Source organism: Shewanella sp. M-Br (assembly GCF_036245925.1).
In the GTDB taxonomy this organism is placed as follows: domain Bacteria; phylum Pseudomonadota; class Gammaproteobacteria; order Enterobacterales; family Shewanellaceae; genus Shewanella; species Shewanella oncorhynchi.
Window position 1 is genome coordinate 1 of the sequence record NZ_BJBV01000017.1, and the last position, 56,874, is coordinate 56,874.

The 56,874-nt window shown below is 46.4% G+C and carries 56 protein-coding genes (1 of these 56 only partly in view); 32 read left to right on the forward strand and 24 right to left on the reverse strand.

Going from position 1 to position 56,874, the window contains the following annotated elements:
- Positions 1-323: 323 nt before the first annotated feature.
- Together fre and ubiD are read right to left on the reverse strand one after the other, a co-directional pair.
- Positions 324-1,034, reverse strand: coding sequence for an NAD(P)H-flavin reductase (gene fre, locus AAA952_RS14730; RefSeq protein ID WP_131524244.1), 711 nt, complete (start codon positions 1,032-1,034; stop codon positions 324-326).
- Between the two features lie 114 nt (positions 1,035-1,148).
- Entirely contained in the window at positions 1,149-2,630 is a 1,482-nt protein-coding gene (ubiD, locus tag AAA952_RS14735) for a 4-hydroxy-3-polyprenylbenzoate decarboxylase (RefSeq protein ID WP_173247757.1), read from the reverse strand.
- A 159-nt stretch (positions 2,631-2,789) separates the two neighbouring features.
- On the opposite strand from ubiD, the gene AAA952_RS14740 reads away from it, so the two are divergent.
- Together AAA952_RS14740 and AAA952_RS14745 are read left to right on the forward strand one after the other, a co-directional pair.
- Positions 2,790-3,599: a hypothetical protein gene (locus AAA952_RS14740; protein ID WP_338258117.1), complete on the forward strand. Its 810-nt coding sequence runs from the start codon at positions 2,790-2,792 to the stop codon at positions 3,597-3,599.
- Positions 3,600-3,991: 392 nt separating this feature from the next.
- Positions 3,992-5,227, forward strand: coding sequence for an MFS transporter (locus tag AAA952_RS14745; RefSeq protein WP_028759320.1), 1,236 nt, complete (start codon positions 3,992-3,994; stop codon positions 5,225-5,227).
- Between the two features lie 54 nt (positions 5,228-5,281).
- Here the strand turns inward: AAA952_RS14745 and AAA952_RS14750 are convergent, their stop codons facing one another.
- The 4 genes from AAA952_RS14750 to arfB form a co-directional block, all read right to left on the reverse strand.
- Complete coding sequence (locus tag AAA952_RS14750; protein ID WP_113939203.1) at positions 5,282-5,959, reverse strand: SDR family NAD(P)-dependent oxidoreductase; 678 nt, start codon at positions 5,957-5,959, stop codon at positions 5,282-5,284.
- 81 nt (positions 5,960-6,040) lie between these two features.
- On the reverse strand, positions 6,041-6,490 hold the full coding sequence (gene accB, locus AAA952_RS14755) for an acetyl-CoA carboxylase biotin carboxyl carrier protein (RefSeq protein WP_338258120.1): 450 nt from the start codon (positions 6,488-6,490) through the stop codon (positions 6,041-6,043).
- A gap of 36 nt (positions 6,491-6,526) precedes the next feature.
- The gene (aroQ, locus tag AAA952_RS14760) at positions 6,527-6,967 is read right to left on the reverse strand and encodes a type II 3-dehydroquinate dehydratase (RefSeq protein ID WP_028759381.1); all 441 of its coding nucleotides are present in this window, start codon (positions 6,965-6,967) and stop codon (positions 6,527-6,529) included.
- 288 nt (positions 6,968-7,255) lie between these two features.
- Positions 7,256-7,687 carry an alternative ribosome rescue aminoacyl-tRNA hydrolase ArfB gene (gene arfB / locus AAA952_RS14765; RefSeq protein ID WP_338258122.1) on the reverse strand — a complete coding sequence of 144 codons (432 nt, stop codon included), beginning with the start codon at positions 7,685-7,687 and terminating at the stop codon, positions 7,256-7,258.
- A gap of 136 nt (positions 7,688-7,823) precedes the next feature.
- Here arfB and AAA952_RS14770 point away from each other — a divergent pair, with 136 nt between their 5' ends.
- The 7 genes from AAA952_RS14770 to AAA952_RS14800 all read left to right on the forward strand — a co-directional run bounded on the left by AAA952_RS14770 (position 7,824) and on the right by AAA952_RS14800 (position 15,890).
- A complete protein-coding gene (locus AAA952_RS14770) occupies positions 7,824-8,189 on the forward strand; it encodes a SpoIIAA family protein (RefSeq protein ID WP_105250333.1) in 366 nt (121 codons plus the stop codon).
- 36 nt (positions 8,190-8,225) lie between these two features.
- On the forward strand, positions 8,226-8,435 hold the full coding sequence (locus AAA952_RS14775) for a DUF3012 domain-containing protein (RefSeq protein ID WP_006079957.1): 210 nt from the start codon (positions 8,226-8,228) through the stop codon (positions 8,433-8,435).
- Between the two features lie 195 nt (positions 8,436-8,630).
- Positions 8,631-9,074 carry a hypothetical protein gene (locus AAA952_RS14780; RefSeq protein WP_198572034.1) on the forward strand — a complete coding sequence of 148 codons (444 nt, stop codon included), beginning with the start codon at positions 8,631-8,633 and terminating at the stop codon, positions 9,072-9,074.
- Between the two features lie 328 nt (positions 9,075-9,402).
- Positions 9,403-10,866: a TolC family protein gene (locus AAA952_RS14785; RefSeq protein WP_338258129.1), complete on the forward strand. Its 1,464-nt coding sequence runs from the start codon at positions 9,403-9,405 to the stop codon at positions 10,864-10,866.
- Between the two features lie 10 nt (positions 10,867-10,876).
- Positions 10,877-12,142: an efflux RND transporter periplasmic adaptor subunit gene (locus tag AAA952_RS14790; protein WP_113939197.1), complete on the forward strand. Its 1,266-nt coding sequence runs from the start codon at positions 10,877-10,879 to the stop codon at positions 12,140-12,142.
- A gap of 29 nt (positions 12,143-12,171) precedes the next feature.
- On the forward strand, positions 12,172-15,396 hold the full coding sequence (locus AAA952_RS14795; RefSeq protein WP_338258132.1) for an efflux RND transporter permease subunit: 3,225 nt from the start codon (positions 12,172-12,174) through the stop codon (positions 15,394-15,396).
- 170 nt (positions 15,397-15,566) lie between these two features.
- On the forward strand, positions 15,567-15,890 hold the full coding sequence (locus AAA952_RS14800) for an antibiotic biosynthesis monooxygenase family protein (RefSeq protein WP_113939195.1): 324 nt from the start codon (positions 15,567-15,569) through the stop codon (positions 15,888-15,890).
- Between the two features lie 76 nt (positions 15,891-15,966).
- Here AAA952_RS14800 and mscL read toward each other — a convergent pair whose 3' ends face one another.
- The gene (gene mscL, locus AAA952_RS14805) at positions 15,967-16,377 is read right to left on the reverse strand and encodes a large-conductance mechanosensitive channel protein MscL (RefSeq protein ID WP_105250328.1); all 411 of its coding nucleotides are present in this window, start codon (positions 16,375-16,377) and stop codon (positions 15,967-15,969) included.
- 203 nt (positions 16,378-16,580) lie between these two features.
- Entirely contained in the window at positions 16,581-17,525 is a 945-nt protein-coding gene (locus tag AAA952_RS14810) for a LysR family transcriptional regulator (RefSeq protein WP_338258135.1), read from the reverse strand.
- A 94-nt stretch (positions 17,526-17,619) separates the two neighbouring features.
- Between AAA952_RS14810 and AAA952_RS14815 the strand changes: the two genes are divergently transcribed.
- The 4 genes from AAA952_RS14815 to AAA952_RS14830 all read left to right on the forward strand — a co-directional run bounded on the left by AAA952_RS14815 (position 17,620) and on the right by AAA952_RS14830 (position 21,339).
- Positions 17,620-18,678 carry an HlyD family secretion protein gene (locus tag AAA952_RS14815; RefSeq protein ID WP_338258137.1) on the forward strand — a complete coding sequence of 353 codons (1,059 nt, stop codon included), beginning with the start codon at positions 17,620-17,622 and terminating at the stop codon, positions 18,676-18,678.
- Position 18,679: 1 nt separating this feature from the next.
- Positions 18,680-20,311, forward strand: a complete 1,632-nt coding sequence (locus AAA952_RS14820; RefSeq protein WP_338258139.1) for a DHA2 family efflux MFS transporter permease subunit — start codon at positions 18,680-18,682, stop codon at positions 20,309-20,311.
- Between the two features lie 146 nt (positions 20,312-20,457).
- Positions 20,458-20,913, forward strand: coding sequence for a GNAT family N-acetyltransferase (locus AAA952_RS14825; RefSeq protein ID WP_263206481.1), 456 nt, complete (start codon positions 20,458-20,460; stop codon positions 20,911-20,913).
- Between the two features lie 99 nt (positions 20,914-21,012).
- Entirely contained in the window at positions 21,013-21,339 is a 327-nt protein-coding gene (locus tag AAA952_RS14830) for a putative quinol monooxygenase (protein ID WP_113939190.1), read from the forward strand.
- Between the two features lie 401 nt (positions 21,340-21,740).
- On the opposite strand, the gene AAA952_RS14840 is transcribed toward AAA952_RS14830, so the two are convergent.
- Positions 21,741-23,378 (reverse strand): lactate permease LctP family transporter, encoded by a 1,638-nt coding sequence (locus AAA952_RS14840; RefSeq protein ID WP_263211729.1) that lies wholly within the window; start codon positions 23,376-23,378, stop codon positions 21,741-21,743.
- Positions 23,379-23,945: 567 nt separating this feature from the next.
- Here AAA952_RS14840 and AAA952_RS14845 point away from each other — a divergent pair.
- The 3 genes from AAA952_RS14845 (at position 23,946) to AAA952_RS14855 (ending at position 26,976) form a co-directional block, all read left to right on the forward strand.
- Positions 23,946-24,182, forward strand: a complete 237-nt coding sequence (locus tag AAA952_RS14845) for a thioredoxin family protein (RefSeq protein ID WP_028761824.1) — start codon at positions 23,946-23,948, stop codon at positions 24,180-24,182.
- Between the two features lie 367 nt (positions 24,183-24,549).
- Positions 24,550-25,419, forward strand: coding sequence for a DUF2927 domain-containing protein (locus AAA952_RS14850; protein WP_338258146.1), 870 nt, complete (start codon positions 24,550-24,552; stop codon positions 25,417-25,419).
- Positions 25,420-25,536: 117 nt separating this feature from the next.
- On the forward strand, positions 25,537-26,976 hold the full coding sequence (locus tag AAA952_RS14855; protein WP_338258148.1) for an MBL fold metallo-hydrolase: 1,440 nt from the start codon (positions 25,537-25,539) through the stop codon (positions 26,974-26,976).
- Positions 26,977-27,163: 187 nt separating this feature from the next.
- Here AAA952_RS14855 and AAA952_RS14860 read toward each other — a convergent pair whose 3' ends face one another.
- Both AAA952_RS14860 and AAA952_RS14865 read right to left on the reverse strand, forming a co-directional pair.
- Positions 27,164-28,519, reverse strand: a complete 1,356-nt coding sequence (locus AAA952_RS14860) for a flavohemoglobin expression-modulating QEGLA motif protein (RefSeq protein ID WP_131523937.1) — start codon at positions 28,517-28,519, stop codon at positions 27,164-27,166.
- 541 nt (positions 28,520-29,060) lie between these two features.
- Positions 29,061-29,237, reverse strand: a complete 177-nt coding sequence (locus AAA952_RS14865; RefSeq protein WP_006079984.1) for a PA3496 family putative envelope integrity protein — start codon at positions 29,235-29,237, stop codon at positions 29,061-29,063.
- A gap of 324 nt (positions 29,238-29,561) precedes the next feature.
- On the opposite strand from AAA952_RS14865, the gene AAA952_RS14870 reads away from it, so the two are divergent.
- The 4 genes from AAA952_RS14870 (at position 29,562) to rimK (ending at position 34,956) form a co-directional block, all read left to right on the forward strand.
- Positions 29,562-31,715, forward strand: a complete 2,154-nt coding sequence (locus tag AAA952_RS14870; protein ID WP_338258152.1) for a CHASE domain-containing sensor histidine kinase — start codon at positions 29,562-29,564, stop codon at positions 31,713-31,715.
- Entirely contained in the window at positions 31,712-32,146 is a 435-nt protein-coding gene (locus AAA952_RS14875; RefSeq protein ID WP_006079986.1) for a response regulator, read from the forward strand. Before AAA952_RS14870 ends, AAA952_RS14875 begins: the two co-directional genes overlap by 4 nt.
- 9 nt (positions 32,147-32,155) lie before the next feature.
- Positions 32,156-33,871: a putative bifunctional diguanylate cyclase/phosphodiesterase gene (locus tag AAA952_RS14880; protein ID WP_338258155.1), complete on the forward strand. Its 1,716-nt coding sequence runs from the start codon at positions 32,156-32,158 to the stop codon at positions 33,869-33,871.
- Positions 33,872-34,050: 179 nt separating this feature from the next.
- Positions 34,051-34,956, forward strand: coding sequence for a 30S ribosomal protein S6--L-glutamate ligase (rimK, locus tag AAA952_RS14885; protein ID WP_113939182.1), 906 nt, complete (start codon positions 34,051-34,053; stop codon positions 34,954-34,956).
- A 59-nt stretch (positions 34,957-35,015) separates the two neighbouring features.
- Here rimK and AAA952_RS14890 read toward each other — a convergent pair whose 3' ends face one another.
- The 4 genes from AAA952_RS14890 to AAA952_RS14905 all read right to left on the reverse strand — a co-directional run bounded on the left by AAA952_RS14890 (position 35,016) and on the right by AAA952_RS14905 (position 37,693).
- A complete protein-coding gene (locus AAA952_RS14890) occupies positions 35,016-35,708 on the reverse strand; it encodes a TorF family putative porin (protein WP_338258159.1) in 693 nt (230 codons plus the stop codon).
- A 292-nt stretch (positions 35,709-36,000) separates the two neighbouring features.
- Positions 36,001-36,273 carry an HU family DNA-binding protein gene (locus tag AAA952_RS14895; RefSeq protein WP_338258161.1) on the reverse strand — a complete coding sequence of 91 codons (273 nt, stop codon included), beginning with the start codon at positions 36,271-36,273 and terminating at the stop codon, positions 36,001-36,003.
- Between the two features lie 159 nt (positions 36,274-36,432).
- Positions 36,433-37,230, reverse strand: coding sequence for a response regulator (locus AAA952_RS14900; protein ID WP_105250312.1), 798 nt, complete (start codon positions 37,228-37,230; stop codon positions 36,433-36,435).
- Between the two features lie 82 nt (positions 37,231-37,312).
- Positions 37,313-37,693 carry a hypothetical protein gene (locus AAA952_RS14905; RefSeq protein ID WP_105250311.1) on the reverse strand — a complete coding sequence of 127 codons (381 nt, stop codon included), beginning with the start codon at positions 37,691-37,693 and terminating at the stop codon, positions 37,313-37,315.
- A gap of 127 nt (positions 37,694-37,820) precedes the next feature.
- On the opposite strand from AAA952_RS14905, the gene AAA952_RS14910 reads away from it, so the two are divergent.
- Complete coding sequence (locus AAA952_RS14910; RefSeq protein WP_212599624.1) at positions 37,821-38,330, forward strand: DUF4240 domain-containing protein; 510 nt, start codon at positions 37,821-37,823, stop codon at positions 38,328-38,330.
- Positions 38,331-38,343: 13 nt separating this feature from the next.
- Here AAA952_RS14910 and AAA952_RS14915 read toward each other — a convergent pair whose 3' ends face one another.
- Both AAA952_RS14915 and AAA952_RS14920 read right to left on the reverse strand, forming a co-directional pair.
- Positions 38,344-38,658, reverse strand: coding sequence for a hypothetical protein (locus tag AAA952_RS14915; protein WP_168827330.1), 315 nt, complete (start codon positions 38,656-38,658; stop codon positions 38,344-38,346).
- A gap of 135 nt (positions 38,659-38,793) precedes the next feature.
- On the reverse strand, positions 38,794-39,102 hold the full coding sequence (locus AAA952_RS14920) for a hypothetical protein (RefSeq protein ID WP_105250308.1): 309 nt from the start codon (positions 39,100-39,102) through the stop codon (positions 38,794-38,796).
- A 279-nt stretch (positions 39,103-39,381) separates the two neighbouring features.
- Here AAA952_RS14920 and AAA952_RS14925 point away from each other — a divergent pair, with 279 nt between their 5' ends.
- The gene (locus AAA952_RS14925; protein ID WP_338258169.1) at positions 39,382-39,906 is read left to right on the forward strand and encodes a DUF3016 domain-containing protein; all 525 of its coding nucleotides are present in this window, start codon (positions 39,382-39,384) and stop codon (positions 39,904-39,906) included.
- Between the two features lie 43 nt (positions 39,907-39,949).
- On the opposite strand, the gene AAA952_RS14930 is transcribed toward AAA952_RS14925, so the two are convergent.
- Entirely contained in the window at positions 39,950-41,707 is a 1,758-nt protein-coding gene (locus AAA952_RS14930) for a GGDEF domain-containing protein (RefSeq protein ID WP_263182568.1), read from the reverse strand.
- 165 nt (positions 41,708-41,872) lie between these two features.
- A complete protein-coding gene (locus tag AAA952_RS14935) occupies positions 41,873-42,181 on the reverse strand; it encodes a prephenate dehydrogenase (protein ID WP_105250305.1) in 309 nt (102 codons plus the stop codon).
- Between the two features lie 48 nt (positions 42,182-42,229).
- On the opposite strand from AAA952_RS14935, the gene AAA952_RS14940 reads away from it, so the two are divergent.
- Positions 42,230-43,132 (forward strand): TraB/GumN family protein, encoded by a 903-nt coding sequence (locus AAA952_RS14940; protein ID WP_338258174.1) that lies wholly within the window; start codon positions 42,230-42,232, stop codon positions 43,130-43,132.
- A gap of 33 nt (positions 43,133-43,165) precedes the next feature.
- On the opposite strand, the gene AAA952_RS14945 is transcribed toward AAA952_RS14940, so the two are convergent.
- Positions 43,166-43,939: a methyltransferase domain-containing protein gene (locus AAA952_RS14945; protein WP_338258177.1), complete on the reverse strand. Its 774-nt coding sequence runs from the start codon at positions 43,937-43,939 to the stop codon at positions 43,166-43,168.
- 727 nt (positions 43,940-44,666) lie between these two features.
- Between AAA952_RS14945 and AAA952_RS14950 the strand changes: the two genes are divergently transcribed.
- Complete coding sequence (locus AAA952_RS14950; RefSeq protein ID WP_263206575.1) at positions 44,667-45,497, forward strand: MaoC/PaaZ C-terminal domain-containing protein; 831 nt, start codon at positions 44,667-44,669, stop codon at positions 45,495-45,497.
- Positions 45,498-45,843: 346 nt separating this feature from the next.
- A complete protein-coding gene (locus tag AAA952_RS14955) occupies positions 45,844-47,556 on the forward strand; it encodes a formate--tetrahydrofolate ligase (protein WP_338258179.1) in 1,713 nt (570 codons plus the stop codon).
- A gap of 84 nt (positions 47,557-47,640) precedes the next feature.
- Here AAA952_RS14955 and AAA952_RS14960 read toward each other — a convergent pair whose 3' ends face one another.
- The gene (locus AAA952_RS14960) at positions 47,641-49,299 is read right to left on the reverse strand and encodes a mechanosensitive ion channel family protein (protein ID WP_338258181.1); all 1,659 of its coding nucleotides are present in this window, start codon (positions 49,297-49,299) and stop codon (positions 47,641-47,643) included.
- Positions 49,300-49,534: 235 nt separating this feature from the next.
- Between AAA952_RS14960 and AAA952_RS14965 the strand changes: the two genes are divergently transcribed.
- A complete protein-coding gene (locus tag AAA952_RS14965) occupies positions 49,535-49,864 on the forward strand; it encodes a hypothetical protein (protein WP_263167869.1) in 330 nt (109 codons plus the stop codon).
- Between the two features lie 145 nt (positions 49,865-50,009).
- Here AAA952_RS14965 and AAA952_RS14970 read toward each other — a convergent pair whose 3' ends face one another.
- Positions 50,010-50,135, reverse strand: coding sequence for a hypothetical protein (locus AAA952_RS14970; RefSeq protein WP_105250299.1), 126 nt, complete (start codon positions 50,133-50,135; stop codon positions 50,010-50,012).
- A 287-nt stretch (positions 50,136-50,422) separates the two neighbouring features.
- On the opposite strand from AAA952_RS14970, the gene AAA952_RS14975 reads away from it, so the two are divergent.
- The 6 genes from AAA952_RS14975 (at position 50,423) to rraB (ending at position 55,030) form a co-directional block, all read left to right on the forward strand.
- A complete protein-coding gene (locus AAA952_RS14975) occupies positions 50,423-50,713 on the forward strand; it encodes an ABC-type zinc uptake system zinc chaperone (protein WP_168827349.1) in 291 nt (96 codons plus the stop codon).
- An 81-nt stretch (positions 50,714-50,794) separates the two neighbouring features.
- Entirely contained in the window at positions 50,795-51,979 is a 1,185-nt protein-coding gene (locus AAA952_RS14980; RefSeq protein ID WP_131523951.1) for a hypothetical protein, read from the forward strand.
- Positions 51,963-52,871 carry a metal ABC transporter solute-binding protein, Zn/Mn family gene (locus AAA952_RS14985; RefSeq protein ID WP_263139830.1) on the forward strand — a complete coding sequence of 303 codons (909 nt, stop codon included), beginning with the start codon at positions 51,963-51,965 and terminating at the stop codon, positions 52,869-52,871. The genes AAA952_RS14980 and AAA952_RS14985 overlap by 17 nt, the downstream gene beginning before the upstream one ends.
- A gap of 4 nt (positions 52,872-52,875) precedes the next feature.
- The gene (locus AAA952_RS14990) at positions 52,876-53,676 is read left to right on the forward strand and encodes a metal ABC transporter permease (RefSeq protein WP_173496258.1); all 801 of its coding nucleotides are present in this window, start codon (positions 52,876-52,878) and stop codon (positions 53,674-53,676) included.
- Between the two features lie 162 nt (positions 53,677-53,838).
- Complete coding sequence (locus AAA952_RS14995) at positions 53,839-54,582, forward strand: 1-acylglycerol-3-phosphate O-acyltransferase (protein ID WP_105250295.1); 744 nt, start codon at positions 53,839-53,841, stop codon at positions 54,580-54,582.
- 40 nt (positions 54,583-54,622) lie between these two features.
- Positions 54,623-55,030 (forward strand): ribonuclease E inhibitor RraB, encoded by a 408-nt coding sequence (rraB, locus tag AAA952_RS15000; RefSeq protein WP_113939164.1) that lies wholly within the window; start codon positions 54,623-54,625, stop codon positions 55,028-55,030.
- Positions 55,031-55,112: 82 nt separating this feature from the next.
- Here rraB and AAA952_RS15005 read toward each other — a convergent pair whose 3' ends face one another.
- Together AAA952_RS15005 and AAA952_RS15010 are read right to left on the reverse strand one after the other, a co-directional pair.
- Positions 55,113-56,087, reverse strand: coding sequence for a sensor domain-containing diguanylate cyclase (locus AAA952_RS15005; RefSeq protein WP_338258190.1), 975 nt, complete (start codon positions 56,085-56,087; stop codon positions 55,113-55,115).
- Positions 56,088-56,105: 18 nt separating this feature from the next.
- On the reverse strand, positions 56,106-56,874 hold the 3' portion of the coding sequence (locus AAA952_RS15010) for a response regulator (RefSeq protein WP_338258191.1). Its footprint extends 227 nt past the window's final position; 769 of the gene's 996 nt are visible here — the last part of the coding sequence; the start codon falls outside the window, past its right edge; its stop codon occupies positions 56,106-56,108.

Sequence of the window (56,874 nt, forward strand, 5' to 3'; positions counted from 1 at the left end):
GAATTTGGCAATGAGCACAAGGGGCTTTCAACTCTGTTAGGGGCGTCTTGGAGCAAGGCCTACGGCCGCTTTGAGCGCGAGATAGGGATATCGAGCTGGCTATTTAACATGGACGTTTTTGATAGGACGAGCAGTCCTCCTTGGTCGACTCTTTATTAAAAAATCAGGGGTGAAGCCCCACGACTTTAATCCAAACGAAGTTTGGGTAAACTCAATTGACTGCCATCTGCAAGATAGAAAAACAAAATCCCAGTAAAAACTGGGGTTTATTATTTAAGCCTATGCTGGTAAAGGTTAGCTAGCCAAGCTAACAAATTATCGCGTTATTTGATAAACGCGAACGCATCACCGTAGAGATGTGCTTCTTCTACACCAATCTCGCGGAAGATTTCCCGCGCTGCACCCACCATGTCGAAACGGCCAGCGATGTAGATGTCGTAGCCATTTAAGCTGACAAAATCTTGTTTGATTTGCGCTAACAGATTAGCGGTTTTGCCTTGCCAATTTGCGGGAGCTTCTTCGATGACGGGGACGAAGTGTAACCAAGGGTGAGCGTTGTGCCACTCGCGGGCGATGGTTTCAAAATACATGGCATCTTGGGTGCGACAACCCCAATACAGCATAGTTTCAACCTGTTGGCCGAGGGCGATTTGGTGCTCGATGATACTTTTAATATAAGAGAAACCTGTGCCGCCGGCGATTAACAGGCGAGGGCGAATGCTTTCGTGACGTAGGTGGGCTTCGCCGCCTGGGGCTTCGATGTCGATAGTGCTGCCATCAATGGCACAGGCTTTCAGGCGCTCGACCACTTGCATTGGGTAGCTTTCACTCACAGCGGCGCCAATGTGTAATTCGATCAGCTCGGCGTTTGGCGCTGATGCGATAGAGAAGGGGCGTTTATCTTTTTCACCCATGACAACACATAAGTATTGCCCCGCTTGGAAATCGAAGGCGGTTTCAGGCCTTAACAATACTTGATATACGGCATCGTTAAATGGGTTAACTTTCTCTATCTTACAACGTATGGTTTTCATCAAACTTCCTTTGCACCTTTCTTCAACAGTATGTGTCTAGGTGTCGCTTTAGAGGCCTGTTATTGGCCTATTCTCTTGGCTTAAGCCGATACTTGAGTAATGGCTTAAGCTGAATTATAGGGTTGGGCTGTCGTCTATGCCTAACTCATCCCAGATTGAGTCGATCTTTTGTTTTACTTTTGGATCCATCACGATTGGCGTGCCCCATTCGCGGTTGGTTTCACCTTCCCACTTATTGGTGGCATCGAGTCCCATTTTTGAGCCTAAGCCCGCAACGGGTGAAGCAAAATCGAGGTAGTCGATCGGGGTGTTTTCGATCATCACAGTATCGCGTTTAGGATCCATGCGGGTGGTGATCGCCCAGATCACATCCTGCCAGTCACGGCAGTTCACATCTTCATCCACTATGACAATAAACTTAGTGTACATAAATTGGCGCAGGAAAGACCAAGCGCCCATCATCACCCGTTTGGCATGTCCCGGATATTGTTTGCGAATAGAGATCACTGCCATGCGGTACGAACAGCCCTCAGGTGGCAGATAAAAATCAACGATCTCAGGATATTGCTTACGCAAAATCGGCACAAACACTTCGTTTAATGCGACCCCCAGCATGGCGGGCTCATCCGGTGGACGGCCAGTGTAAGTGCTGTGGTAGATGGCATCTTTACGCTGAGTGATGTGGGTAACGGTAAATACTGGAAACTTATCGGTTTCGTTGTAGTAACCCGTGTGATCGCCGTAGGGGCCTTCTTCCGCCAGTTCCTCAGGATCGATATAACCTTCGAGGATGATTTCACTGGTGGCGGGCACTTCTAAGTCACAGCTTAATGCCTTACAGACTTCGGTGCGTTCACCGCGCAGTAAACCGGCAAAAGCGTATTCGCTCATGGAATCGGGGACTGGGGTGACGGCACCTAGAATGGTCACAGGATCGGCGCCGAGTGCGACCACAACAGGGTAACGCTCACCGGGAAATTGTTGTTTAAAATCAGCAAAATCTAACGCGCCACCACGGTGGGATAACCAGCGCATGATCAGCTTGTTTTTACCCAGTAATTGTTGGCGATAAATGCCTAAATTCTGACGACTCTTGCGCGGGCCTTTGGTGATGGTTAAGCCCCAGGTCACCAGTGGCGCGACATCGCCCGGCCAGCAATGCTGAATAGGCAATTGGGTTAAGTCGACCTCATCGCCGGTTTTGATGATTTGTTGGCAAGGCGGATTACGCACTGTCTTTGGCGGCATATTCAAGGCTTGCTTGAACATAGGGATCTTAGCGATCGCGTCTTTAAAACCCCTAGGTGGTTCGGGTTCTTTTAAAAAGGCTAACAGTTCGCCCACTTCGCGCAGGGCTAATGGGTCGTCTTTGCCGAGTGCCATGGCCACACGTTTTGGCGTACCGAACAGGTTTACCAACACGGGCATGTGATGATTTTTGGGATTTTCAAATAATAGCGCAGGGCCTTGAGCGCGTAATACGCGATCGGCGATCTCTGTCATTTCTAAATGAGGATCAACTGGGTAGCTAATGCGTTTGAGTTCGCCATTGGCTTCTAAGTGATCAATAAAGCTGCGTAAATCCTTAAAACTCATGTGGAAATAGCCTCTGCGGTGAAAATCCGTGTGGCGCGCACTATAGCATTTTTCTGTTTTAGGGTTAACCAATTCAGTGATCTTCGAGCTTAGGAAGCGTAAAATGGTTACCAGTAAGTCGCGATAGATCTCGCTTACGCCCTTTATTTCGAGGTTTATATGAATATTCCTGTATGGTTTGCTCAAGAAAAGTGTTTTCAAAGTCAATCACATGGCGCGCATAAGCGGTCGCTAAAGTGCTTGGTTTTATCGCTTGCCGTGGGGATCTCACTTTTGGGGGCGCTCAGTGTGCCGACTGTGGCGGTGGCCGGAAATAGAGGCTATTCGGATCAAGACGAACGCCACGGTCATCGTGATAGCTACAGTCGTGGCGATAGTCATTACAACAATCGTCATGACAATTATTACGACAACCGCCATGTGCGTAAAGATAATCGCCATTATCGTCCCTATTATCGACCTTATTACCCTTGGGGTTTAGGACTGGGTTTAGGGCTCGCTACGGGGTGGGGATCGGGTTGGAATGTCGGTTACGGTGTGAACACCCATTGGAACAATGATTGGGGTTGGAATACGTCGCGTGACGCCTACGCTCGAAATTACTGGAACTCGCCCTATTCGGGCATAGGTTTGTCGATTCCTATGGCCTACGACGATGAACCTGTGGCCATTTCTGCACCTGTACGGGTAACAACCAGTATGCAGTATTCTGCGAGTGAAGGCCGTATGGTGTCGAGTATGCCTGTAAATATGGCCGGACAATCGACTGGGCAACTGGTGTCGCAAACTAGTAACGGCACAGGCAAAACAGTTGCGACTCCGCGCCCACGCGCACCGCACAGTGTGTCTAGCTTGCCGAGCAATGCTAGGGTTGTGCAGCAGGATGGTCGTACACTTTACGAGTGGCAAGGCACGCTTTACGCCTACGACTGGAACAGTCAAACCTATCAAGAACAGTTAGTCAGATAGATTTACATTAGGTAAATGACTGAGAAATTGGAGCTCCTTAGTGGGCTCCAATTTATTTATCATCTTTTATTATCTTTTTATTAGTGAGTTATACCAATCACATTAAATATCTAATCAGTTCAGAGCCTCACAGGCATCTCAATCCAAGGCGCATTGATGCAGAAATGGTATTCCCTTTTAAGTCAATGCAACACGGGAGTGGGATGCCTGTGTGGCTCCCGAAGGGCGGGTTTCAACGCGCTTTATACTGCGTTTAAGGCTTTCGACAGAGCACCACTATGCCTTCAAGCCTTCGCCTTGTCTAAAGCGCGTTGAACTCCCGCTGAATGAACAGATATTTGATTCGATTGGTATTAGCTAGTTGTCGTTTTATAGCATAGCGGAGAAAAAGTTTGAAAACCGTTCAACATCAGGTTCAAAATCCATCTGTCCAAAACCAGCATAAGGGCGCCAGTACATTATGGGTGTTACTTGCCTTAGCACTCGGAACATTCGCTTTAGGCACCACAGAATTTGCTTCCATGACCTTAGTGCCTTATATCGCGAGCGATTTAGGGGTAGAGGTTGCCCATGTGAGTTATGCCATTAGTGCCTATGCGCTGGGGGTTGTGGTCGGTTCGCCGATTATCATGGTGCTGGCCGTTAGGGTCAGACGGCGAACACTCTTGATTGCTTTAGCCGGGTTAATGGCGGTGGCCAATGGCTTAAGTGCGTTAGCGCCATCATTGAATTGGTTAATCTTTTTTCGTTTTCTCAGCGGCTTGCCCCACGGCGCTTATTTCGGCGTGGCTATGTTGCTCGCCGCCTCTTTAGTGCCGCCAGAAATGAAGGCCCGCGCCGTATCGCGGGTAATTATTGGCCTTACGCTGGCGACGATTATCGGTGTGCCGTTTGCGACTTGGATGGGACAAACCGTGGGCTGGCGCTCGGGCATTGGTATAGTGGCGATTCTGGCAACCATTACCGCGATAATGGTGTATTTTTTAGCACCTAATCAAGCCGTGCCCGCTGATGCGAGTCCCAAAAAAGAGCTACAAACCCTTAAAAATCGTGAAGTCTGGCTGACGCTCGGCATCGCGGCCATTGGCTTTGGCGGTATCTTCTGCGTGTATACCTATCTGGCTGAAACCTTAATCCAAGTGACACAAGTCGAGCCGTTTAAGATCCCAATCATGATGGCAGTATTTGGTATTGGCGCAACATTGGGCACCTTAGTTTGCGGCTGGGCGGCGGATAAGTCGGCCTTAGCGGCGGCGTTTTGGTCGTTAGTGTTAAGCACTGTGGTGTTGGCGATTTACCCGAGTTTGACCGGACATTACTGGGCGCTGATGCCCGTGGTATTTTTTGTCGGTTGTGGGTTAGGGCTCGCCACTATTGTGCAAGCCAGATTGATGGATGTGGCGCCCGATGGACAGGCCATGACAGGCGCTTTAGTGCAATGCGCCTTTAATCTTGCCAATGCAATTGGGCCTTGGGTGGGCAGTTTAGTGATACTGTCTGGACAAGGCATTGCCGCGACAGGTTATGCGGCATCTTTGTTGTCATTGGGAGGACTGCTGATGTGGTGGCTGACCCACAGAGAAAGCCGTCGCGTCGTTACCCTAAACACAGCGAACTGCGCCGACTAGCGAGTGCTAAGGAAGAGACGCAGTGGTCATATTCTGCGTCTCGAATCCGCACATTTAGCCCCTTTGTATGGTGATATCGGCGATATAACCATGCTCTGTGGCAACCAAGGCTTGTTTGAGCATGCCCGCCGCTTCATCGGCGGACATAAAGCTTGAGGTATCTAAAGCCTTACCGCTACTGGGCCAAAAGCCTGTGTCCATGCCACCGGGATACACGGCAATCAACTTCATTGGGCTTTGTTTAAGCTCTAATCGCACCGATTCGATAAATCCCCGTACCGCCCATTTTGCCGCGCAGTAAGTGGATTCTCCCGCCTTGGCGGCCAGTGCTGCGGTGGACATGACCACAACCACAGTGACCGCTTGATCTTTATAGCGTTTAACTAATTCCCGCACTAACAAAATCGTCGAGGTGACATTGTTATTGAGCAGGCTTTGGATATCGCTGGCGGTTTGGGTTTCAATCGCTCCAAAGTAGCCGCTGCCCGCGCAGTGGATCACGGTTTTAGGGGCTTGCGTTAGGCCATCGAACAGGGCTTCGAGACTCGATTCACTGGCGAGATCGGCGGTGATAGCAGCGATCGTTTTGTTGGAGAAGGGCGTTAATGCATTGGCGACGGTTTGCAGGCGCTCGGCATGGCGGCCTGTGAGTGTCAGTGCTTCATTCTCTTTGGCGTAGAGCGATGCGAGCGCCGCGCCTAAACCACTGCTGGCGCCGGTAATTAATATCATAGTGACCTCGGTTAATGCTGTCTTGGCTTGAAAACCGCATCTTAAACTCAAGTGCGCTTCAATTCATGGGAAGGCGAGCGGTTAGATTAAGGTAAATAGCGGCTGATCGAATGCCACTTCATCGCCGTCTTTGGCCCAAATAGCGCTGACCACGCCATCGCGCTCGGCTTGGATGGGATTCATCATTCTCATCGCTTCGATAATGCAGATCACTTCACCTTGGCTTACACGTTGACCGACTTTAACCAGCGGCACCTCATCGAGTTCTGCCGCCGCGTAAAAAGTGCCGACCATAGGCGAGACTTGTACAAAACCTTCTGTACTTGGCGAAATGCCTGTTTGCTTTGCCTGTTCATTCAAAGGCGCCACAGGTGCTCTGGGGATCGCTTGCTGTGATTGAACATTGGCTGGCATAGGGCTGTAGCGGGTGATGCGAATTGATTCTTCACCTTCTGTGATCGCCAGTTCTGCTATGTCAGATTCTTGTACTAACTCAATGAGTTTTTTAATTTTACGAAGATCCATTGCCATTTATCTGCCCTTGCAAAGCACGCTATTGAATAGAATTTACTGTGGCTGGTTGAGCCGCTTAATGGCCGCCGCCAGTGCAAACTCATAACCCTGTGAACCAAAACCGCAAATCACGCCTATCGCCTTATCGGAAAAATAGGAATGGTGGCGAAAGGCTTCACGGGCGTGCACATTGGATAAATGCACTTCAAAAAAAGGAATTGCCACCCCAAGCAAGGCATCACGCAGGGCGACGCTGGTGTGGGTAAAGGCGGCGGGATTGATAATAATCATCTGGGCATCGGTTGCATGAATCGCATTGATTAGCTCAAATTCGGCGTTGGACTGAATATGCTCGAGCTCAACTCCCGCCAACTTTGCCTGCTGATTTAACTCCGCCACTATGTCGGCTAAGGTTTGATGACCATAAACGCTGGGCTCGCGGCGGCCTAAGAGGTTGAGATTGGGGCCATTGACGAGCAAAATTTTGTGACTCATTGCGCTTTCCTTTACGGCATGCCTTGGGATTTATGCTGGGATTAAAGTTGGAATAAATTTATTTCAGTTTTCTACATAGGCCATTAACTTAACCTGTTCAAATCGATTTTGCATTATCCGTTAGTCAATTGTGTGCGAGCTGATCATGTGCGAGCCGATTATACCTTTGAAATCCTGTGCCATTGTTGGCTGGGTTCAATTGCGGTTATTTCTCTGGTACCGAGTTAGCAATTGCCTAAGTTGGCTGTCAGTTGAGTTAATTGTCACCTAAGTTAACTGTCACCTAAGTTAATAGTCACTCTTCTGTTGACGCATGGCCTTAGTGGCACCTTTTTGTTTCTTGGTTTCTAATCGCCGAGTTTGGCTGCCTTTAGTGGCGCGGGTGGGGATGCGTTTTTTCTGCACTTCACCGATACTGGCAATCAAGGCGATAAATTGCTCCAAGGCGGTTTGGCGGTTGGCATCTTGGCTGCGACTCGCTTGGCATTTGATAATGATTTTGCCGCTTTTAGTGATGCGGTGATCCGCCTTGTTGAGTAAGCGTTCTTGGTAAAACTCGGGTAATGATGAGCTTTTAATATCGAAAATCAGCTGCGCAGCGGTGGACACTTTATTTAAGTGCTGGCCGCCTGCACCACTCGAACGGATAAATTGCCACTCGATTTCATTTTCCTGAAGTTCCACACGGTTTGAGATTTTTATCATGACAAACTTAGGCATTTTTCAGCATGGATTGAGAAGCCATCAATAATGACTTATGGCTTTCCAATAGATTTGTTATCATCGGGCGCATTCTTTGCCTCTGCATTGGTTAAAGCCATTGCCTGCAAAAGTGTTCTCGATTCGGAGTGCCTCTATGTTATGCCAAATCCCCGATATTGCTAAGGGTGTTATCAGTCTTTTTGCCAGTGGCCGACTATCCTCCACCGATTATCGGACCCGTTTACAGCCTGCGATTAAGAGTTATCGTAAGGATTGGGGCCAAGTTTGCCTGTATATTGAGGCGGATGTGTTACTCGAAGGCTGGGAGTTTGAGTCGCTGACCGGTAGTGGTGAAGTCCAGTTACCGAATTTTGAAGCCTTAGTATTTGTGGGCGGCCCTGATTGGGTGGGAAATGCGGTGCGCTTACTCGGGCCATTTATGCAGGGCGAAGTGGCTTGGTTTCCACTCGAACAGAAAGCCAAAGCGATTGCTTGGATCACTAAGCGTTCGAATATTTAATGGTCTTATGTAGACCGTATTTACAAGGAATGAAGTATGTCTTTATTTAAATCGCGCGCTTTTTCTAAGCAAAATGTTTCTAAAATCAGTGCTATTGCGTTGGTGCTGGCGTTCACTGCTGGGCTGAGTGCCTGCGCGCCAGAAGTCGGTAGCGATGCTTGGTGTAAGCAGATGAAAGATAAGCCGTCTGGCGATTGGACTGCTAATGAAGCCGCCGATTATGCTAAGCACTGCGTATTTAAATAAGTGTTGCGTGTTTAAATAAGCACTGAGTATTTTAGTCAGCGTTAGCCTTTAGAGATCACAGCTTGAAAGACTTTGCTTGCGAGCTGTGAACTTATGTTTATCATACGAGTCAGATGTTCCGTTATCCGTTATCCGTTATCCGTTATTTGCTATAGGTGATATTTGAATTCTACCGCTAAGCCATTTTTTACTCGAATGGTGACCTTACTGATAGCCATTATCGTGCTGCAATTTGCTGGCGCGAATTTGGGTGCGCATCAGTTACATGCGGGCAATGGCGCGGAAGAAGCTGAGAATCATCCCCATCTGCAATTTAGTGCTCAAGTGACCACTTTGGCCCAATGTGTCGATTGCGTTTGTCCAAGCGAGCAAGCCTTAGGCTTTGCGGACTCCACGGGTGTCACCAGTAATCACGCGGGTGAAAACCAAAGCAACGGATTTCATTCCCACTTAGTTAAAACCACTGAAATACAAGATTTTGACCTATGCCTCGACTGCCAATGCCATGGCGGTCATGTGGCACTGTTATCTCAGGCAGTGAGTCAGCCTGTACAGGCGTTAGAAAGCGTCTATCTGCCTACCGATGTATCCTATTTTCCGCCTGAAAATTTACCTAAATACCGCCCTCCTATCGCTTAATTCTCCAATATTCGGCTTATTTCTCGGCTTAGGACGATTGATTCATCTGATTGGATCTCATTCTATTTTGCCGCGTGATAAGCCCGTTATGTTCATCCCCCAAAAGATACGCTTGAACTGATGCTCGCAGCGTTAACTGTTGGAGCCGTCATTGGCTTTTTAGCCGTTACTGTATTGCTTGGCGGGATGATTCGATCGGCGCTTATTTGCCATGCCCAGAACGATATGATTGCTTTGCATTGAGCTATTTAAATGAAGCTCACATTTAGCCGTTTCGCTTTGGGCGCAAAAGTCAGCCGATCCACATTCGATATTGTTAGGATTTGCGATGAAAAAAACGATTCTCGCCCGTACTTTAGTTTGTCTGTTTAGATCGGGCTTGTTTAGCTGCGGATTAGTATTGGCCGCCGGATTGCTAGCCTTTGCCCTCGCGGCAGAAAATGACTCTCTTGAAGTTAATGTCCTTGAAACCAAAGCCTCTGAAGCTAATGCCTCTGAAGTTGAGTCATTTAAGGCGCAATCACTGGGCTTAGCCGCCAAAGAAACCGACACGCCACATGTCAACTTTGGCCAATGGTTGCCTGAGTTACTCACACAGTTCAATCAGTTACCTGAAGTTCAGGCGCAACTTGTAAGGCAGCAACAGGCCAAACTGGCCATTCAGGCGGCAGATCGCGCTGTGTATAACCCAGAACTTGGGCTTAATTATCAAAATGCTGATACAGATGCCTACAGCTTAGGGCTGAGCCAAACCCTCGATTGGGGCGACAAGCGCGGCGTGGCGACACAGCGTGCCGAGCTTGAAGCGCAAATCCTTTTAGCGGACATAGGGTTAGAGCGTAGCCAAATGTTAGCCGAACGCTTGCTGGCCTTGGCAGAACAGGCGCAAAGCCGTAAGGCGCTGACCTTTGCCGAGCAGCAATTAAGGTTTACCAAGGCGCAGCTCAATATTGCTGAGCAGCGATTGGCGGCGGGGGATTTATCCAATGTCGAGCTGCAATTGATACAACTCGAAGTCGCCTCTAATACTGCCGACTACGCCTTAGCCGAGCAGGTGGCCTTAGTGGCCGATGGCAAAGTAATTGAATTACTTGGGGATAATAATTTCGCTTTTAGTGAATTTATCAAGCAGATCCATTTCTTTGTGACTCAGGCTAAGCAAGCGCCAGCGGCCGAGTTGGGCACTTCTAAATCAGCCTTGCCAGCCCTGGCGAGTGCTTATCAGCAAGTGCTGCTCGCCAGAGTTAATGTCATGCAAGTCAAAGCGGAAGCTTCAGCTGACCCGACTATTAGCCTAGGCGCTGAAAAGGAGGGCACGGACAATAAGCTCGGTGTCGGCGTGTCGATTCCTCTACAAGTTCGCAATAACTACAGTGAGTTACAAGCCGTAGCCGATAAGGGCATCGCTATCGCGGAGCAAGGCTATCTTGCCCGTGAGCGAGTGCTTATCGCTAAGCAGAAACAATTCCTCTATGCGTTACCGCGTTTACTTGAACGTTACCAAGACTGGCGTGAGTTAGTGCAAGTGTCAGGTGCTAAAGCCGCTAAATCCTTAAGCCAACAATGGCAGGCGGGGGATGTGAGTACTAGCGAGTACTTACAGAGCCGTCGTCAGTTAGCCGCCAGTTATTTGGTGGGCTTAAACCTAGAAACGGCTATCTATCAAAGTTGGTTAACTTGGATGGGCGAAAGCGGCCAGCTTATGCCTTTTATCGAAAAGCTCATTATAGAAAAGCTAAATGCAGTCCCTTCGATAACATCTAATGCCGCCGCACGCACAGTAAACCCATGAGGTCACAATAATGAATTCAAATACTCACCACGAAAATATCCTTCAACTGGATGCTGTAACGACGCCTGAAAAGCGTCGGTTTAACCTATCAAAAATCGCGCTCGCATTATTCGTGCTGAGCACGCTGGCCTTTCTCGCTCAGCCTGTATTGGCTGGCGGTGATCACGCACCCATCGCTAAGGAAAGCGGCGATTCGGTAACGCAAACGGCGCCGGCGGATGAACACGGCGAACAGGCGCTGAAATTGACCGAAGCGCAGCAAGCCTTGGCGGGGATTAGCTTGTTACCTTTGTCGAGCGATAGCTTGAACCTAGCCAATTTGAATCTCGATATTAGGGCGACGGCGACCTTAGTGGTGGATCGCGATCGAACCGCGACCCTTGCGCCGCAGCTCGATGTGCGTGTGTTGGCGCGCCATGTGGTGCCGGGACAAGAAGTGAAAAAAGGTGAGCCTTTACTTACCTTGGGTGGCGCAGCCGTTGCGCAGGCACAGGCGGACTACATTAATGCCGCTGCCGAATGGAGTCGAGTCAAACGCATGAGTGAAGGTGCAGTTAGCGTCAGTCGGCGGATGCAGGCGCAGGTGGATGCCGAACTTAAACGGGCGATTTTAGAGGCCATTAAGATGACGCCCGCGCAAATTCGTGCACTGGAATCGACGCCTGAAGCCATAGGCAGTTATCAACTCTTAGCGCCAATTGACGGCCGAGTGCAGCAGGATATCGCCATGCTAGGTCAAGTTTTTAGCGCGGGCACACCCTTAATGCAACTGACCGATGAATCCTATTTATGGGTTGAGGCGCAGTTAACCCCAACTCAAACTACGCATATCCAGGTTGGCAGTTCAGCTTTAGTGCAAGTAGGGGATAAGACGTTGGCAGGTAAGATAATCGGTCGCTCCCATGAACTCGACAGCGTAACGCGCACCGAGCAAGTGCTGGTGAGTATGCCCAATCCTGATCATGTGTTGCATTCGGGGCAATTTGCCGAACTTTACTTTGCTGGCTCTACTACCGATCCAAACGGCAGTGGCATAGTGCTGCCCGATGCAGCGTTGACCCGTGGCGGCGATGGCGATTGGCAGATTTTTATTCAAGATGAGGATGGCTTCGAGTCCATTGAGGTAGAAGTGGTGCAGCGTCAACGTGGTCTGAGTCTAGTGCGTGGACCTGAGCTTGAAAAAGCCCAACAGGCACAGCTCAAGGTTGTGGTGGCTGGCGCGTTCTTCTTGGCATCCGAGCAGGCGAAAGCGGGCTTTGATATTCACGCCCACTAATATGAGCGCCCTTATTTTGGAGATTTTCTATGTTGCAAAAGTTAATCGAAGCCGCGATTAAAAATCGGCTGTTAGTGGTATTGGCTCTGCTCGCCGTGATTGTGGGCTGTGTGGCCATGTTACCTAAGTTGAATCTCGATGCCTTTCCTGATGTGACTAACGTGCAAGTGACCATCAATACAGCGGCCGAAGGCTTAGCTGCAGAAGAGGTGGAAAAACTTATCAGTTATCCGGTGGAATCGGCCATGTACGCCTTGCCAGCCGTGACTGAGGTGCGCTCGTTATCGCGCACTGGCTTGTCGATTGTGACTGTGGTATTTGCCGAGGGGACGGATATTTACTTCGCCCGTCAGCAAGTGTTTGAACAGTTGCAGGCGGCGCGGGAGATGATCCCAAGCGGCGTCGGAGTGCCTGAAATCGGCCCGAATACCTCGGGATTAGGGCAGATTTATCAGTATATTCTGCGCGCAGAACCTAACTCTGGCATTAATGCCGCCGAGCTGCGTAGCTTAAATGATTATCTGGTGAAGTTGATATTGATGCCCGTGGGCGGCGTGACTGAAGTCTTGTCTTTTGGTGGCGATGTGCGCCAATACCAAGTGCAGGTCGACCCGAATAAACTGCGTGCCTATGGCTTGTCTATGGCGCAGGTGACCGAAGCGCTAGAGAGCAATAACCGCAACGCTGGCGGTTGGTTTATGGACCAAGGCCAAGAGCAACTTGTGGTGCGCGGCTATGGCATGTTGCCCGCAGGAGACGCGGGATTAGCGGCGATCGCGCAGATCCCTCTGACCGAAGCCAGCGGTACGCCAGTGCGTATTGGCGATATCGCTCAGGTGGATTTCGGCAGCGAGATCCGTGTCGGGGCTGTGACTATGACGCGCCGCGATGAATCGGGCCAAGTGCAAAATCTCGGTGAAGTGGTGGCTGGTGTCGTGCTCAAACGCATGGGGGCAAACACTAAGGCGACGATTGACGATATTGGTGCGCGGGTGAGCCTTATCGAGCAGGCCTTGCCCGATGGCGTGTCCTTTGAGGTGTTTTACGACCAAGCGGATCTGGTCGATAAGGCTGTGACCACAGTGCGCGATGCGCTGCTAATGGCCTTTGTGTTTATCGTGGTGATCTTGGCGTTGTTCCTCGTCAATATCCGCGCGACCTTGCTGGTGCTGCTGTCGATTCCTGTGTCTATCGGGCTCGCACTTATGGTGATGTCCTATTATGGCTTGTCGGCAAACCTGATGTCGCTCGGCGGTTTAGCTGTGGCGATTGGTATGTTAGTCGATGGCTCTGTGGTGATGGTGGAGAATATTTTCAAACACTTAACCCAACCGGATCGCCGCCATTTACCCGAGGCGAGGGCGCGTGCCGATGGTGAGGACGATCCCTATCACAGCGAGGAGGATGGCGCTAAAGCCAGTGGTGATGTCAGCGAATCGAATATGGTTATTCGGATAATGCTCGCGGCAAAAGAGGTGTGTAGTCCAATCTTCTTCGCCACCGCCATTATTATCGTCGTATTTGCACCGTTATTTGCCCTCGAAGGCGTTGAAGGCAAGCTGTTCCAGCCGATGGCGGTCAGTATTATTTTGGCTATGATGTCGGCGCTGCTGGTGGCGCTGATTGCCGTGCCAGCCCTTGCTGTTTATCTGTTTAAGCACGGTGTGCTGCTTAAACAAAGTGTGATTTTAGCGCCACTGGATGCCGCTTATCGCAAGTTACTGACGGCAACGCTTGCTAGGCCAAAGGTGGTGATGCTCAGCGCCTTGGTGATGTTCGGCTTGAGTCTATTATTGCTACCAAGGCTGGGTACCGAATTTGTGCCTGAACTGGAGGAAGGCACGATTAACTTGAGGGTGACGCTGGCACCAACGGCGAGTTTAGGGACTTCGCTCCAAGTCGCACCTAAGCTTGAGGCTATTTTGCTAGCATTTCCCGAGGTGGAATATGCCCTGAGCCGCATTGGTGCGCCTGAACTGGGCGGCGATCCCGAGCCTGTGAGTAATATTGAAGTCTATATTGGCTTAAAACCGATAGCAGAGTGGCAGTCGGCAAGCTCGCGCTTGGAACTGCAACGCTTGATGGAGGAAAAGCTCAGTGTGTTCCCCGGACTCTTGTTGACCTTTTCGCAGCCGATTGCGACTCGGGTAGATGAATTACTTTCGGGGGTAAAAGCCCAGCTAGCGATTAAAATCTTCGGCCCTGATTTAGCTGTATTATCACAGAAAGGCCAAGCACTTACCGATCTCGTTGCGAAAATCCCCGGCGCCGTGGATGTGTCGCTTGAGCAAGTGAGCGGTGAGGCACAATTGGTCGTGCGGCCCAAACGCGAGCTATTGGCGCGTTACGGCATCAGTGTCGATCAAGTGATGAGCCTCGTCAGCCAAGGCATTGGCGGCGCGAGTGCAGGGCAAGTGATCGATGGCAATGCCAGATACGACATCAATGTGCGACTCGCGGCCGAGTTTCGCCAAAGCCCTGATGCGATTAAAGACTTATTACTCAGTGGTACAAATGGCGCCACAGTGCGCTTAGGGGAAGTCGCCAGCGTCGAAGTGGAAATGGCGCCGCCGAATATTCGCCGTGACGATGTGCAGCGCCGTGTTGTGGTGCAGGCCAACGTGGCGGGGCGCGATATGGGCTCGGTTGTAAAAGATATTTATGCCCTAGTGCCAAAGGCGGATTTGCCAGCGGGATATACAGTGATCATTGGCGGCCAATATGAGAATCAGCAGCGAGCGCAGCAAAAGTTGATGCTAGTGGTGCCGATTTCTATCGCCTTGATTGCCTTGTTGTTGTACTTCTCCTTTGGTTCATTCAAGCAAGTGTTGCTCATCATGGCGAACGTGCCCTTAGCTTTGATTGGCGGCATAGTGGCCCTGTATGTCAGTGGTACTTATTTGTCAGTGCCTAGCTCTATTGGCTTTATCACTCTATTTGGGGTGGCTGTGCTCAACGGTGTGGTGCTGGTGGATTCGATTAATCAGCGCAGGCAAAGCGGCGAAGCACTCTATGATTGTGTTTATGAGGGCACGGTTGGGCGTTTGCGCCCGGTATTGATGACGGCACTGACCTCGGCCTTAGGCTTGATCCCGATTTTATTATCATCGGGCGTCGGCAGTGAGATCCAAAAGCCCTTGGCAGTGGTGATTATCGGTGGCTTGTTTAGCTCGACGGCGCTGACCTTACTCGTCTTGCCGACCTTGTATCGCTGGTTATATCGCGGCGATAAGCGCATTGATGAGCTCGGTTAATCACAAGTAAGCCGTCATCGTGGGCAATAACTTGTTATGTTTCGGGTTATTGCCTTCGTTGTAGACAGGGTTATCACATTGACTAAAACTCTAAAAATCAGTGAGCTAAAGAGTGATAGATGGGCTAGTCTTAGAGTCGACATTAAGGACATTCATTTCTGGAGAACATTATGATTGCGGTAATTTTTGAAGTCATCCCGACAAAGGAAGGGAAGGAAGAGTATCTGCACGTGGCGGCTGAAATGCGCCAATATTTAGAAGGTCGTACGGGGCTGATCTCGATCGAACGTTTTCAGAGCTTAACCGACGATGGCAAAGTACTGAGCCTGTCGTTCTGGGAGGACCAAGCCTCTATTACCCAATGGCGCAATCAGATGGCCCACAGTATTGCCGAGCAAACGGGTATAGTGCCTTGTTTGTTTAACTCTTATCGCATTCGGGTGGCAGAAGTAGTGCAAGATTACAGTGAAACTGTGCATGTTGAAGCTGAGTAATCACTTATCTCGCTGATGTAAAAACAAAACCCATCTCTAGAGATGGGTTTTTTATGCGTGACACTTAAGTTTGAGATTATTTTTCTTGTTGAGCTTTCAATAGATCGCGGATTTCAGACAGCAACTCTTCTTCTTTGGTCGGTGCTGGTGGCGCTTTAGGCGCATCTTCTTCCTTGCGTTTTAGGGTGTTAATGGCTTTTAAACCCATAAAAATGGCGAAGGCGATAATCGTAAAGTCGATAATAGTTTGAATGAATTTGCCATAGGCAATGACCACAGAAGGCGCATCGCCTTGAGCTGCTTGTAGCACTATGCTCAAATCACTAAAATTCACACCACCTAGGATGATACCAATCGGTGGCATGATGACATCGGCCACGAAGGACGAGACGATTTTGCCGAATGCGGCACCTATGATGATACCAACGGCCATGTCGATCACATTGCCACGGGACGCAAAAGCCTTGAACTCTTTAATTAAGCTCATTAGGTTTCCTCCAAAATTGAGATTAAATGTTAAATTTTATTGTGCAAACTGTATCAGGAAAACCTAAGGTCTTTTGCAGCCTGTTACCTTGCCAAGCTTATAGGGGCTTATGGATTAAGGCAATTCTGACATAGAGGATTTATCCTCAAGGCAATGATTTACACTTTACAAAGTAACAATTGTTACTTTTTTGGGCATTCGATTTATTCATCTAGATCGGCATGGCCGATAAAATCAGGGACTTCTAAGACTTGCGATCCCCAACGTTTAAATAGGGAGCTATAGATGAATTCGATAAAGACGCGGTATTTTCGCGGTAGATATGCCCGCTGTGGATAGCTAAGCACTACCTTAGTTTGCACCATTGGATAGTCATCTAGTAGCGGGATTAAATCGCCTTTTTCTAATGCGACTTGGGCTATGATGGACGGCACCGCAGTGATCCCAAGCCCCGCAATGGCGGCCTCGCGAGCGAGGGTGACATTGTTTACCGTCAGTTGAGTCTTGGGCTCGGCGACAATCCAAGTTTTGCCATCGAATAATTTCCACGCACCTTCAATATGCGCCGACTGCAAGCGAATCGCTTTATGTTTGGCTAAGTCCTGTGGCACCTTGGGCGTTCCATGGGCAGCTAAATAAGCTGGGCTTGCCATGAGCGATTTATGGGCGTTGACTAAGGCATAGCTTTGCAAGCGAGTGTCGCCAGAATCGGCAATTTGAAATAACAGATCGATGCCTTCTTCTATCACATCAACCTTTCGATTGGTGAGTTCAGCCTCTATGGTGATTTCGGGATAAAGCGTTAAAAACTGCGCGAAAATCGGCCCTAAAAACAATTGGCCTAATTCAATTGGGCAGACAATTTTTAGATTGCCTTTAATCAATTGCTGTTGGGCGCTGAGCTGATTTTCGGCGCTCTGCAGATCGTTGAGGATCTTATTGATCCTGTTGTAATAACTCGATCCTGCTTCGGTGAGTTTTAGGGCTCTGGTGGTGCGAAACAGCAGTTGTGTGCCAGTATTGGCTTCGAGCTCGGCTATCTTGCGACTGACGGTTGCCTTAGTGAGCCCAAGGGCTTTGGCGGCACCCGTAAAGCTGCCTTGCTCGACCACTTGAGCGAAAATTTGCACGCGATTGAGATCCATCATTGTTACACCTGTGAAACAGTGGGTTGATTTTTTACTGACTAATAAACTTAGTGAGACAGTAGTACACTAGATATCACTAATCAAGGAGTCATTCATGTCCAAAAGTAAACTCATTATCGCCGTTCCACTGTTACTCGCTGCAGTTGCGGGAGGCGGTTATTACTGGTGGACACAGGTACGTTTTATCGAAACCACGGATAACGCTTATGTTGAGGCCGATATTTCCCATATCAGCGTGAAAGTGCCCGGCTACGTTGTGTTAAGCGATGTAACTGATAACCAGCATGTGCAAAAGGGTGAGTTATTAGCTCAGCTGGAAGATAACCAGTTTAGTGCCAAAGTGAGTCAAGCCGAAGCCTCACAGGCGAGTGCGAAGGCGGACTTGCAAACCTTAGCCGCAAAGGTGGAGTTGCAACGGGCGTTAATCACCCAAGCCAGTGCCGGTGTCGTGGCAGCTGAGTCCGATAAAATACGAGCACAGCAACAATTGAGCCGCTCGAAAAAGCTTAAAGTCAGTAATTACAGCTCCCAAGATGATGTCGACCAACTACAAGCGGGATTCGATTCTGCCGCCGCTCGTCTCGATGAAGCCAAAGCCGTGTTAGTGGCAAAGCAACGTGAGTTAGCGGTTTTTAATGCCCAATTAGATCAGGCTGGTTCTGTGGTTGAACAGGCCGATGCGACTTTAGAACTGGCGAAAATTCAATTAAATGATACCCGCGTGACCGCACCTTTTTCTGGGGTGATTGGTAAACGTGGCGCTATGGTGGGGCAGTACGTGCAACCCGGCCAAGCACTCTACAGTTTGGTTCCGGATGGGGCAGTGTGGATCACGGCGAACTTTAAAGAGACCCAGATCCAACATATGCAACCAGGACAGTCGGTGCAGGTCAGTCTCGATGCGTTTCCCGACAAAACCTTTATAGGTGTTATCGATAGTCTGTCACCGGCGTCCGGAGCCAAATTCAGTCTACTGCCGGCGGAAAACGCTACAGGTAACTTCACTAAAATCGTGCAACGTATTCCCGTGCGTATTCGCTTAGATTTGTCTGAGGAAGAAGCGTACATGCTACCGGGCTTAAGTGCAGTCGTAAAAGTGGATACGGCGTCGGGTACTGCAATATCGGCAATCGCTGCAAATACAGGTCGTTAGTATGAGCGCAACTGGCTCTATCACTGCGTCTGCCGATATGGAGGCGCAGGGCATCAGTGTACCTAGAAAGCCTACCGATTATGAGCGTGGCAGTCGCCGTTCATGGATTGCGGTATTTGGTGGTTTGATCGGCGCCTTTATGGCGATCCTCGATATTCAAATCACCAATGCATCGATGAAGGAGATTCAAGGCAGCCTTGGGGCAACGCTCGAAGAAGGCAGTTGGATTTCAACCGCGTATCTGGTTGCTGAGATGATCGCGATCCCGCTCTCTGGCTGGCTCAGCACGGGATTGTCGGTCAGGCGTTATCTGTTATGGACCACGGCTGCTTTTATCTTTGCTTCTGTGCTTTGCTCAATCGCGTGGAACTTAGAGGCCATGATCGCCTTTCGGGCGCTACAGGGCTTCTTTGGTGGTGCGCTTATTCCGTTAGCCTTTAGGCTTATTCTTGAGTTTTTACCCGATAACAAACGTGCCGTCGGCATGGCGTTATTTGGCGTGACGGCGACTTTTGCGCCTTCAATCGGCCCGACCTTAGGCGGTTGGCTGACCGAGCAATTTAGCTGGCATTATCTGTTTTATATCAATGTGCCACCGGGTTTGTTGGTGATGGCCATGTTGGCCTACGGTTTAGAGAAACAGTCGGTCGTTTGGGATAAGCTGAAGAATGTTGATCTGGCGGGCATAGTCACTATGGCGCTGGGTATGGGTTGCCTTGAAGTGGTGCTCGAAGAAGGTAACCGCAAGGACTGGTTTGGCTCGGAGCTCATTCGTAATCTGGCCATTATTGCCGTCGTGAATCTGGTGTTATTTGTTTGGATCCAGTTAAGGCGTAAAGAGCCGTTAGTGAATTTGCGCCTGCTCGGTAAGCGTGATTTTGTGCTCTCCACCGTGGCGTATTTTTTACTGGGCATGGCACTATTCGGCGCTATTTACTTGATCCCGCTTTATCTATCGCAAGTCCATGATTATACACCGTTAGAGATTGGTGGCGTGATTATGTGGATGGGATTTCCGCAGCTATTGGTCTTGCCCTTAGTGCCGAAATTGATGGAGCGCTTTGATAGTCGTTATCTCGCTGCCTTTGGCTTTTTAATGTTCGCCATTAGCTATTACATGAATAGCCAGATGACCGCAGATTATGCCGGACCGCAGATGATCGCTTCGCAAGTAGTGCGGGCATTAGGTCAGCCTTTTATTCTGGTGCCAATTGGAATGCTTGCGACCATGCATTTAAAACCCCATGAAAATGCCTCGGCATCGACGGTATTAAACGTGATGCGTAACTTAGGTGGTGCTTTTGGTATCGCGCTGGTGGCGACCCTGACTGACACTTTGTCGCGCGGGCATTTGGCTCATATTAAGGAATCCTTACCCGCAGTGAGCACACAAGCACAGGATTATTTAACCCAAAGCGCAAGCATGTTGCAGGCGGGAGGTTCTGATCCCTATACCGCCGCCGCGCAGGCGAAAGCTTTACTGGGCAAAACCATGAGTCATCAAGCTTATATTCAGGCCTATAACGATGTGTTTTACATCATGGGCGCTCTGCTACTCATCGCCGTATTCGCTGTGCTGCTGATCCGTAAACCGACAGGGCCTGTGGCCCACGATGCCATGGTTGAGTCATAACGTTTTTCGTTATCCTGTTGTTGCCATAGATTTCCCCAGATCTATTGGTTTGCGCCTTAGTCCTCACGGATTAAGGCGCTTTTTTATGGTCTTTATGCTGTGGTAGACTCAAAGCTCTTTTTCGATGATTTGCAGAGGAATATCGTTTGCAGTGGCAAAATCTTACATTTAATCAATTAAATGCCAATAGGCTATACGACATATTGAAGCTAAGAGTCGATGTGTTTGTGGTAGAGCAGGCCTGTGCGTATCCAGAGCTTGACGATAAGGATAGGCACCCAGAAACCCAGCATTTATTCGGCTTATCGTCAGACGGGGAACTGCTTGCCTACGCGCGTATTTTGCCGCCGGGATTGAGTTATCCAGAGGCGAGTATCGGCCGTGTGGTGGTATCGCCAGCAGGACGAGGCAAAGGACTGGCCATGCCTTTAATGCAGCACGCCATTGAATCTGCACTGACAACATGGCCCGAAGCGGGGATCCAAATTGGCGCCCAAGATTACCTCAAAGCTTTCTATCAAAAACTCGGCTTTGTCGCCTGCTCTGAGATGTACTTAGAAGATGGTATTCCCCATTTAGATATGCGCTACCAATCAGCATAAGCGGCTATCAATATGAGTTATCTACATCAATTATCAACATAAGCGATCAACAAAAGCTAGGCACATAAGTATTCAACATTAAGCCAATAAGGAACTGAGATGTCGACTTCAACGGACTATAGAATCAATCAACAGCAAATTGCCTGCGTGGCGAGTTTTCTGGCTAAAGAGGGCAAAACCGAAGCACTAATAGCTGCGCTCGCGAGCCTTATTCCTGATACGCGCCGCGAAGCGGGTTGTATTCGTTACGAACTCAATGTGAGCCGTGATGAACCACGCCGCGTGACGTTTGTAGAGAAGTTTGTCGATATTGCCGCCTTTGATGAGCACTGCGCTAAGGATGCGATTCAACACTATTTCCACCAAGTTATGCCCGAATTAGTCGAGTCATACCATGTGGAAACCTATCATCAAGTGATTGTTTAGCCATAAGATAAACGATTAGGAGCTTGCAGTGTTGATTAACACTATCGAGCCAGTATTTAGATCTCTATCCGAATGGATCCCATTGATACTGCAAGTGACTAATGGCCGCAGCTGGAACCATTGCACTTTAACTCTTTAGTGCTAAAAGGCGTATTAGGTAAGGATAAGGCGAAGTTGCTGGCTTAAGTTGCATTTGCCATCAATGTACCGAGTAGTTATCTACGGCAAGAATGACAACCTAGACTTTGATTGTATAACTTCACTGGGATTAATAAAGCTGCCTTGCTACTTTGCTTAATTGAACCCATTCGAATTTCATCGCAGAGTGAGTTTTATATCCATTCCAATCTAAAAAGCCGAGTGGTTTATCACTCGGCTTTTAATATATCTTAGATATCGCTTTATTTAGTGAAAAACACTAATGTCCAAGGGACTACGTATGCTTGGAGTACTGTGATCACGCCAATGAAAGTACAGAAAAATAGACTGTGCTTTAGCGTAAAGCGGAAAAGATCTGATTCTTTACCCGCCAATCCCGTTGCAGCGCAAGCAACGGCAATAGATTGTGGCGAAATCATTTTGCCCGTTACTCCTCCCGTAGTGTTTGCGGCGACTAATAACTCCGGTGTTACACCGATTTGGTTTGCTGTATTGGCTTGCAGCGCGCCAAATAGGGCATTTGACGAGGTGTCTGAACCTGTTAAAAACACACCTAACCAACCTAAGAATGGTGAGAAGAAGGGGAATGCCACGCCAGTGCCTGCGAGCACGAGTGCTAAGGTTGAAGATAGACCTGAATAGTTTGCGACAAAGGCAAATGCTAATACTAATCCAATCGACAATATCGGGAATTTTAATTCAATTAAAGTGTCTTTAAAGGATGTCAGTGCATTACTTACTGACATTTTAAGGACCACAATTGAGATCATTGCTGCGATTAAAATGGCTGTTCCAACAGCGCCTAATAAATTAAGTTTATATATTGCTGCATAAGGGGTTTCCTTAGCGACAATAGGTGCACTTTTGATAACGAGATTATGTAAGTAAGGTACTTCAATACTGATAGTGGCAAAACTTAATGCCAGTTGTACATCTTTAAGACTCCACAGGGTTACAATCGCTGTGAGAATAATAAAGGGAGACCATGCTTTAAATATCTGGCTATTAGAAAAAGTAGATTTAGGGGTAGTAATTCTTTTTTTCATGCCTGAGAAAGTGAATATTTCTTTTGGTTGCCAGACTTTTAAAAATAACGTTAAACAAATTAGACTGACTAACGCCGAAGTAATATCGGGTAATTCGGGGCCGATAAAGTTTGAGGTCAAAAATTGGGTGATCGCAAATGAAACGCCTGCTACTAATGTTGCGGGCCAAGTTTGACGTATTCCCCTGATGCCATCCATCATTGCGATGAGCCAGAAGGGGACAATAATCGATAATATTGGCAACTGACGGCCAGCGAGTTGTCCAATATGGAATGGGTCTAGTGATGAAACCTGGCCCGCTACGATAATTGGGATACCCATAGCTCCAAAGGCGACGGGTGCCGTATTTGCGATTAAGCAAAGTCCTGCTGCATACAATGGATTGAATCCAAGCCCGACAAGTAACGCAGCTGTAATAGCAACAGGTGCCCCAAAACCCGCAGCACCTTCGAGGAAGGCTCCAAATGAAAAGCCAACCAATAGCATTTGTAATCGTTGATCTTCCGTGACTGAGATGACTGACGAGCGAATAACCTCAAATTGACCTGTTTTAACGGTGATTTTATATAAAAATACTGCGGTAATAATAATCCAAGCAATTGGCCATAGCCCATAACTAAAACCATATATAGCAGAAGCAAGCGCGATACTAATAGGCATTTTGTAGGCGAGTATCGCGACTGCTAAGGCAATTAATAAGGTTAATGCCCCAGCGATATAGCCTTTAAGTTTTAACACAGTTAAGGCTAGGAAGAAAAACACAATAGGCAGTAAAGCAACCATTGCGGTGAGCCACAAGCTACCGAGTGGCGTGTATGTTTGGGTCCAGGTCATAGGGAGGTTTCCGTATTGTTATAATATGTTGATAAATCGTGTCGCAGCCGCAACATAGCAGATACTAGTGTTTGGTGATGTAGGATCAATCTTAAATGTTGCAATAAGTGATATGGGTCACGAGATGTGTGGATAAATGATGACGGGGAAATACCTAAATAATAATCAAGTAAAATATTGACTGTTTTAGCTATATTCACCAAGCATCTAATTTAGGTTGTATTAATATTTGTTATGTTATCAATATTATTTTTTGTGAGTCGTGAAATTAACTAGAGTATTGTGATTTTATGAAAAACTAGGCTGTACTGGTTTGGTTTTTTTGTAGTGTTTATAACAGAGCGTTTATAAATATTTTTTTATCTTTAGATATAGAAATTAATAGCACTCAATACAATACAACTAATAATGCAGTGATCTTATTGTGGCATGAATTGAGCTATAGATGTTGCCATGCTCTTGTCTATGAGTTTGCTTGGCTGGAAATTTACCTTGCTATATGTGGCTGCGAGTATGACAGTAGGTTGAGATTTTTAATTTTGCAGCACAGTTCGTTGAGGAAGTAACATGAAACAAGTCAAAGTATTAGGCAGTGGTTGCGCTAAATGTAGCAAAACCGCTGAGATGATTGCGGACATATCAGAAGAAATGGGTGTGGATGTGATTGTAAAAAAGGACACAGATCCTCAAAGCCTATTGAAATTTAAAGTGATGAAAACCCCTGCGGTAGTGATCGATGGTGAGCTCATACATAGCGGCTCAGTACCGACGCGCGATGAGGTTGAGGGGTGGTTAAGGGACTAAGCTGTTGTAAATACAGGCTCATATTAGTGAGTTCGCTGAATAGTTGCACGGATTATGCTCGTTAGAAAGCGCTTAAGCTAAAAATGCACACCATTGTCATCCTGAATCCTTGGCAATGGTGTTGTAATATCATCAGTATACGATTAATGATATTAAATATAATGTGTTTAAAAACAATGCATTGATTCTTTGTGTAGTCATTTTATTATGGTGTTTTATTGGCTACGGTTTAGTCGGCATTGCATTATCTGGGCGAGTTTATTAAGTCTATGTCGTAGGAGATTGTTTGCAGATTTCGACTTCTTTTATCAGTATCACTGCTATGATTTTGATTCAGTGACCTCGTCAAGTTGCGGGATGAGTGCCAATGCAAAAGTGGCTTAGGGTATTAACACGTTTCTACAGTTGGTTATTTTTTACTGCACGTCTGTTTCGTTTAGGGCTTTTTCTAACGCTAAGTTTATTAGCTTTACCTTTATTTGCTGCTCAAACATCTCCCAGATTAACCCAAGTATTAACGCCCGCTACGGATTGGAAAAACTCCGCTTATATCACCCAAGCATTTAGTGAAGTCGCCCTACAAAATGAGTATGACCTTGCTAAACATAGCGTGCGTAAGTGGCGCATACCGGTACGAGTGTTCATTGAGCATCAAGTGGGTGATAAGGCGCTGCACACTCAATTAGTGTTGATGCACTTAACACACTTAGGCAAGATCACCGGCCTCGATATTCAACGGGTAGATACGCTCTCTGAGGCGAATCTGCACTTAGTGTTTACCCGTCAATCCCTATGGGCAAGTGAGGTGATGCGCTTAATGGGACCGAGCTCGGCGAAAAATGTCCATGGCTCTGTGTGTATGGCAAAGTTTGCTCTCAATTCACGGCAAGAGATTGAACGTGCTTGGATTATTATTCCTGTAGATCAAGCCAAAATGCACGGTAAGTTAGTGGCTTGCGTAGTTGAAGAGATTACTCAAGTGCTTGGTTTACCTAATGATTCAGAGAAAGTATTTCCCTCCATCTTTAACGACAAAACCCCGCAGGACTTACTCACCGGGCTCGATTTTATTTTGCTTAAATTACTCTATAGCCCAAGTATTAGCGCTGGAATGACGGCCGCAGAAGTCAAACAGCCTTTGCAGATCTTGCTCGAACAATGGCTGCGCGATGGCACTATTGCTAGCGCTGGCAAAACGGTACGTCAAGGTCAGTTGTACCCATTGTTAGGTTATTGATGACTAAGCATTACAGCTAAAGTTGACATTGCTCGCACGTGACTAATTAATCCTTTTTGTTTTAGGAATAAGGGCATAGTCTATCTTTATATGAGATAAACACCTTGGAGGGACACCATGCGAATGACATTGCAGTTTTTAGGGGCGACAGCGGAAGTGACAGGTTCGTGTCATTTACTCTCGGTTGATCATGAACACTTATTGCTCGACTGTGGTTTGATCCAAGGCGGTAAATCTGATGAGTTGCGTAATCATGATCCCTTCGCATTTGATCCTGAGTCTATTTCTGCTGTCGTGCTTAGCCATGCCCATATCGATCATTCTGGGCGTTTACCACTCTTAGTCAAAGCGGGTTTTGATGGGCCTATCTACACCCATAAAGCCACGGCAGAGCTGTGCGCTATCATGCTCAAAGATGCGGCTATGCTGCAGACCCGCGATACCGAAAGAGTCAATAAAAAGCGTGCTAAACATGATCTTGAACCCCTAGAACCGCTATTCACCGTTGAAGATGCTGAACTCGCGATAACTCAATTTGTACCATTGGAATATGGTCAAGTGACTCGGGTTATTCCCCATGTGGATATTTGCCTCTCAGATGCAGGGCATATTTTAGGTTCCGCCTTAGTCGAGTTGTGGTTAGGTGAGGGCAAATCCCAGAAGAAAATCGTCTTCAGTGGCGATCTTGGCCGTGCAGGTATGCCGATTTTACGTAATCCTACCTTAGTGGATACGGCAGATTTAGTCTTAATGGAAAGCACCTATGGCAATCGTTTTCACCGCAGTTGGACGGATACCTTAGCTGAATTGAAAGCCATTTTTGCTAAGACAGTCAACGAGAGCCAAGGCAATATATTGCTCCCTGCTTTTTCGGTTGGACGAGCACAGGAGTTATTATATCTATTTCATTTATATGCTAAAGAATGGGATCTCGGCCGTTGGAAAATCTGCCTAGATAGTCCGATGGCAATTGAGGCGACCCGCGTTTACGTTAATAATTATCCGCTGATGGATGAGGACTTTAAACGCTTTACCCGCCAACATCCTGGGCAGCATCCGCTGTTGTCGAATGTCGAATTTATCCAAACGACCGAAGAGTCGATAGCGCTGAACGACGTGCATAAGGGATTGATCATTATCGCAGGGAGCGGCATGTGTAACGGTGGACGTATTCGTAGCCACTTCGAGCATAATCTATGGCGCCCAGAATGTGATGTGATTATTTGTGGTTATCAAGCGCTTGGAACACCGGGGCGCGCCATCGTCGATGGCGCTGAGGAACTGTCTATTCATGGTAACAGCATTAAAGTAGCGGCTAAGTTACACACAGTGGGTGGACTTTCAGCCCATGCGGATCAAGCAGAGTTATTACGTTGGTATCACCATTTTGAAGGCCAGCCGCCGTTAATTTTAGTCCATGGAGAACCCGAGGCGCAGCATGGATTAGTCGATGTGATTAACCAAGATCCTCAGACTAAACCAAAGGCTATAGCAATTGCGACCCAGGGTGATCGATTGGATTTAAATGCACTGCCGCAGTTAGTGTGGAAGCCTTAAAAGAGTTGAAAGTACATGGGTGGAAATGCCATTATTTTCTACACGTGTGGCAAAGCGAGTTATCCTGCCTGTGAGTTGTATTTTGAATGTAATGGTGAAGGTTTTTCTATCGAAGATTAGTGTTTAGTTTTATAAAAAGCTCACATAGTTGTGAGCTTTTTTATTTTAAATCAATCAGGTTACTGTATTAGTCCGAGTTGTTGTCAAATTCAGTATCATCGAGTAACTCAAAGGCGGGGACGACATTCGGTACGTCTTTAAATAAGCGAGTGAAATGGCGCTGTACACCTTTCAAATCGATTCCTGCTAAACCTGATGCAAAACCAAACCAAGCATAAAGGCCACTAAAGTTATCAAACATGGGCGGTAGATATTTAGGCGTAGTCAGAATGCCCTCTTGGCAAGCTTGGTATAACACGGGGATATCTTCGATCGCCAATTTACCGAGGAATAGCATAGGGATGAGTTCAGGAAGGCCTGAGGTGATGGCGCTGCGGATAAAGTTAATGTTTTCCACATAGCCACGCACATAGGAAATATCCTTAGTGAAGAAACTGCCGCCTTCCACCATACCCCCACGGAAAACCCTTTGGGTGACACGGTAACTGTCTGTCGCACTTAGATTCAATCCTCTGAAATAATTGAATACCTCTATAAAGTCAGCACCATTTTCAGCCATATCGACCGCGGCAACACGGTCACTAATTCGCCGAGCCCGTCCTGGATTTGAGCTTAGCGTCAGCATTTCCAGTAAAACGGCTAGACCTTCTTGGGTTGCTGCTACGCGCGGAGAACCGACACTGAGCCAAGTGGCGTGGGGTTGAGCTCGGCCGTTTAGCGTCGTGCCGACATGCACCCAACCTTCGTGAACTTCATATACATTAAGATCCGATTCGCTGAACATTGCTTTGCTATTGAGCTTAACGGTATCGCCACCGACTGCAGCGTCAGAGACGATACCGTCACTAAGGCGTACACGCATATCATCGCTATGGAAGTACTTTTCTAAACGTTGGCTGAGCACGTTAACCGCTTCTGGCGCGCTAATAATTTTAGGGTGATGTTTATTCATGTGTCTCGCCGCGGGCAACGAGAAAATGTAGCTGAGTTTATCGCCTAACTGGCGCAAGGTATGGCGATCGCCATGCAGTTTATGGCTAGCACTGCCGTACAATTCTTGGCTGAGCTTACCAAAGGTTGGCGTGCCTCTGTTCCCCAACATATCGATGACAAGGCGATACTGATCGACGTTTGCCACTAATATTTTGCCGAGTTTGTCTCGTTTACCCAAACGTCTATGGATGTCCTGTTTTAGGGAGGCTAGCTCAGCTTGGGTTTTAACAGGATCAAAAGGTAAAGCAATGTTTTGATAAAACTCTTGCTTAATAGCCGGAAGTACCGTGCCCTTATTGGAGAGAAAACGTTCCTCCATTTCCCGTGGCCATTTAATGGCATCTAAGATTTTTATTGGCGTTTGAATGCGAATTAATTCATCGGAAAAACGGCGTAGATCTTGTTGATATTGGGCTAACGACTCAGACATTCCCGTATATCCTGCAGGTAATTTCAGCGAGAGAGATGTGGCTAATCATAGCCTTAAACCTCATTTATTCATATTGATTCGCAGGCTAGCTGAGAAAATATACCGATTAAATAAATTAGCTGTTATCGATTTTGTGAATCATTTTGGTGCACTTGTTATAATTCTAGCGCTATGTCTATGGGACATAAATAAGTAACCATCTGTTTAATAATATTTTATTGATATGACATTAAAGCTGCTTTGTTCTTGATATAGAAATAGATTGATTGGAGCAAAACATGACAGCGATGAGTTATTTGAGTGTGTTAAGGCTGAATGCTTGTTAATCAAAACTCAAGCTGACAAGAGTGGTAAAAATGACCGTGATGACGCGATATTAAATCTGGAGGTTAGTGAGCTAGAGCAGAGTCACACCCAGCACTGTTGGCTGGGTGAGATATTCGATTTTAGTGGGCCAAAACTCAGTGAGTTCGAAACAAATGATCACCGACTGAGATCATCATCCCATCATTTTGACCACGAGATAGCGAGATAGAATTGGCTAGAAAAAATCGTCATCTCCTAATGCACGTTTTAACTCCGCCCGCTCGAGGTAGTCTTCTAAACGCTTTTTGACTTCGCGTCTATGCTGCATTGCCTCGGCGGCTTTGCTGTTTCTTGGTGTGGTCATTGCCTCAAGTTCAGTATCGTTGGGCACGACTTCAGTAATATGAGCCATAACGAATTCCTCTTGTTGTTCCTAACGACTTTCTAACTAAAAAGAGTAGGGTAGAAAAGCAAATAATTTTGTGAGTCAGGGTGAAAAATTCTTCCCGTGTGCCGGATGATTCAGCTTGCCGCTGTTTGGCTTAAGCCTGAGGCTACAATTGGATATTTGATTAATTCAGTTCTTGCTTATTTTGTGATTGAGAGCACAACAGTGTCATCGATATATTCGGGTTAATTCCGAGTTAAATAGTAGGATAAACTTGAATTTAGGCATAATTGCAACAACACTTGTAGCTGTGTTTATTGCTAATCTTTTGCTAGGGAATTGGCTCATATGGACAAGGATGAGTTTTCTAAATCGCATAGCCCATCAAATAGTATCTACTTTAGCGTGCTGAGCTCTAGCTGGCTGATGATTGTCGCTGCTTTACTTTTTATGGGCATCTCTTGGTATGTGCTGGAGCAATATCTTAGAGATCGTGGTGAAGAGCGTTTCGAGAACAGTGTTCAAGAGTTAACCGAAGCGGTGAATCGCAGAATGCTTGCCTACGAGCAGGTCTTACGCGGTGGTGTCGGCTTGTTATTGTCCTCCAATAGTGTAACCCGCAAGGAATGGCAAACCTATGTTGTCAATGCACATTTATCCGAGTATTACCCGGGTTTCCAAGGCTTTGGCTATGCTCAGTTACTTAAGCCTGACACATTAGATGCCCACGTCCAACAAGTTCAGGCCGAAGGCTTTAAAGACTATAAAGTGTACCCAGAAGGAGTTCGTGATCAGTATTGTGTGATCTTGTATTTAGAACCTTTTGATTGGCGCAATCAAAGAGCTTTTGGTTATGACATGTGCTCCGAGGCTAATCGGCGCAAAGCCATAGAGCACGCCATTAGCACTGGTCAGCCAACTATTTCTGGCAAGGTCGCCTTAGTGCAAGATACGCCCGAAGATGCTAAAGCGGGTTTTTTGATGTATTTACCGCTTTATCAAGGGATTGTGGCAACGGAGGCAGAGCGGAAACAGCAGGCGATTGGACTCGTGTATGCGGCGTTTAGGATGGACGACCTCATGCAAGGAATTATGGGGGATCGATTCTCAGGTTTGAAGCTCGCCATTTATGAAAGCCCGCAGGCAAATGCCGACAGTTTAATGTTTACTAGTAGTAAAGTTCTGCCAAATCAAAAAGATGTGTTTTATCAGTCACAGACCGACTTGATTGGCGGTAGGCAGTGGCGCTTGGACATTTCATCACAATCGCGTTTTATCTCAAGATCGGAAGAGACCCAAGGTATCTGGCTGCAATTTATCGGTTGTGCATTCATTTTGGCGCTGTTTTATTCTGTGCTAATCATGGCGCGTAATCGATATAAAGAGTCATTGCTTACCTCTGAGCTAATCGCGAATGAAAAACGCTTTAGACTCGTCATTGAAGCCTCTCCAAGCGCACTGTTTATGGTCGATAAGGCTGGGATTATTACGTTAGTGAACACCCATGCGGAACGTTTATTTGGTTATGCCAGAGACGAGTTACTCGGTCGTTCCATCAATATGTTATTGCCAGACGCGCTGAGGGATGTGCACCAGCAGCACATGAATAATTACTTAGTGCAGCCGATCGCGAAAAATATGTCGATGCGGGATGACTTATTTGGCTGTTGTAAAGATGGCAGTCGACTCGCGATAGAGGTGGGGCTGACGCCTATTCATTTCAGTAATGGCATTTTCATTCTCGCGACGATTAACAATGTGTCTGAACGTAAGCGCATTGAAGTTCAGCGTGCAGAACACATGCAAGAGCTTGAGCGGATTAATCAAGAACTCGACCGCTTTGCCTATATCGCCTCCCATGATTTGAAATCCCCACTACGGGGTATCGAGCAGTTAACTTCTTGGTTAGCAGAGGATTTATCCGATAACGCCAATGAAAACGTGCAGAAATATCTCGGGCTTATCCAAAGTCGTATTCATCGCATGGTGTTACTGCTCGATGGGCTATTGATGTTTTCCCGTATTGGCCGTGTCGATACTGAAACCACAGAGGTCAACAGTCGGCAACTGGCTGAAGACATGTTTGCGCTCGTCGCGCCGCCACAGGGGTTTGAATTAGTTCTAAAAGGGGAGTTTCCAAATTTCCATACTGTACGCGCACTGTTGGAATTGGTGATACGAAATTTAATCAGCAATGCCATTAAACACCATGACTTAGGCACAGGTGTGATCACTGTCTTATGTGAGGCCGCGGATAAACATTATCTATTCAGTGTGATAGACGATGGCCCTGGTATCTCAAGTGCCTATCAGAATAAAGTCTTCGAAATGTTTCAAACACTTAAACCTAGGGATGAAGTCGAGGGCAGTGGTTTAGGGTTATCACTTGTGAAGAAAACAGTTGAAAGTTTAGGTGGGAATATTCAACTCAAATCGCAGGGCAGAGGCTGTTGTTTTTACTTTACTTGGCCTAAGCAAATAGTGAAAAAGGAGCTTCTATGAGAGCAGCAGATCAATATCAACAGGTCACCATTTTATTAGTTGATGACGATGATGTGGATTACATGGCCGTGCAGCGGGCGATGAGGCAACTTAGGTTACTCAATCCCTTAGTACGAGCGCGGGATGGCATTGAGGCACTAGCGATTCTCACCAGCTTAGACACGATTAAAGGCCCGTATCTTATTTTGCTCGACCTTAATATGCCAAGAATGAATGGCTTTGAGTTTCTTGAGCGGATACGTTCAGATCCTTCACTTTCATCATCTGTCGTTTTTATGCTCACGACGTCGAGTACCGATGAAGATAGAATGAAAGCCTATAGCCATCATGTGGCTGGCTACATGGTTAAAACTGACATAAAGGACGGTTTTAACAATATTTTTAATATGCTTGAAGGTTACTGGCGAATAGTCGAGCTCCCATCCGCATAAGGTGAGTATATGGATTTACTACTGATCGATGATGATGAAGTCGATAGAACTGCGATCATCCGAGCACTTAGGCAGTCAAAGTTGACGTTTAATGTGATCGAAGCCAATTGTGCATTTGATGGTTTGAATCTTGCCTTAGAACGTCATTTCGACGGCATTCTATTGGATTATTTATTGCCCGATGCCAATGGGTTAGAAGTGTTGATTAAGCTCAATGCCATGACGCAAGATCAGACTGTGGTCGTGATGCTGAGTCGCTATGAAGATGAGAAATTGGCCCAGCGCTGTATTGAATTAGGTGCGCAGGATTTTCTGCTCAAGGATGAGGTTAATTCGCGGATACTAACCCGTGCGATTCGCTATGCAAAACAAAGATCTTCAATGGCATTGGCGTTACGTAATAGCCATCAAAAACTCAAAGAGCTGGCCGAGCACGACTCGCTCACTAAGTTGGTTAATCGTTATGGCTTTGAACTGTGTCTGAATCGAGCGATCGCAAGGGCGAAACGTTGCCACGATTATTTAGCCGTTATCTTACTCGATCTCGATGATTTTAAAGCGATCAATGACACTTTAGGCCACCAAACTGGTGATGTGCTGTTAGTTCAAGTGGCGGCTCGATTAAGTGAAGTACTACGAGATGGCGATATTATTGCCCGCTTAGGCGGGGACGAATTTGTCGTGCTAGTCACTGATAATGATTATAAATATTTCCCTATGATTGTGGCTAATCGATTGCTCAAAGTGTTTGAGGACGTATTTTGTCTCGGTGATAACGATGTGCTTATTGGTGCCAGTATCGGTGTGGCTTTTTATAATGAAGCGGCTTCGAATAGTTCTGAGCTGATGAAATGTGCCGATATTGCTATGTATCGCGCTAAAAAAATGGGCCGAAACCAGATTCAGTTCTACTCAGAAGCTTTAGATAAAGAGGTGCGTTACCGTAATCATATCGAGTCGAGTTTGCGTATTGCCTTAAAAAGAAATGAATTTAAGGTTCATTATCAAGCGCAAGTGAATGCGAAAACCCATCAGTTGGTGGGGATGGAAGCCCTTATCCGATGGCAGCATCCTGTAGATGGCATTATCGCCCCAGATCAATTTTTACCCATAGCCGAAGAAATTGGATTAATGGAGGACATTGATGATTGGGTGCTTGAACAAGCTTGTACTCAGGCACAGGTGTGGCTAACCCAATTACAGCCGACAGGGAGAGAATTCACCATTGCCGTTAACCTGTCTGCATCGCAAATTGGAAATGAGAACCTGTTTGATAAAATCGCGAGTACGCTGACTAAGACAGGACTTCCTGCTGTAGCATTAGAGCTTGAAATTACTGAAAATTGCCTTATTGAAGATCCCCATGAACATGCCAAAATGCTTGATAGAATCGCCGAGTTAGGGGTGCGTTTTGCCCTCGATGATTTTGGGACGGGTTTTTCGTCCTTAGAACATATCAAATTATTTCCCATTAGCGTGCTGAAAATCGATAAAAGCTTTGTCGCTTCCTATGATAAGGATGATAAAGACACTCGTTTGCTCGCTGCATTACTTAACTTCGCCCATGGGTTTAATGTCATATCAGTAGCTGAGGGCGTTGAAACAATTGAGCAGGCTGAGTTTTGCACTTCTCGCCATTGTACTGTATTACAAGGTTATTTGTTTTCTCGTCCCTTAGATGCAACGGAGTTTGAGGCTAAGTATATTCTGCCGCTGTTAACTTAAACCGAGTTCCGAGTGTGATAGGTCTTGAAGTATTTCATTAGCATAATGATTTCGTCTGGTGAGGATTATTTTCTTGCTTTACACTGAGCAATAGACAAATATCAGCCCCTTTTTCTGTCGCTGTGCTTTTGGTGCCGCAGAACGGTTTATTCACTCATGCTTAAGTTGGTCACTCAGCAATGAAAATAGGTATTTTATCCCAATTCCCCCAGTTGTATTCAACACAACGCTTAGTCGCGGCTTGCCAAAGTCGTGGACATGAAGCGGTCGTGATCAATACGCTGAATTGCTACATGAATATTAATTCTATTAAACCTAGCATTCATTATGAAGGTACTGAATTAGTTGGGTTTGATGCCATCATTCCGCGTATTCATGCTAGCGTGACTTTTTATGGTTGTGCCGTTGTACGTCAGTTTGAAATGATGGGCGTATATGCCGCGAATGATTCAATCTCCATTGCGCGTTCGCGGGACAAATTGCGGGCACTGCAACTACTTTCCCGCAAAGGGATTGGCATGCCAGTGACGGGTTTTGCCAATAAGCCAAATGATATCCCAGATCTCATCAATATGGTGGGCGGCGCTCCGTTAGTCATTAAATTACTCGAAGGCACTCAAGGGATTGGTGTCGTACTCGCTGAAACTAAAACGGCTGCTGAGAGCGTGATTGAAGCATTCTTGGGGCTCAAAGCGAATATCTTAGTACAGGAATACATTAAAGAATCCAATGGTAGTGATATTCGTTGTTTTGTTGTCGGTGACAAGGTTGTTGCTTCGATGAAGCGTCAAGGTCCCGAGGGCGATTTCCGCTCAAATCTGCATTTAGGTGGTTGTGGTGAGGTGGTAAAAATCACCTCTGTTGAGCGTAAAATGGCTATTGCCGCTGTGAAGGCGATGGGATTGGTTGTCGCGGGAGTAGATATTTTACGTTCTAACCGTGGTCCACTGATCCTTGAGGTTAATTCGGCGCCTGGCATTGAAGGGATTGAGCAAACAACAGGGATTTCAGTGACTGAGCCCATTGTTGAGTATATCGAGAAAATGGTTGCGGCCCGTAAAACAAACCGGTCAATTATTGCCTAGTAGGTGATTGTGATAAAACGACGCCACTTTTTAAGGTGGCGTTTTGTTATGCTTAGAGCCTATAGATCAAAACTGTAGGAATATCCGAGTACTAGTTTGGCATCATCATCGGTGAGATCGGTATCTGAGACCATAAATGACACTGTGCCTATGCTGGTATCTGCACTGAGAGTCACGTTATAGTCGGCATAATTCTCTTCGCCAAACCAAGATTGGACGACATCACCGTTTGAGTAACCATAGTGCACTGATAAACTCAGCTTTTCAGTGAGAGGAACGGATACCGTCGCGGCAAGATAACTGAGATCTTTATTATCTAAAGGATCGGCGGCCAGATCGTCACCGGCATTGATGACTTGGGAGTAAGCCAGTTCGAGCCATTTCCACGTGACAGCAGCATGGAGCTCACCAAAATCAATACTGCCCGGTGCGTCTGGATAAGCGTAGTAGAGATAGCCAAAGTCGTAGCTGATGTCTTCAGTAATACTGCCGCCATAACCCGCATATAGATCAAGCTCGTAGCTAGTATCATCACCAAAATCCACATTCGATGCCCAAGTTCCCGCATAAAATCCAGAATCGTGGCTGTAGTCAAGGCCACCTTGGATTGCGACCGCATCTTTAGTTTGGGTCGCACCGCGCCATAGATAATTAGAGGTACCGCCAATGTTGCCTGATACGGCTGCAAAGGCGTTGCCTGCCAGTAACATTCCCGTCGATAAGGCCAAAACGCTGTACAGTGATTTCTTCATGCTCATCCCCTCGATTGACTTATTTATCGATTCACCATTGGCACACTCAAAGTCAGCTGTGGTCATTAGTGCATCTTGGTTTTTTTCTAAGGAAGGATTTGCTAATCACATGCCACTATTACAATGCTATGTAAAACAAGGTATTAGGACTCGCAATGTTAATGAAATGTTTTTGTTTGCCAGTTTGTGGGGCAGAGGCGCACTTTTGTTGTGCAAAAAACATTCAGTGCTTCACTGGGATTGGGCAAAAAAAAACGCCTCACAATGGAGGCGTTGTATTGAATTTTATAACTTAGTTTACGCTGTCACGTAGGGTTTTACCCGCTTTAAACTTAGGCACTGTCGCTTCAGCAATTTGAATTTCTTTACCCGTTTGTGGGTTACGGCCAGTGCGAGCGGCACGAGTCGCTGTTTCAAAAGAACCGAAACCTACGATGGAGATTTTGCCACCATTTTTCATTGATTCGGTAATAGCTGCTTCAAAAGACTTCAATGCGCGTGCTGCTTCTACTTTCGTAAGATCGGCATTTTCTGCAATTTTGGCGATTAGTTCAGTTTTGTTCATTTTTATTGTCTCTTCTTTCCGTAGATTTATTTGAAATAAGCGTGCCTAACATGCCATAAGGTTTAGCACTTGGAAAGCCTTTTGCGTCTAGCGTGCAGCAGGATGTTCAGTAAAGTGCAGAATATTTACTCAGTTCGTGACTTAAGTTTTATTCTGGTTTTATTCTTCTAACAGTTGATAGAGTAATTTTTTAACAAGTTTGGGTTCAAAGGGTTTGTCACATAAGGCATTTACACCCGCTTGGGACACATTGCTGAGGTGGGTATCGTTGGCTTCGGAAGACACCATCAAGATGGGAATGTGCGATTGTTGGCTTTCATTGCGGATAAATTGTGTCAAAGCTAGCCCATCTACACTCGGCATATTGTAATCCGTGATCACTAAGTCGAACATATTGTGTTTCATTAACGCTATGGCTTGCGCGCCATCCTCGGCCTCGGTAATCAGCTTCATCCCTAAGTTACCAATCGTACGTTTAATGACGTTTCTTGCCATACGGCTATCATCGACCACTAATACGCGCACATCTTGTACATCGAAATTACTCAGGTCGAGTTCATCGTGGCTGAGTAAATCAATCGTGGCATTCAATGCTGTACCTAAATGGTCGGCACTGAAGGGTTTAGGTAGAATCGCTACTACACCCGATTGGCGGAATATTTCAAGTTGCTCACGGCGGCACTCACTCGAGACCAGCATAAATTGGATATCTTTGCAGTCAGCGTTGGCCCTTAAGTAGCCCAAGAGATCGATGGCAGTGCCATCATCGAAATGCATGGCGCTCGCAATAAGGTCAGGTTTATGGCGAGCAATAATATCTTTAGCCGCTTCTATGTTTTCTGCGGTTTGAATGCTGAGAATGCCTTCTTGTTGTAAGCGCTGAATAATAATTCGACGCTGTGTCTCTGAAGGTTCTACCAAAAGAATGGAAAGTTCGCTGGGCGATAAATGGCTCATAGTCTACTTCAAGTTAAAAGTCGTAAGTATTTTACTGGGTCGCTAAGCTACGCTGTTGATAACAGCTTAGCAACAAAGTCCATTACTGAGTTTGGCGGGTCAAATAGTGTCTCGTGACCTTAGAAAATGCGATCCAATACTGCACGAGTAAAATAACAATAATGCTCACTGTGAGTGGCAACATAGGAATATTGTGACCAGAAACAACCACTTTTACATCCTCAGGGGTAATGCGATAGGCAATAATTGCTGTAATCCCCAGAGCCGAGAATCCTAAGGTTTGCATGCCAATATAAATTTTCAACACTAAGCTAGACCACGGCGCTCGTATGAGTATGCCAACGAGTACGGGGAGGACGCCTAGGGTGAATACATCAAGGGATTGAGTCATCACAGTACGCCAAAGTGCAGCAATGCTGAAGAGGCAATATAACGTGATCAGTAGTATAAGACGTTTAGGCATAGATTGAAGTGCACACCAGTAGCAAAGAAGATGAGCAAGTGTAGGAAATGCCCTAATCCGAGTCCAGTATAACCGTAATATCGTGTAGAATATGCCTTTTTGCTAGAGGCTCTAATAGGTGACGTTTATGACAGAAGTTGAGTTTTGGGGTTTAGTCACGCGAATGGAAGCGGCGCAATCACAGGAGTCTTTGACTCAAGCACTGAAGCAGAAACTTGCCGAATTGAGTAATGAAGAGTTAAAAGCTTTCGATAAAATCTTTGGTCAGCAGATGCGCCGTAGTTATCTGTGGTCTGTTTGGGGGGCGGCTTACATTATTACGGGTTGTGATTCTGAATATGCTTTTGCCGAGTTTAGGTGTTTTTTGATTTCACTCGGTAAAGAAATTTTCGAAGGTGTGGTTAATCAGCCTGACACCCTAGCACGTTTAGTCGCTTGGCCAGAGCGAGATGCCTATGCTTATCCCTTTGTGGATGAATACGATCTTATTGCAGGGCAATTATACGAAGATAGAACCGGTGAGGAACTGCCCTTTATGCCATCGGGCAAGGCGACGCCCGTAGGTAAAAAATTTAGCACTAAGCCCAAGGATTTAAAGCTGCAATACCCTGAACTGAGTGCCCGTTTTCCATTTTAGTCTTGGCAATACCTTACGAGCGCAAGCAAGCGTTGGTAGTGACATCGAAGGTCATGCCGTATTTAGGGCAGATGTCGCTCATAAACTCATGTTCTTGAACGGTTAATTGTTGACTAAAATCTTGCTTAAGCTGCTCTGTCATTTGATGCTCAGCCGCATTTTGCGCCTGAGCCAATTTACTCAAATGAACAGTAACAGCTTGTTGCTGGCTGATGGTCAATGGTGCAGCATGGCTTGAAAGGCTGATACTCGTTCCAATTGTCAGCAGTGCCAATAAAGCGAGTTTTCGTGAATATGGGTTGAATAGATAAGCCGTTTTTAGGTTCATAGGTAAGCTCCAAGTTAAAAATTACGTTTAACACGTTAGTTCTAAATCGTGCATCCTTAGACGGTAAAGAAAACGAGTTTTACTGTGAGGAGCTGAGTTTATTGTATAAATATTGAACCTATGCTGAATGGTTAGTTAGTGCTCATTCTTCATTTCTTCGCATTGAAATCCTTGCTTACGAGTATCGAACTGGCACATAGATCCACATTCCCAAGGCACATTGTCGTAGAAGGCAGATTGTTCGCGTGCAAAATCGCGGCAGGTATTATAGCTGTCAAAGTTATCAGTTTTTTTATACTTTCCTGAATCATAGCCATGGTTGTAGATAAAGGCTGACCAAGTTTTAGGGCCAGTATTTTTGTCACTCGGGGAGATAAACCAAATCGCACTTACGACGCAGGTAAACAGGATAAGAATGAACACAGGTACAACAGGGAATTTCATTTTTTATTAAGTGGGCAATGTAAACAATAGCGGAAGGATAACGCTTTTTTTGTCGTTATGCGCGTGAAATGTTCACAAATTGATAACTATGCACTTACTTGGTGCAATTCAGATACAAAAAGATACGTATCGGTTGTGATGGTTAAATAATATTTACTCAATTATACAAAAGCTTACGACACATTTTCTGTACTTATATCAGTTTTGCGTTAAGCTCTAGTTCAGGTTAGATTTTGTACTGTAGTTCTCAAGAAAGTTATCTAGGCCTTGGAGGCAAACATGAAAATTCAGTCCCTTTTACTCGCAGGTGTATTAAGTTGCAGTGCGGCTTGGGCGGCCGATGAAGCGCCTGTGGATCCCGTCACCGAAGATGGTGTGGTTAAAATTGTTTGGCAAAGTCCTAAAGATTATCGCGATATAAAATCATCAGGGGAGCTCCAATCCCGTTATGAGAAGCGCTTATTTGAGACCTTAACTGAAAACATCAATAAAGAAGCCGCGAAGATTTTAAAGCAAAATCAAAAGCTTGAAATGACCATTACCGATGTTGATCTTGCGGGTGATATGCGTCCAACATTTGGTGCGACCGCCAATGATTTACGCATTATCAAGGACATTTATCCGCCGCGTATGACTTTTTCCTATCAAGTTATAGAAAACGACAAAGTGATTATCGCGGGCGATGAAAAACTGTCGGATATGGGGTATATGGGTGGGATCCAATCTTTAAATGATAAACCTTTTATGTATGAAACCAAAATGTTAACCGAGTGGTTAAAGAAGACGATTGCACCACAACTTTAATGACTCATATCGGTCGGTAATGCTGAGGATTTAAGCTGTTTAGCTATGCCGTTAGTGCCTGAGTGTCGATAATCAGATGATTTTCTAACAGGTAAAATCCGTTATTTGCGGATTTTGCCTGTTTTTTTGCCCTAGCGCTTAAGGTCGATAGACTGTGTTCATGGGCGTTAAAGGTGAGTGCGGGTGGTAAAATGCCTACACATAGACTGATCAATTGATGGTAACAGGCTTCACCTTTTCTATCGTCGGCGAGCATTTCCTGGGCCAGCCAGTGATCTGCGCTATAAAATAAATGCTTATGGGTTTCAAAATCCGCTAGAATTCGCTGGCAACGGCTGATCATATGCTCACAGGTGCTGATAATGACAAAGTCATCGCCGCCGACATGGCCAACAAAGCAATTGTCGCTTTTATACTTCAGTAACAGATTCGCCACTTCACAAATCACTTCATCGCCACGGCAAAATCCATAAATATCGTTATAGGGCTTAAAGTTACACAGATCAAAATAGGCTAGATAAAAATGTTTCTTTTGGATCTTAAGGCGTTTTAATTCCTCTTGAATGGGCACATTACCCGGCAAGTCTGTAAGAGGATTTGCATGGCGCGCCATCTTAATTCTGTGCTCTGTGATCCTTTGTAGCAGATCCTTGGTATGGCCTATGCCGAGTAGTTTACCACGGCGAAGGATAATGAACTGTTGCGCTACCGTATTAGCACTCTCTGAGGTCAGTAATTGACTTACGATGGATAATGGTTCGTTGGCCTCAATCTGGATGACTTGCGGGTCCATCACTTCACTCACAGCATGATTTTCATGTAAGGCGCGACCATAGGGTGTGCTGAAGAGTTCAAGTAAGGTCGCGCGGCTGATAATACCGAGTGGCAACTGGTTATCGACCACTACAACCGCCTGTAATGCAGGTTGCGAGATAAAGGTGTCACTTAAAAATTTGAGTTTAAGTGTAGGCACTACGGTTATGGCGCTCGTGCACAGGCTCTCGGCCGATTCGCTGTATCTAGGTTGAATTTGAGTATTGCTCGGCACTAAGGTCGCTTTCATCGCGCGGCAGGGGAGCACTTCTGGACGACCGAGTAAGTAGCCTTGGCAATAGACGATACCCAGTTGTTTGAGTACGGCTAATTCCTCTTGCGTTTCAATTCCTTCGGCTATCACTTTGCAGGTTAAACTTTGGCATAACTCCACAATCGAGCGGACAAATTCCTGTTTGACGGGAGTCGAATCAATCTGATGGATAAAGTGACGGTCGATTTTGACATAGTCAGGTGACAATTCTGACCAGAGTCTCAGACCCGAATAACCTGCACCTAAGTCATCGATCGCTGTTAAAAAACCTTGGCTACGATAGTGATTTAAGCAGGATTTGAGTAAATCGATATCATCGGCGGGGTATTGCTCTGACAGTTCAATCACAACCTGTGATGGCGCTATGCCGAGTTGTTGCAGCAGTTGTAAGGTCATGCCCTTAGGGTGGGCTGGATCTAATAATGCCTTGGGCGAGATATTGATAAACAGCTTGCCTTGAAACTGGCGCAACTTAAATTGCTCGAGTGAAATACGGCGACAAAGGGTTTCTAGCTCGCTTAATTTACCTTGATGTTCGGCGGTCTGAAATAGCGGGACTGGGGAGTATAACGGGCTGTGTTCAGGGCCACGGCTTAACGCCTCAAAACCATGAATTTTATGTTCTAATATATTGAAAATTGGCTGAAATAAGGGACTGATTGCAGCTTTAGAGATTATTTTATCGAGCTCTTTAGCCAGATCTAAACTTGTCATTACGTCAGCCCCTTCGTCTATGTGAGCGGAGTCTATGACTTAGAAATGACAAAATGATGACAGTTTTGGGGAAGCTTAGTGCTATCTATCTGTGTTGGTGGGCTTGATTGGATATGCCATGGAAAGAGCTGAAATCTAAGGTGAGTTCCAGCTCCTAATCTCGGTTTAGCTTTGCTTCTTAAAGGCCTGCAATGTTTGCAGTAATGCGCCTAACTGACGCACATAGGTTTCGAGTTCTTTAGGATCGAGCGTTTGATGTTCTTCCATGCGAGTTAAGTCATCGACCAACTCTTGCACATAGGGCAGAAAGCGATTACTCGAAGCGATAAAACCTTGTTCTGCCGTGAATATGCTGGTGAAGTTTCCATGGCCAGCTTTCTTTAGCTCATCTAACTTAGCGTCGGCGTCTATGGCTTGGCGATAGGCGATTTGAAGATTTTCTTTCAGTTGCTCTATAACCTTGGTATGTGGCATAACAGCGTCTCATTGCAAAATTTGCAGGAATTATAAGGGGCAAAGGATATGGCAACAAGCCAATGGCGACTAATTGCATCAATCTGTTTTATGGCGTTAGCGGGTTTGAGCGCAAAAGTGGTGGGTGCAGAAACCGATAAACCACCATTTTATCAAGTGCAATGGCAAGGCAAGAGCGCGTATTTGCTGGGTTCGATTCATATTGGACGTGCCGACTTTTATCCTTTACCCACCCAAATTGAAACCGCGTTGGGTAAAGCTAAGGGCTTAGTTGTAGAAGTCGATATCAATAAAGTCGATAGCACAGCCTTACTGCAACAATACGGCCGCGCCGATAAAACTAAGGGTTTAGATTGGCAGAGCCGAGATAAGCAAACGGTCGAGAGCATGACGCCCTATTGCGCGGCCACGGCAAATGTTTGTCAGTCGATACAATCTTTCGCACCTTGGCTGCAGGCTACTCAAGTTAACTTATTGCGTTATAACGACTTAGGTTACAGCACGGATTATGGCGTTGATATGCAGTTGATGGCTCGATATGCGACTTTGCCTGTGTATCCGTTGGAAACCGCCGAGTCACAATTTCAATTGTTAGCGTCTTTTAATAGTCAAGAGCAGTGGTCTATGGTGCGTGAGGCGATTAGCGCATCGGATGCGGAGCTTTTATCGTTAATAACGGCTTGGCGTTCAGGTAATGAAACTGAGCTTGATACAATAATGCAGGAGCAAATGGGCGGCGAGGGCGACACTAAAATGCTAGAGAAAATCCTCTGGCAGCGAAACCATGTGATGGCCGATGGCATTATAAAATTAATGGGCTCGACTGACGTGACTTCACCTTTGTTTGTGGTGGTTGGTGCTGGCCATGTGGTGGGGGATAAAAGTGTGGTGCAATTGCTAGAGCAAGCAGGCGCCAAAGTGAGCGCCTGCTGGAAACAGACTTGTCAGTAATCGTTTAGGCAGCGCGTTTGTAACGACGCGCGTTCACACTGCAAAGCTTTGCCCTAAAAAGTGCACATATCGGCCGAGGGAAATATAGGGTTCGCGTTGCGAGTACTCCAGCTCCATTTGTAGCAGCTTGTGATAGTCGAAATCCGCGGGCTGACTCTTTTTCAAATAGTCGTGGATTACACGCACGCCAGACTGGCTGATGAGTGACATTTGCCATTCGCTAAACCAATCTTTAACTTCTTGAATATAAAGTGGATGAGTAGGAGTTAGTCGCACTTTCTTCTTCACTTTTAAATCAGCGGCGACGTAATCGAAATTGCCCGACACTAAAGCATGAAAGCGCATGGCTTCTTTGTTGTAAAACATCAAAGAGAATAATCCGCCGGGTTTTAGCATAGTAAGTAAACCCGCTACGGTGGGCTTAGCATCCGTTAACCATTCGACGACTGCATGACACAGTATGATATCGAAATAGCCATGGTTATCGACCGATAATGCTTGGATAGGCGCATGGATAAGCTGGATAGCTAATGGTTCAGGGGAGGCATCAATTTGTTCTTTGGCTTGAGCCAGCATCTCAGCAGAGATATCGCAGAGTACAACTTCGTGGCCGAGGCGCGCTAATCTTTGGCTAAAGTAACCAAAACCACCGCCCGCATCTAATACTCTGAGTTTTTTATCCCCCAGTTTTGCCAGCGCGGGGACGAGGTCGCGCCATAGCACTGCGGCACGAATTTCGCCCTTGTGCGTACCATAGATGTTTTTCGCAAATTTTTGCGCGAGCTTATCAAAATTCTTATCTTGCACGTGATAACTAGGTTAAAGAGAGTGGAACGATAGTGTGGCACAGTCGTAAATTTTTCGCACTCTGGAGATGTTATTGCCGAGTTGAGATGGATAAATTTGCATCGTTAATTTTTAATGTATTGATTTTATTAGTAGTAATTATTCCTACTAAACTTAGGGATACACAGAACTCAGTGCTCTGGGTTATAATCACGCCGTTTTCGCCAAACCTGACTCTATATACCCAAGCGACCTGAAGATACGAGTTTCAGAGCGCCTAGGGTGCTTCAATTCAAGGTGCATCAATGACAGAATGTCGGCCACCTTTTGAATTGATGCAACACGGAAGTGAAGTGCCCTAGGCGCTCCGTCCCGGCGGGTTTTAATGCACTTTATGCTGTGTTGGTTATTTTGAACTTAGTCCACTAGGTCCGCAAATAACCGCAATCGCCATGGATGGCGTGAATGCCATTTATGCAGGAGCAATAAAGGGCCTTGCCTAAAGTGCGTTAAATTCCCGCTGAATCCTGCATTTTCAGGTTGTTTGGGTATAGTTGTCCATTCGGAGAGTCAGCATCAGCCCTTATTAAGACGCAGCACTGCCTGTTTTACACTCGTTATCAGCTTGATTGATCAGACGTTACTCGTCTGTGCGGGGTAATTTATGGCAATGTATTTTTGTGCCAAGGGATAGTTAATTAAAAGGTACTCAGACTTGAATAATGCATATTGTGTTGAATTGAACGCGATGCCGTCGCTGTTTTCTCTTTATCGCAAGATCTTCTTTGGCCGTAAGCCTGGTTGGGATCAACAGCCGTTGCCCCACATCAAGGTGACCGCGCCGCATGTGACTGTGTCTGAAGCTAAAGTAAGCCAATATGCGCAGGTGTGTGGTTTTCAATTTGACGGTAAAGTTCTACCGCCAACCTATCTCTACGTGATGGCATTTCGCCTGCATGCGGTGATCTTTACCCACGATGGGATCACTTTCCCACTGCTTGGGATGATCCACCTAAAGAATCGGATTCAAGTGTATCGGCCTGTGACGGTGGACGAGACTTTCTCCCTCGAGTGCGCCTTGACCACGAGCCGCGAGACGGATTCTGGCTTAGAGTTTGAATTTGTGTCTAAGGCGTTTGTCGGTGAAGAACTCGTCTGGGAATCGCTATCCACCTATTTATATCGTATCGATGTTGCTGGGCGTCGCGTTCGCCCACCTAAAGCCATTGATATGGCATGGGAAACACCACAAAGCTGGAGTTTGAGTGAAGATTTAGGTCGTCGTTATGCTAAGGCATCTGGCGACTATAACTTGATCCATCTGCATCCAGTGCTTTCAAAGCGTTTTGGCTTTGATCGAGTGCTCGCCCATGGCATGTGGTCTAAGGCCCGTTGTTTAGCCGAGCTGATGCCAAGTATTGGCGATCGTCCATTCACTGTGGATGTGACCTTTAAGCTACCACTCTTGATGCCTGCCGATGTTGGATTTGGCTATGAGCAGAATGCTAATAATATGGTATTTGAATTACGTGACAGCAAAGGCCGTCGACCTCATTTAAGTGGCGATGTGCAGTTTTAAGCCGCACTCAATAATACATACAACCACGGCGCCTTCTGGCGCCGTTGTTGTTTATGGTTGTTGCTTTTGAGAAACAAAAATCAAGGTACGCTGTGACCCATAGATGCCTACCAGATACTGAACCATTGCTAATGACTGAGCTCGATCTCATTGGCGGCGACGGCGCTCTTGAGCCGCTCGAACGCAGGACAGATTATTTGATGCAGATTAAGGAATCGCTCATTAACCCTTTCGACGGCTATATATCTTAAAGCCAATCACCTAATATCCGCCCTATTCAATGAGTGTTGTGCTTAGCAACCCCTCATACTAAACCAAAGCGTATTTGAAAGGGAGAAATCGACGCATGCTGACAGATATGGATATTTCGAATCGCGCTAGCCTAAAAGACATTAATGAACTGGGCGCCGACTTAGGTCTATTACCCGAAGAGATGATGCAATTTGGTCACACTAAAGCCAAGGTCGAGCTCAGTGTGTTGCAGCGTTTGGCTGGGCAGCGCAAAGGCAAATTGATTATCGTCACCGCAGTCACGCCTACGCCCCACGGTGAAGGTAAAACAGTGACGAGCATTGGCTTAACGCAATCGTTAAATGCCATAGGCAAAAAGGCCTGTGTCTGTATTCGCCAGCCCAGCATGGGGCCTGTATTTGGGGTGAAAGGTGGCGCTGCGGGTGGCGGTTATGCGCAAGTGGTACCCATGCAGGAGATGAATTTGCATCTCACGGGTGATATTCATGCCGTGAGCAGTGCCCACAATTTAGGGGCTGCGGCGATTGCGGCGCGGCTATTTCATGAAGCGCGCTTAGGTAAGGCGGAATTTGAGGCGCAATCTGGGCAAGCGTTTTTGGATATAGATCCCAGTGAGATCCGTTGGCACCGAGTGGTCGATCACAACGATCGCTGTCTTAGGCAAATCCAGGTGGGCTTAGGCGATAATAATGGCCCAGAGTACGCATCCAGTTTTGATATCACCGCCGCCTCTGAGTTGATGGCGATTTTAGCCTTAAGCCATGATTTGGCAGATATGCGGGCGCGGATCGGTCGTCTAGTGCTGGCGTTAAATACCCAAGGGCAAGTGATTACCGCCGAAGACTTAGGTGTCGCTGGTGCGATGACGGCCATCATGGCGGATGCGATAAAGCCGACGTTAATGCAGACTTTAAATGGTTCACCTTGTCTGATCCATGCGGGACCCTTTGCCAATATTGCCCACGGTAATTCATCCATTATTGCTGATGATATCGCCCTCAGACTGGCGGATTTTGTGGTGACTGAAGCTGGTTTTGGATCAGATATGGGCTTTGAAAAGTTCTGTAATATCAAAGTGCGTCAATCGGGTCAGGTGCCCGCTGCCGCTGTGCTGGTCACTACTTTAAAAGCGCTGAAGGCCAATAGTGGTTTGGTGTCTGAGTCAGATATCAATCTACCAGATCATGCTCGACTCGAAGCAGGCTTTGCAAATTTAAACTGGCATATCAACAATGTGGCTCGCTATGGTATTCCTGTGGTGGTTGCCATTAACCGTTTCGCCACTGACACTGATGCCGAGTTGCAATGGCTAACTGAAGCCGTCAACGCGAGCAGCGCCTTTGGCTGTGAGGTCAGCGATGCTTTTAGCCAAGGGGAGGCGGGCGCTGTCGCCTTAGCGCAGACTGTGGTTCGCGCCGCTGAAACCGAGAGTCAGTTCAAGCTGTTATATTCAGATGAAGCCTCATTGGAGGCTAAGTTATCCACCTTAGCCGAGGTGGGGTATGGCGCAGCGGGCGTTAGCCTTTCTATCGAGGCAAAACAACAGGCGCAGCAGCTGACCGTATTAGGTTATGGACATTTGCCCCTGTGTATGGCCAAAACGCCGTTATCTATTAGTCACGATCCTAGCTTAAAGGGCGTTCCTCAGGACTTTGAGATCCCAGTGCGGGGTTTAGTCTTGCATGCTGGTGCGGGGTTTATTACCGCCTTGGTGGGGAATGTGATGACTATGCCAGGACTAGGGCTGAAACCGGGTTACTTAAAAATTGATATTGATGCGCAAGGTGAGATAGTCGGCTTAGGCTAACACTTGATGCAGAGATTTATAGGCCAGAGATAAAAATAAGGGCGAGCTCATTGCAACGCCCTTCTTCTCTCGTTTAACGCTGGTTTAAAGCGATGATTTCGTGGTTTGATAGATATGCACATCACGCTGTGGGAAGGGAATACTGATCCCTTCGGCGTCAAAGCGCATTTTCACTTCGCGGGTAATGTCCCAATATACTTCCCAGTAATCTTCCGGTTTTGCCCAAGGGCGAACGATAAAGTCGACCGAAGATTCGCTCAATAGATGTAGTTTAATCGTCGGTTCTGGCAATGGTTGTACCTTAGGATGCGCTTCGACGATGGACTTGAGAATCGCTTCAGCTTGTTCGATGCTGTCGCTATAACTGATCCCAAAGGTCATATCGACTCGACGTTGATGCTCAGCTGTGATGTTGTTAATTGTGTCACCCCAAATCTTATTATTAGGAATAATAAGACGTTGGTTATCCATGGTTTTAATCGTGGTGGAGACAAGGCTCATGTGACTGACGCGTCCGGTGACGCCAGCGGCGTTGATCAAATCGCCCACATCATAGGGACGGTAAATTAAGATCATCATGCCTGAGGCGAAATTCGACAGGGTATCTTGCAGGGCAAAACCAATAATAACACCCGCGATACCAAAGCCTGCGAGCAAGGGACCAAGTTCGATCCCAAGCTGTGAAAGGGCAATTAACAGCCCGATAGTAAAGACGGCTTTACCTGATAGCGAGGTGAAGAAGTCTTGTAATAACTTACTTAAATTCAACTTAGAATTGCTAACGGTATTTTTCACTATCTGTTTGGCTAACTTGCCGGCGAGACCCGCAATAAACAAGATCAAACAGAAAACAAATAACTTAAACACGACGGTTGGGCCGTGATTAATCGCTTGTTCTTGTGCCGTATTTAGCCACTGCTCAACGAGGCTTGATGCCACATCAAAGTTCAACACATCTTGAGTTATATCACCTGAAACACTAAAGAGTGTCTTTTTCAGCGCGGCGGTATCATGGCCTAAGGCGTCGAGTAGGCTGATGTCGATATTTAAGCTCTGACTATTCTGTGCTAAGCGTTCCTTTAGCATCATTACTTGGCTGGTTTGCGCCGAAGTGACATCTTTACCTGCATTGGTTGCGGTATCGATTGCTGCTTGTAGTTGTTGCTGGGTATAAGTCACTAAACTTTCTAGCGTATCGGCACGTGCTACTAAAATTTGCATCAGTGATTTTTGTGCTTCGCTAATATCTTGGCCAACTTGTTCGAGCCAAGTGAGCGTCTCGAGTTGTTGCTTGTAATAGGTGTCTTTTTCTAATTCGCGCTTTGATATTTCCAGCAGAGTCGCATCATCTGTGCTTGAACCTAATTGCTGTTCCAATTTACTAATGTTGACATCGATATAAGCATCAATTTGTTGGATGTAGTTAAGTTGTCCTTGGATTAATGGCTGCAGAAAAGCCTTGTCGATTGGTGTTGCTTCGAGCAGATCTTTAATCTTATTACGTAACTGTAAGGTTTTGTTTTGAATTCGATATTCAACAATTGTCTTCAATTCGCCTTTGGCATTTTTTAGTTTACGTATATCCGTATCGATAGCCTGTTGCAGCATTGCCAGTTCTGCCTTGAGCGTTACAGGAGTGCTTAATGGGCTTTCGGTTGCAGCGACAGGTTCAGTTTGCGCTTGGGATGAAAGGCTCAGTAGTGGTATTAGCAGGGCAAACACGAGAGCGAGGTAGCGGTGCATAGGAGTGATCTTAAGTAGAAATATGTCTGAGTATGATAGATGTTGCCGGATCTACTGTAAAATATCTGCGAGTGAAATAGCCCTTGGAATTAAACTTTTTTAGGGAAGGGTTGATTTGAGCTTAACCTTGAGTGCGGTGCTTTATCTGCTTTTTCCGACATTTTGGGTATTTACAGGCCGAACTCTAGTCGGTATCTGGTAAACTTGCGCATCGTTATTTAGGAATCGTGTTTTCATGTTGTGTTCCCATTGTAATCAATACATCAAGGTCAGTGACATTAGCCAGCAAAGAGGCAAAGGTTTCGACGCCCAAGTGCGTTGCCCCCATTGTGCGGCTTGGTTAGGCCGCAGCCCAACATTGGCTAAACTCAAGTTATTAGGATTTTATTTGAGTGTGTTTATGGCGGGATACAGTTACTTTGATGCCTCTGTGCGGTATTTTGCGATCCCTGTAATGATTTTTTCGTTGATGTTGTTGTTTGTGAGCCATTTTATGGATCAAGTCATCACCATTGAAGCGCCCGAGCAAGTCGATGATAGCGATCAAAGGCAGAAGTATCGTTAGGCTAATAAGTGGATTCGTTATGGATAGGAAAATCGGCGGTAAATTTTCCAGAGACGAACATCATTTGAGCGCCTTTAGCGGGCGCTCAAAATGCAACGAAGAGGATTTAAGGGGTGAATTGCAGCCGCGCTTAATGAGTCTTTATTTACTGCACGACTTGTTCTTGGCTCGTTAAGGAGTGCTCAACGTAATAAATACCACCAAATATCACCGCGCTGAAGATGACTATCCCTAAGATAAGCCCTAAGTTTTCACGAAAAAATGCTAGCATAATAGTTGCCTTTAGGTGGATAAAACGGAGCCATATCGAGCTTGATTTCGTCATTGTGCTCGCAGACATAAAAACTAAATACACTATAGTTACACTCACTTAAGCTAATCTTAAATGCGTTTTTTACCTGAGTTCTCACAAGTTCCTACCGCTATTGAAACAAGAAGTTATTGGTAAGACTGGGTACCTCAAATATCTTGTAACCTTTTGCAAAGCGATTACCTTATTGCAACTTGCTATGGCACTGACATAGACTTATGCAACTTTTTAACTATGGGGACGACTGAGTGAGACTTAAAAGTCACATTAGACGCACAATTTCGATATGGCTTGCTGCCGTACTGATATTGCTGTCTCTTGCTGCCTCAGCTCATAGTGTGACCCATCTTGATGATGGCGCTAAGACTCACTGTACCCTGTGCTTCCATCAGCACCAACTCAACAAGATTTTATTGACCCATCCGCTGACGCTGAATTTAGCTATACAGCATTTCGATGTGGTCGAATTTATTTTACCTTCCTCTATTTTTGAACACGTCAGTGTTTATCGCAGTCGTGCGCCTCCCTTCGCTCTCTAAATCAACTTAAAATTTTAACTTATTGTATTTCTTGATGACTTAACATCGGTCGTCGAGTGCTAGTTGTATTTTGGAGATATCATGACTGTTTTAAATACCCGAATTTCTTTGGTGGCTTTGGCGTGTGCGCTCGTTTCGCCTAGCTTATTTGCTGAAGACTCGAGCTTGACCAACCCTAATATCAGTGGTGTGCTAAATGGATATTATCAGACGGGAGAACGCCCATTAGCCGAGAGTCCAGATGGCTTTGGTTTAGGTGAAACTGAACTGGCGATGAGTGCCAATATCGATGATATGTTTTACGGTAAAATCACCGCAGTAGTTGAAATGCATGACGGTGAGACTGAACTGAATCTGGAAGAAGCCTTTATTCAAACCATGGCGATGCCAGCGGGGTTTTCTATCCGTGGTGGCCGTTTCTTATCGGACATTGGTTACCTCAATAACCAACACTTACATACTGATTCCTTCACCGACCGTCCTGTGGTTTACCGTGCATTCTTAGGGGGACATTATTTTGATGACGGTATACGTTTTAACTACGTAGCGCCGACGGACTTGTATTGGACAATGGGCGTTGAAGCCTTTAAGGGCGATAGTTTACATGCTGCCGATGAGCATGGTGAGCGTGAGTTTAAGAAGGTCGGCGTTTATACCTTGTACTCAAAAATTGGTGGCGACATAGGCGATAACAGCTCATGGCAAGCGGGGTTGAGTTACTTGCGCAACGAAAATGGCCAAGTGACTGCCCATGAAGAAGGGGAACATGAAGATGAGCATGCCCATGGTGATGAGCACGAAGGTCATAGCCATGCCGCATCTTACACAGGTAAAAATACCTATGGTGCTGATTTTGTGTATAAGTGGGCGCCTAACGGTAACTACAAATATCAAAATCTCACTGTGAGCGGTGAGTACTACCGCGTGAGCGATTTTACACCTATCGATTTACATCCTGAGGATGCACCGAGCCAAGATTACCACCAAGGTTGGTATCTGAGCAGTGTGTACCAATTCACGCCGAGCTGGTCAGCGGGTGTGCGTTATGGTGAAGCTGATACGCAAGAGCTCCATGGCGATCATTTTCATGGGCAAAAGTTGAAGGAATCTGAGGTGAGTTTGGCTTGGCATTCTAGCCACTTCTCGACGGTTCGTTTCCAGTATACCAATCAAAAGGGTACTAACTTCGATGGAATAGAAGACGATAACATCTTCACTATTCAATATATTATGTCTCTGGGGGCTCACGGTGCGCATCAATTCTAATTTAGCTAAATTGGCCGCTGTGGCCTTATCTGTCACTTATACTGGTTTGGCCCATGCCGAGCTGAATGTGTTTGCCTGTGAACCTGAATACGCGGCATTGACCAAGGAGCTTGCTCCAACGGCTAGCATCTATTCGGCAACGACGGCATTACAAGACCCTCACCAAGTGCAGGCGCGTCCGAGTTTGATCGCTAAAATGCGTCAGGCGGATCTTGTGGTGTGCGCAGGTGCCGATCTTGAAGTGGGTTGGTTGCCTATGCTGCAGATGAAGTCGGCAAACGCAAAAGTGCGCTCGACTGAGCAAGGCTTGTTTTTCGCTGCCGATCAAATCGAGACCTTAGATAAACTGGCCAGTGTCGATCGCAGCATGGGGGATGTGCATGCTCAAGGCAATCCACATATTCATTTTGACCCGACGCGACTGTTAAAAGTCGCCACGGCATTGAGTGCGAAGCTGGTTCAGTTAGATCCTGCTGGCGCGGCAGATTATCAACAGTCACTGGCAGATTTTACTACTCGCTGGCAAGCCGCAGTCCCGCGTTGGGAAGCGCAAGCTAAGGGATTACAAGGTAAAAAAGTGATCGCTTACCACTCAAGCTTCAGATACTTATTCAACTGGATTGGTATCGAGCAAGTGGCAGATTTAGAGCCAAAACCGGGTTTAGCCCCCACTAGCGGCCACTTAGCGAGTCTGCTGACGCGCGCCGAGCAGGGGGATATTCTGGCCGTAGTTGTGGCCTCTTATCAGGATGAGCGCGGTGCAAAATGGCTGGGTGAAAAAGCGAACTTGCCCGTGGTAATGCTGCCTATGTCTGTGGGGGGGAATGATAAGAGCCAAGATTTATTTAGCCTGTATGACAGCGTGATTTCCCTCTTAAATGGAGTGAAATAAACCTATGTTTGATCTTGAGCTAATGTCGATTCTGTTACCTGCATTGGCAGCGGGGATCTTAGTGTTGTCGACGCATATTGTACTTGGGAGACAAGTGCTTAAGCGTGGCATCATCTTTATAGATTTAGCGATAGCGCAAGTTGCTGCCTTAGGTGCCATCGTCGCTCACATGGACCACAGATTAGAAGACATGCCGTTTGCTAATGTGTGGATGCCAGCGCTGTTTGCCCTTGCGGGTGCAGGGTTTATCGCTTGGTTAGCTAAGCGTATGGCGGGTGAGTTGGAGGCTATGATTGGCTGCTTTTACGTCTTGTCTGCGGTGGCCGCAATGCTGTTGCTGGCAAACGACCCACATGGCGCCGAGTTGTTAAAGCAATTGATGTCAGGTCAGATCCTGTGGGTGAGTTGGTCACAACTGATTTTGCCGGCCGTAGTGTATTCACTGGTGTTATTAGCGATATTCCTGCGCCCCCAGATGTTGGACGGGGCAGGATTTTATCTGCTATTTGCGCTAGTGATTACCTTATCGGTGGAATTAGTGGGCGTTTATCTGGTGTTCAGTACCTTGATATTGCCAGCTTTAGCGTTGAACAAGTACCGTGGTAAAGGTCGGCTATTTTACGCTTACCTCGTCGGTTTACTGGGCTATGTTTTGGGCTTAGTTCTATCGGCGACCTTAGACCTCCCTAGTGGTGCGGCAATTGTCGCGACTTTGGCCGTGAGTGCCTTAGTGATCCGCTTTGTGTTAAGTAAAGTCTCGCCTCAGGCAACTGAGTCTGAAATCCTACCCAAGCACCACGCTTAGTTCGATATTAATCTTAAAGCCCATCGATACACTGGAGGTTCAGTATATCGATGGGCTTTTTTTGCTTGCTTGTTAGCAAGTCAGCTTACAGATGTAAACAATATATTGAGTCCCAAAGCCATGGTGGCTATACTGTCGCCACTTTTACAGTCGGAGTAAATCGTGCTTTTAATCGTCAGATCAATGTTGTTGGCGGTATCCTTGTTGCTTGCCTTTATTTTTGGTGGCTTAGTGTGTTTATTAAGGCCTCGCCATCGCGACAATGTACATATGTTCGCCAAGATCTTCTCATCGGTTGCGCCAATCCTTGGGATTAAAGTGATTGTTCGCCGGCACGAAGATGTGCAGGACGGCCCGTATATTTTCTTAGCAAATCATCAGAATAACTTTGATCTCTTTACTCACACGACAGCAGTTCCTAAAGGTACAGTGAGTTTAGGCAAGAAGAGTTTGGCGTGGATGCCGCTATTCGGTCAAATCTATTGGTTGTCAGGTAATATTCTTATCGACCGTAAAAACCGTCACAGTGCCTTTGATACTATGGCTAAAACGGTTGAAAAAATTAAGCAGAAGAATCTATCCGTATGGATTTTTCCTGAAGGTACACGTTCGCGTGGTCGTGGTCTGTTACCTTTTAAAGCGGGAGCTTTCCATACTGCAATCGCGGCGGGAGTGCCAGTGGTGCCAGTGGTTGCTTCGTGTCAGAGCCATATTAAGTTAAATCGCTGGAATAACGGTGTCGTCATCATCGATATGATGGCACCTGTGCCGACCGCAGGTTTAGATAAAGCCGATGTGAAAAACTTCTCTGCGCAAATCCATGCCAGCATGTCGGCGAGATTTGCTGAGATAAATCAAGAAGCGGCAGCACTTATGGGTAAAACTCTCGCGAGTGATGACGTATAATGCCAATTTGAGCCAGATTTACCTTAACGGAGACAAATCCATGTCTATTGAAAGTCAGTTAAAAGCCCAACTTGCAGAGAATCGTGACATAGTGCAAGCCCTGCTTGACGATGGCTCAGAGCCTGATGCGGAATATGTTATTGAGCATCACTTTTCATCGACCAATTTTGACCGTCTTGAAAAAGCCGCAGTAGATGCCTTTAAATTAGGTTTTGAGGTAAACGACGCTGAAGAAATGGAACTGGAGGATGGTTCAATTATCTTCTGTTTCGATGCTGTCGCACACCACAAACTGGATGTTGAATTACTGGACAAAGCGGCCGAGCAATTGCTGCAATTAGCGGTAAAGCAGAAAGTGGAATATGACGGTTGGGGTACTTATTTCGTCGGCGATGAAATGGATGACGAAGAAGATGAAGACGAAGAAGATGATGGTTTTCCTCATTAATTCGTTGGTGGATCTCGAGTTTAATCTTCACTTGTTTTAAATAAAAATGCCCATCATTGATGGGCATTTTTATTGGGTATACTTAGGATTTACTTGTTTTACTCGTATGTAAAACACTGCAGTTACGGCCTTTTTGTTTCGCTTCGTACAGGGCTTTATCGGAGCAGGAGATCCAGCTAGAACTGCTGGTAATATGGGAGCCAATTTCACATACGCCTAAACTTACCGTCACAGTAATCTTAAGGCTTTCATACACTATGACGGATGCGGCGATTTTCTCCCTGAGTCGCTCGGTAAAGTTCATCGCATCTGCGCCGCTGGTTTTAGGCAATACAACCGCAAATTCTTCGCCGCCATAACGTCCTGCACAGTCGGTATCACGTAAGGATTGGCTGAGTAAGTGCGCAATATGCTGAATGACTTTATCACCCGCCACATGACCATAGCTGTCGTTGATATGTTTAAAGTTATCGATATCTATCATGGCTAAACTTGCTATACCTGAGTAGCGGGCATACAAGTCGTACTCGTGGTCTAAGCACTCTTGCCAATGACGACGATTATGCAACTGAGTTAGACCATCTGTTTGGCTAAGGCGTTCGAGTTGCTCGTTGGCAGCTTTAAGTTGCAATTTGTTGATGGCGATATCTGTCACGTCATAAATAATCACACTGATATGGGTCACTTGTCCCGTGAGCGATGCCAGCGGCAGCAGGGTCACGTTCTGGTACATATAGTCTGCACGGCCTGTAATCGGGCGATAGTTTTTAAATTGGAAAACGTACGGCCGTTGTTCCCAGCTGATAAAGGCTCGGTTTTTAAGCATAAAAACCGATTCCATTTTCTGCTTTAACCAAGTGGCAGGCAGATCGGGGAAGCGGGTAAATAGGTTTTGACCTTTGATCGAATTAGGGGAAACACCACTGTGATTCTCCATAAAACCGTTCCACAGCTGGATATTGTAATGGCGATCTAATACCACTAATCCCACCTCTATGGTTTGCACCATATCGATGAGCCAGTGTAGTTCGTTCATTGCGCTTTGGTCATTTGACATAGGATAAAATCCAACTGGTTAATCGAGTAAATAGCCGAGTTTATAGCTAAGTGTGGGGATAGAATCCTCGGTGAAGAGCAGTAGCAAATCGCATTGAATATTATAATCTTCAATCCGATAGTTGATCTCCATTGCCAAAGTTCGGTGCCATTTCTCTGAATTATCATGGATCAGATCGTTAACCGTGCAGTGCCGTCCCAGCACGACAGGGTGAGCCTGACTAAATTTCATGTCGAGCTGTTCAGAAATGCCGTTAAGGAAAGCGCCTATCAGTACGTTTCCAGTATCGATCAGGACTTCTATCTCAGTATTTTTGTCTTCTGGATTAGCTAATCCCATCAACTTGGCCATGTCTTTAAAGCTGGAATCATGGAACAAGAGCAGGGCCTCTCCCGCAATACCCGCACCGATAAAACCTTGGCAGAGTGCGGATACGGTTGAGCTTTCTTCCGTGGCTTTGAGCGCCATGGTTAACTCACTGACTTCAAGCACGTTCACATTAGGGATAGGTAGTAATACGAATACATCGAGTAACTTAGCTAACAGATCGGCGGCGCGTCCCATGGCAACGTTGGCTATTTCTTGGCAAGCGTCGCGCATGTCGACTTTGATCATCGGGACTTCATCGGTGAGATCTTTCTGCGTCAGCGTTAAGATGCCGTAATCTTGCAAAATGTTGCTGATGGCATCGGCGCTCACCGGTTTTTGAATAAAATCTAACGCACCCAAGGCTTTAACCCGCTCGTGAGCTTTGATTTGAATATCGCCGGATACCACAATAATCAGC

What these genes read in the sequence shown, in the direction of transcription:
- fre (WP_131524244.1), bottom strand. Translation starts at nt 1,034, where the DNA reads ATGAAAACCATACGTTGTAAGATAGAGAAAGTTAACCCATTTAACGAT.
- ubiD (WP_173247757.1), bottom strand. Translation starts at nt 2,630, where the DNA reads ATGAGTTTTAAGGATTTACGCAGCTTTATTGATCACTTAGAAGCCAAT.
- AAA952_RS14740 (WP_338258117.1), top strand. Translation starts at nt 2,790, where the DNA reads ATGAATATTCCTGTATGGTTTGCTCAAGAAAAGTGTTTTCAAAGTCAA.
- AAA952_RS14750 (WP_113939203.1), bottom strand. Translation starts at nt 5,959, where the DNA reads ATGATATTAATTACCGGCGCCAGCAGTGGTTTAGGCGCGGCGCTCGCA.
- accB (WP_338258120.1), bottom strand. Translation starts at nt 6,490, where the DNA reads ATGGCAATGGATCTTCGTAAAATTAAAAAACTCATTGAGTTAGTACAA.
- aroQ (WP_028759381.1), bottom strand. Translation starts at nt 6,967, where the DNA reads ATGAGTCACAAAATTTTGCTCGTCAATGGCCCCAATCTCAACCTCTTA.
- arfB (WP_338258122.1), bottom strand. Translation starts at nt 7,687, where the DNA reads ATGCCTAAGTTTGTCATGATAAAAATCTCAAACCGTGTGGAACTTCAG.
- AAA952_RS14770 (WP_105250333.1), top strand. Translation starts at nt 7,824, where the DNA reads ATGTTATGCCAAATCCCCGATATTGCTAAGGGTGTTATCAGTCTTTTT.
- AAA952_RS14775 (WP_006079957.1), top strand. Translation starts at nt 8,226, where the DNA reads ATGTCTTTATTTAAATCGCGCGCTTTTTCTAAGCAAAATGTTTCTAAA.
- AAA952_RS14780 (WP_198572034.1), top strand. Translation starts at nt 8,631, where the DNA reads ATGGTGACCTTACTGATAGCCATTATCGTGCTGCAATTTGCTGGCGCG.
- AAA952_RS14785 (WP_338258129.1), top strand. Translation starts at nt 9,403, where the DNA reads ATGAAAAAAACGATTCTCGCCCGTACTTTAGTTTGTCTGTTTAGATCG.
- AAA952_RS14790 (WP_113939197.1), top strand. Translation starts at nt 10,877, where the DNA reads ATGAATTCAAATACTCACCACGAAAATATCCTTCAACTGGATGCTGTA.
- AAA952_RS14795 (WP_338258132.1), top strand. Translation starts at nt 12,172, where the DNA reads ATGTTGCAAAAGTTAATCGAAGCCGCGATTAAAAATCGGCTGTTAGTG.
- AAA952_RS14800 (WP_113939195.1), top strand. Translation starts at nt 15,567, where the DNA reads ATGATTGCGGTAATTTTTGAAGTCATCCCGACAAAGGAAGGGAAGGAA.
- mscL (WP_105250328.1), bottom strand. Translation starts at nt 16,377, where the DNA reads ATGAGCTTAATTAAAGAGTTCAAGGCTTTTGCGTCCCGTGGCAATGTG.
- AAA952_RS14810 (WP_338258135.1), bottom strand. Translation starts at nt 17,525, where the DNA reads ATGATGGATCTCAATCGCGTGCAAATTTTCGCTCAAGTGGTCGAGCAA.
- AAA952_RS14815 (WP_338258137.1), top strand. Translation starts at nt 17,620, where the DNA reads ATGTCCAAAAGTAAACTCATTATCGCCGTTCCACTGTTACTCGCTGCA.
- AAA952_RS14820 (WP_338258139.1), top strand. Translation starts at nt 18,680, where the DNA reads ATGAGCGCAACTGGCTCTATCACTGCGTCTGCCGATATGGAGGCGCAG.
- AAA952_RS14830 (WP_113939190.1), top strand. Translation starts at nt 21,013, where the DNA reads ATGTCGACTTCAACGGACTATAGAATCAATCAACAGCAAATTGCCTGC.
- AAA952_RS14840 (WP_263211729.1), bottom strand. Translation starts at nt 23,378, where the DNA reads ATGACCTGGACCCAAACATACACGCCACTCGGTAGCTTGTGGCTCACC.
- AAA952_RS14845 (WP_028761824.1), top strand. Translation starts at nt 23,946, where the DNA reads ATGAAACAAGTCAAAGTATTAGGCAGTGGTTGCGCTAAATGTAGCAAA.
- AAA952_RS14850 (WP_338258146.1), top strand. Translation starts at nt 24,550, where the DNA reads ATGCAAAAGTGGCTTAGGGTATTAACACGTTTCTACAGTTGGTTATTT.
- AAA952_RS14855 (WP_338258148.1), top strand. Translation starts at nt 25,537, where the DNA reads ATGCGAATGACATTGCAGTTTTTAGGGGCGACAGCGGAAGTGACAGGT.
- AAA952_RS14860 (WP_131523937.1), bottom strand. Translation starts at nt 28,519, where the DNA reads ATGTCTGAGTCGTTAGCCCAATATCAACAAGATCTACGCCGTTTTTCC.
- AAA952_RS14865 (WP_006079984.1), bottom strand. Translation starts at nt 29,237, where the DNA reads ATGGCTCATATTACTGAAGTCGTGCCCAACGATACTGAACTTGAGGCA.
- AAA952_RS14870 (WP_338258152.1), top strand. Translation starts at nt 29,562, where the DNA reads ATGGACAAGGATGAGTTTTCTAAATCGCATAGCCCATCAAATAGTATC.
- AAA952_RS14875 (WP_006079986.1), top strand. Translation starts at nt 31,712, where the DNA reads ATGAGAGCAGCAGATCAATATCAACAGGTCACCATTTTATTAGTTGAT.
- AAA952_RS14880 (WP_338258155.1), top strand. Translation starts at nt 32,156, where the DNA reads ATGGATTTACTACTGATCGATGATGATGAAGTCGATAGAACTGCGATC.
- rimK (WP_113939182.1), top strand. Translation starts at nt 34,051, where the DNA reads ATGAAAATAGGTATTTTATCCCAATTCCCCCAGTTGTATTCAACACAA.
- AAA952_RS14890 (WP_338258159.1), bottom strand. Translation starts at nt 35,708, where the DNA reads ATGAAGAAATCACTGTACAGCGTTTTGGCCTTATCGACGGGAATGTTA.
- AAA952_RS14895 (WP_338258161.1), bottom strand. Translation starts at nt 36,273, where the DNA reads ATGAACAAAACTGAACTAATCGCCAAAATTGCAGAAAATGCCGATCTT.
- AAA952_RS14900 (WP_105250312.1), bottom strand. Translation starts at nt 37,230, where the DNA reads ATGAGCCATTTATCGCCCAGCGAACTTTCCATTCTTTTGGTAGAACCT.
- AAA952_RS14905 (WP_105250311.1), bottom strand. Translation starts at nt 37,693, where the DNA reads ATGCCTAAACGTCTTATACTACTGATCACGTTATATTGCCTCTTCAGC.
- AAA952_RS14910 (WP_212599624.1), top strand. Translation starts at nt 37,821, where the DNA reads ATGACAGAAGTTGAGTTTTGGGGTTTAGTCACGCGAATGGAAGCGGCG.
- AAA952_RS14915 (WP_168827330.1), bottom strand. Translation starts at nt 38,658, where the DNA reads ATGAACCTAAAAACGGCTTATCTATTCAACCCATATTCACGAAAACTC.
- AAA952_RS14920 (WP_105250308.1), bottom strand. Translation starts at nt 39,102, where the DNA reads ATGAAATTCCCTGTTGTACCTGTGTTCATTCTTATCCTGTTTACCTGC.
- AAA952_RS14925 (WP_338258169.1), top strand. Translation starts at nt 39,382, where the DNA reads ATGAAAATTCAGTCCCTTTTACTCGCAGGTGTATTAAGTTGCAGTGCG.
- AAA952_RS14930 (WP_263182568.1), bottom strand. Translation starts at nt 41,707, where the DNA reads ATGACAAGTTTAGATCTGGCTAAAGAGCTCGATAAAATAATCTCTAAA.
- AAA952_RS14935 (WP_105250305.1), bottom strand. Translation starts at nt 42,181, where the DNA reads ATGCCACATACCAAGGTTATAGAGCAACTGAAAGAAAATCTTCAAATC.
- AAA952_RS14940 (WP_338258174.1), top strand. Translation starts at nt 42,230, where the DNA reads ATGGCAACAAGCCAATGGCGACTAATTGCATCAATCTGTTTTATGGCG.
- AAA952_RS14950 (WP_263206575.1), top strand. Translation starts at nt 44,667, where the DNA reads ATGCCGTCGCTGTTTTCTCTTTATCGCAAGATCTTCTTTGGCCGTAAG.
- AAA952_RS14955 (WP_338258179.1), top strand. Translation starts at nt 45,844, where the DNA reads ATGCTGACAGATATGGATATTTCGAATCGCGCTAGCCTAAAAGACATT.
- AAA952_RS14960 (WP_338258181.1), bottom strand. Translation starts at nt 49,299, where the DNA reads ATGCACCGCTACCTCGCTCTCGTGTTTGCCCTGCTAATACCACTACTG.
- AAA952_RS14965 (WP_263167869.1), top strand. Translation starts at nt 49,535, where the DNA reads ATGTTGTGTTCCCATTGTAATCAATACATCAAGGTCAGTGACATTAGC.
- AAA952_RS14970 (WP_105250299.1), bottom strand. Translation starts at nt 50,135, where the DNA reads ATGCTAGCATTTTTTCGTGAAAACTTAGGGCTTATCTTAGGGATAGTC.
- AAA952_RS14980 (WP_131523951.1), top strand. Translation starts at nt 50,795, where the DNA reads ATGACTGTTTTAAATACCCGAATTTCTTTGGTGGCTTTGGCGTGTGCG.
- AAA952_RS14990 (WP_173496258.1), top strand. Translation starts at nt 52,876, where the DNA reads ATGTTTGATCTTGAGCTAATGTCGATTCTGTTACCTGCATTGGCAGCG.
- rraB (WP_113939164.1), top strand. Translation starts at nt 54,623, where the DNA reads ATGTCTATTGAAAGTCAGTTAAAAGCCCAACTTGCAGAGAATCGTGAC.
- AAA952_RS15005 (WP_338258190.1), bottom strand. Translation starts at nt 56,087, where the DNA reads ATGTCAAATGACCAAAGCGCAATGAACGAACTACACTGGCTCATCGAT.